Source organism: Paenibacillus sp. FSL R5-0519 (assembly GCF_037974275.1).
Taxonomy (GTDB): Bacteria; Bacillota; Bacilli; order Paenibacillales; family Paenibacillaceae; genus Paenibacillus.
In genome coordinates this window covers 1730142-1787812 of sequence record NZ_CP150234.1, presented here as the reverse complement: position 1 = coordinate 1787812, position 57671 = coordinate 1730142, and the positions used below count along the sequence as shown (strand labels likewise).

The 57671-nt window shown below is 48.0% G+C and carries 50 protein-coding genes and 1 other RNA gene (2 of these 51 cut by a window edge); 3 read left to right on the top strand and 48 right to left on the bottom strand.

Translation table 11 applies throughout. From position 1 onward, the window contains the following. From MKY73_RS08005 to MKY73_RS07990, 4 genes are all read right to left on the bottom strand, one after another. Positions 1-126, bottom strand: partial view of a lytic transglycosylase domain-containing protein gene (locus tag MKY73_RS08005; protein ID WP_339306726.1) — the 5' end (the start) only. Its footprint begins 627 nt before the window's first position; 126 of the gene's 753 nt are visible here — the first part of the coding sequence; its start codon is at positions 124-126; the stop codon falls past the left edge of the window. Positions 127-315: 189 nt separating this feature from the next. Beyond that, positions 316-729, bottom strand: a complete 414-nt coding sequence (locus tag MKY73_RS08000) for a hypothetical protein (RefSeq protein ID WP_253439370.1) — start codon at positions 727-729, stop codon at positions 316-318. 35 nt (positions 730-764) lie between these two features. After that, positions 765-983, bottom strand: coding sequence for a DUF1540 domain-containing protein (locus MKY73_RS07995; protein WP_339306725.1), 219 nt, complete (start codon positions 981-983; stop codon positions 765-767). 167 nt (positions 984-1150) lie between these two features. Further along, the gene (locus MKY73_RS07990; protein ID WP_091014020.1) at positions 1151-1657 is read right to left on the bottom strand and encodes a YpuI family protein; all 507 of its coding nucleotides are present in this window, start codon (positions 1655-1657) and stop codon (positions 1151-1153) included. A 284-nt stretch (positions 1658-1941) separates the two neighbouring features. Here MKY73_RS07990 and MKY73_RS07985 point away from each other — a divergent pair, with 284 nt between their 5' ends. Then, the gene (locus MKY73_RS07985; RefSeq protein WP_339306722.1) at positions 1942-3816 is read left to right on the top strand and encodes a S8 family peptidase; all 1875 of its coding nucleotides are present in this window, start codon (positions 1942-1944) and stop codon (positions 3814-3816) included. A 100-nt stretch (positions 3817-3916) separates the two neighbouring features. On the opposite strand, the gene MKY73_RS07980 is transcribed toward MKY73_RS07985, so the two are convergent. Continuing rightward, the gene (locus MKY73_RS07980; protein ID WP_339306721.1) at positions 3917-4174 is read right to left on the bottom strand and encodes a hypothetical protein; all 258 of its coding nucleotides are present in this window, start codon (positions 4172-4174) and stop codon (positions 3917-3919) included. Positions 4175-4260: 86 nt separating this feature from the next. Beyond that, entirely contained in the window at positions 4261-5781 is a 1521-nt protein-coding gene (locus MKY73_RS07975; protein WP_339306719.1) for a PLP-dependent aminotransferase family protein, read from the bottom strand. A 108-nt stretch (positions 5782-5889) separates the two neighbouring features. Between MKY73_RS07975 and MKY73_RS07970 the strand changes: the two genes are divergently transcribed. After that, positions 5890-7119 carry a PLP-dependent aminotransferase family protein gene (locus MKY73_RS07970; protein ID WP_339306718.1) on the top strand — a complete coding sequence of 410 codons (1230 nt, stop codon included), beginning with the start codon at positions 5890-5892 and terminating at the stop codon, positions 7117-7119. 279 nt (positions 7120-7398) lie between these two features. Here MKY73_RS07970 and rnpB read toward each other — a convergent pair. The 31 genes from rnpB to MKY73_RS07815 form a co-directional block, all read right to left on the bottom strand. Continuing rightward, positions 7399-7808: RNase P RNA component class A (rnpB, locus tag MKY73_RS07965), an RNA gene on the bottom strand. A gap of 82 nt (positions 7809-7890) precedes the next feature. Further along, entirely contained in the window at positions 7891-9006 is a 1116-nt protein-coding gene (locus tag MKY73_RS07960; RefSeq protein ID WP_339306717.1) for a Nif3-like dinuclear metal center hexameric protein, read from the bottom strand. After that, on the bottom strand, positions 8982-9740 hold the full coding sequence (locus tag MKY73_RS07955; RefSeq protein WP_339306715.1) for a class I SAM-dependent methyltransferase: 759 nt from the start codon (positions 9738-9740) through the stop codon (positions 8982-8984). Before MKY73_RS07955 ends, MKY73_RS07960 begins: the two co-directional genes overlap by 25 nt. Before the next feature lie 184 nt (positions 9741-9924). Further along, positions 9925-11064 (bottom strand): RNA polymerase sigma factor RpoD, encoded by a 1140-nt coding sequence (gene rpoD / locus MKY73_RS07950; RefSeq protein WP_062835490.1) that lies wholly within the window; start codon positions 11062-11064, stop codon positions 9925-9927. A gap of 43 nt (positions 11065-11107) precedes the next feature. Beyond that, positions 11108-12928 carry a DNA primase gene (gene dnaG, locus MKY73_RS07945; protein WP_339306714.1) on the bottom strand — a complete coding sequence of 607 codons (1821 nt, stop codon included), beginning with the start codon at positions 12926-12928 and terminating at the stop codon, positions 11108-11110. A 47-nt stretch (positions 12929-12975) separates the two neighbouring features. Continuing rightward, positions 12976-13464: a DUF188 domain-containing protein gene (locus MKY73_RS07940; protein ID WP_339306713.1), complete on the bottom strand. Its 489-nt coding sequence runs from the start codon at positions 13462-13464 to the stop codon at positions 12976-12978. Between the two features lie 208 nt (positions 13465-13672). Further along, complete coding sequence (gene glyS, locus MKY73_RS07935; protein ID WP_339306712.1) at positions 13673-15748, bottom strand: glycine--tRNA ligase subunit beta; 2076 nt, start codon at positions 15746-15748, stop codon at positions 13673-13675. Next, positions 15741-16628, bottom strand: a complete 888-nt coding sequence (gene glyQ / locus MKY73_RS07930) for a glycine--tRNA ligase subunit alpha (protein ID WP_339306711.1) — start codon at positions 16626-16628, stop codon at positions 15741-15743. The genes glyS and glyQ overlap by 8 nt, the downstream gene beginning before the upstream one ends. A gap of 135 nt (positions 16629-16763) precedes the next feature. Then, complete coding sequence (locus MKY73_RS07925) at positions 16764-16895, bottom strand: hypothetical protein (protein ID WP_339236014.1); 132 nt, start codon at positions 16893-16895, stop codon at positions 16764-16766. 142 nt (positions 16896-17037) lie between these two features. Next, on the bottom strand, positions 17038-17790 hold the full coding sequence (gene recO / locus MKY73_RS07920; protein ID WP_339236016.1) for a DNA repair protein RecO: 753 nt from the start codon (positions 17788-17790) through the stop codon (positions 17038-17040). 33 nt (positions 17791-17823) lie between these two features. Then, on the bottom strand, positions 17824-17964 hold the full coding sequence (locus MKY73_RS07915; RefSeq protein ID WP_091013993.1) for a YqzL family protein: 141 nt from the start codon (positions 17962-17964) through the stop codon (positions 17824-17826). Between the two features lie 104 nt (positions 17965-18068). Then, positions 18069-18968, bottom strand: coding sequence for a GTPase Era (gene era, locus MKY73_RS07910; protein ID WP_145151051.1), 900 nt, complete (start codon positions 18966-18968; stop codon positions 18069-18071). Between the two features lie 37 nt (positions 18969-19005). Beyond that, entirely contained in the window at positions 19006-19419 is a 414-nt protein-coding gene (locus MKY73_RS07905; RefSeq protein ID WP_339236019.1) for a cytidine deaminase, read from the bottom strand. A 292-nt stretch (positions 19420-19711) separates the two neighbouring features. After that, the gene (locus MKY73_RS07900; RefSeq protein WP_339306710.1) at positions 19712-20083 is read right to left on the bottom strand and encodes a diacylglycerol kinase family protein; all 372 of its coding nucleotides are present in this window, start codon (positions 20081-20083) and stop codon (positions 19712-19714) included. After that, positions 20083-20580 carry an rRNA maturation RNase YbeY gene (gene ybeY / locus MKY73_RS07895; RefSeq protein ID WP_036674804.1) on the bottom strand — a complete coding sequence of 166 codons (498 nt, stop codon included), beginning with the start codon at positions 20578-20580 and terminating at the stop codon, positions 20083-20085. Before ybeY ends, MKY73_RS07900 begins: the two co-directional genes overlap by 1 nt. A gap of 51 nt (positions 20581-20631) precedes the next feature. Then, positions 20632-22881 (bottom strand): HDIG domain-containing metalloprotein, encoded by a 2250-nt coding sequence (locus tag MKY73_RS07890; RefSeq protein ID WP_339306709.1) that lies wholly within the window; start codon positions 22879-22881, stop codon positions 20632-20634. Positions 22882-22897: 16 nt separating this feature from the next. Then, positions 22898-23869 (bottom strand): PhoH family protein, encoded by a 972-nt coding sequence (locus MKY73_RS07885; RefSeq protein WP_339236024.1) that lies wholly within the window; start codon positions 23867-23869, stop codon positions 22898-22900. Positions 23870-23875: 6 nt separating this feature from the next. Beyond that, positions 23876-25069 (bottom strand): sporulation protein YqfD, encoded by a 1194-nt coding sequence (gene yqfD, locus MKY73_RS07880; protein WP_339306707.1) that lies wholly within the window; start codon positions 25067-25069, stop codon positions 23876-23878. Further along, entirely contained in the window at positions 25066-25359 is a 294-nt protein-coding gene (gene yqfC / locus MKY73_RS07875; RefSeq protein ID WP_017687241.1) for a sporulation protein YqfC, read from the bottom strand. The genes yqfD and yqfC overlap by 4 nt, the downstream gene beginning before the upstream one ends. A gap of 180 nt (positions 25360-25539) precedes the next feature. Further along, a complete protein-coding gene (locus MKY73_RS07870; RefSeq protein WP_339306705.1) occupies positions 25540-26151 on the bottom strand; it encodes a hypothetical protein in 612 nt (203 codons plus the stop codon). A gap of 13 nt (positions 26152-26164) precedes the next feature. Continuing rightward, a complete protein-coding gene (floA, locus tag MKY73_RS07865) occupies positions 26165-27175 on the bottom strand; it encodes a flotillin-like protein FloA (protein ID WP_339236031.1) in 1011 nt (336 codons plus the stop codon). Positions 27176-27333: 158 nt separating this feature from the next. Then, positions 27334-28656, bottom strand: coding sequence for an NfeD family protein (locus tag MKY73_RS07860; RefSeq protein ID WP_339308524.1), 1323 nt, complete (start codon positions 28654-28656; stop codon positions 27334-27336). 282 nt (positions 28657-28938) lie between these two features. Next, positions 28939-29382 carry a GatB/YqeY domain-containing protein gene (locus tag MKY73_RS07855; RefSeq protein ID WP_062835503.1) on the bottom strand — a complete coding sequence of 148 codons (444 nt, stop codon included), beginning with the start codon at positions 29380-29382 and terminating at the stop codon, positions 28939-28941. 15 nt (positions 29383-29397) lie between these two features. Next, positions 29398-29571: a 30S ribosomal protein S21 gene (rpsU, locus tag MKY73_RS07850; RefSeq protein WP_005547957.1), complete on the bottom strand. Its 174-nt coding sequence runs from the start codon at positions 29569-29571 to the stop codon at positions 29398-29400. Between the two features lie 188 nt (positions 29572-29759). After that, positions 29760-30119: a histidine triad nucleotide-binding protein gene (locus MKY73_RS07845; RefSeq protein WP_339306704.1), complete on the bottom strand. Its 360-nt coding sequence runs from the start codon at positions 30117-30119 to the stop codon at positions 29760-29762. 892 nt (positions 30120-31011) lie between these two features. Then, the gene (locus tag MKY73_RS07840; RefSeq protein ID WP_339308522.1) at positions 31012-31317 is read right to left on the bottom strand and encodes a hypothetical protein; all 306 of its coding nucleotides are present in this window, start codon (positions 31315-31317) and stop codon (positions 31012-31014) included. Between the two features lie 620 nt (positions 31318-31937). Beyond that, the gene (locus tag MKY73_RS07835) at positions 31938-35357 is read right to left on the bottom strand and encodes an SMC family ATPase (protein WP_339306703.1); all 3420 of its coding nucleotides are present in this window, start codon (positions 35355-35357) and stop codon (positions 31938-31940) included. Next, the gene (locus tag MKY73_RS07830; RefSeq protein ID WP_339306702.1) at positions 35354-36538 is read right to left on the bottom strand and encodes an exonuclease SbcCD subunit D; all 1185 of its coding nucleotides are present in this window, start codon (positions 36536-36538) and stop codon (positions 35354-35356) included. Before MKY73_RS07830 ends, MKY73_RS07835 begins: the two co-directional genes overlap by 4 nt. Positions 36539-36596: 58 nt before the next feature. Then, the gene (addA, locus tag MKY73_RS07825) at positions 36597-41015 is read right to left on the bottom strand and encodes a helicase-exonuclease AddAB subunit AddA (RefSeq protein ID WP_339306700.1); all 4419 of its coding nucleotides are present in this window, start codon (positions 41013-41015) and stop codon (positions 36597-36599) included. Beyond that, positions 41012-44515, bottom strand: coding sequence for a helicase-exonuclease AddAB subunit AddB (addB, locus tag MKY73_RS07820; protein ID WP_339306699.1), 3504 nt, complete (start codon positions 44513-44515; stop codon positions 41012-41014). The genes addA and addB overlap by 4 nt, the downstream gene beginning before the upstream one ends. A 225-nt stretch (positions 44516-44740) precedes the next feature. Next, positions 44741-46117, bottom strand: coding sequence for a class I SAM-dependent rRNA methyltransferase (locus MKY73_RS07815; RefSeq protein ID WP_339306697.1), 1377 nt, complete (start codon positions 46115-46117; stop codon positions 44741-44743). A 711-nt stretch (positions 46118-46828) separates the two neighbouring features. Between MKY73_RS07815 and MKY73_RS07810 the strand changes: the two genes are divergently transcribed. Continuing rightward, positions 46829-47830, top strand: a complete 1002-nt coding sequence (locus MKY73_RS07810) for a Na/Pi symporter (RefSeq protein WP_339306696.1) — start codon at positions 46829-46831, stop codon at positions 47828-47830. A 57-nt stretch (positions 47831-47887) separates the two neighbouring features. Here MKY73_RS07810 and MKY73_RS07805 read toward each other — a convergent pair whose 3' ends face one another. From MKY73_RS07805 to grpE, 11 genes are all read right to left on the bottom strand, one after another. Beyond that, a complete protein-coding gene (locus MKY73_RS07805; protein ID WP_339306694.1) occupies positions 47888-48322 on the bottom strand; it encodes an NUDIX domain-containing protein in 435 nt (144 codons plus the stop codon). 107 nt (positions 48323-48429) lie between these two features. Continuing rightward, positions 48430-49776: a tRNA (N(6)-L-threonylcarbamoyladenosine(37)-C(2))-methylthiotransferase MtaB gene (mtaB, locus tag MKY73_RS07800; RefSeq protein ID WP_339306692.1), complete on the bottom strand. Its 1347-nt coding sequence runs from the start codon at positions 49774-49776 to the stop codon at positions 48430-48432. A 2-nt stretch (positions 49777-49778) separates the two neighbouring features. Next, positions 49779-50543: a 16S rRNA (uracil(1498)-N(3))-methyltransferase gene (locus MKY73_RS07795; protein WP_124115969.1), complete on the bottom strand. Its 765-nt coding sequence runs from the start codon at positions 50541-50543 to the stop codon at positions 49779-49781. 140 nt (positions 50544-50683) lie between these two features. After that, the gene (locus tag MKY73_RS07790; protein ID WP_339306689.1) at positions 50684-51364 is read right to left on the bottom strand and encodes a site-2 protease family protein; all 681 of its coding nucleotides are present in this window, start codon (positions 51362-51364) and stop codon (positions 50684-50686) included. A gap of 3 nt (positions 51365-51367) precedes the next feature. Further along, positions 51368-52333: a 50S ribosomal protein L11 methyltransferase gene (prmA, locus tag MKY73_RS07785; protein WP_339306687.1), complete on the bottom strand. Its 966-nt coding sequence runs from the start codon at positions 52331-52333 to the stop codon at positions 51368-51370. Between the two features lie 189 nt (positions 52334-52522). After that, positions 52523-52915, bottom strand: coding sequence for a hypothetical protein (locus MKY73_RS07780; protein WP_339306685.1), 393 nt, complete (start codon positions 52913-52915; stop codon positions 52523-52525). After that, positions 52908-53087: a YfhD family protein gene (locus MKY73_RS07775; RefSeq protein WP_017687220.1), complete on the bottom strand. Its 180-nt coding sequence runs from the start codon at positions 53085-53087 to the stop codon at positions 52908-52910. The genes MKY73_RS07780 and MKY73_RS07775 overlap by 8 nt, the downstream gene beginning before the upstream one ends. A 277-nt stretch (positions 53088-53364) precedes the next feature. Further along, entirely contained in the window at positions 53365-53733 is a 369-nt protein-coding gene (locus MKY73_RS07770; protein ID WP_338588005.1) for a hypothetical protein, read from the bottom strand. A gap of 244 nt (positions 53734-53977) precedes the next feature. After that, positions 53978-55102, bottom strand: a complete 1125-nt coding sequence (dnaJ, locus tag MKY73_RS07765) for a molecular chaperone DnaJ (RefSeq protein ID WP_339236068.1) — start codon at positions 55100-55102, stop codon at positions 53978-53980. 129 nt (positions 55103-55231) lie between these two features. After that, entirely contained in the window at positions 55232-57076 is a 1845-nt protein-coding gene (gene dnaK / locus MKY73_RS07760) for a molecular chaperone DnaK (RefSeq protein WP_278298857.1), read from the bottom strand. 160 nt (positions 57077-57236) lie between these two features. Then, a protein-coding gene (grpE, locus tag MKY73_RS07755; protein ID WP_339306683.1) for a nucleotide exchange factor GrpE crosses the window boundary here: on the bottom strand, positions 57237-57671 show its 3' portion. 129 nt of this gene lie beyond the right edge of the window; only the last 435 of its 564 coding nucleotides appear in the window; the start codon falls outside the window, past its right edge — the gene reads right to left on this strand; its stop codon occupies positions 57237-57239.

The window sequence follows — 57671 nt, the reverse complement described above, 5'->3', positions numbered from 1 at the left end:
CCCGTCCATCACATTGGCGAAATCCACTGTTGAACCAGCATCTGGTTGTGACCCACTGGTTTGATTATTCACATTGGATAGTTGCAGTTCCAACAACTGCCGCGATCCGCTCGGATCTATCTGCATGAGTTATACCCACTCCCGTAGTATTAAGCGTAATATGACCTTATTCTACATCGTTTTACAGCAAGGTTCCATTGTTTTCAAAAAAATAGTTGAATCCCACGGTCTAACCTGCGTATATACGAAAAAAAACCTCCTGTAAGTCACCACACATGGGTGCAAACAGAAGGCTTGGTGAAGCATATTTTACACTTAGCGCGCAAATGGGATCATGAAAAAATAACTCAGCGTGGCTACAATACCCAGCCCAATGGACCAAGCTCCCGCCGTTTTCCGACCATTTACATAAGCATAGTAACCCAGAACAGCTGCCGCTGGTCCAAGTACGATGGACCACATGAACAAGGACGCAATACCGAAGGCCAGCCCCATATAACCTGCGACCTTGCCTGTTGACTCCATGACACGGTCTGCCTCATGCTTCTCAACTACAGGTTCTGAACGTTCGGTGCCTCCAGTTCTTACAACAGTTGGAGGAGCCACCTCAGCCCCGTACTCTTCCCGATGTACTTTCCTTGGATAATCCACACGCATACGCTGTTTTTCAACCTCACCCTTGTTTTCAGGGCGATCAATAGAACGAATGTTGTTATCGTCATTTTTCATTTGGAAGCACCTCCATTATGAATAGGGATGACTGCTCACTTGGGTCTGAACGTGTGACAGCATGTTGCAGAGGATGTACGTGCATGATCATGGTGGTCCGAGTCAAATGTCTCACCGGCAAATTCCTCATGCAGACGACGGGTAGCATGTTGGTCAATGTCAATCATGATGGCATCAGCCTGGCAGAAGTTGTTCTCTCCCCAAAAGTTGCAGTTGGAGACGCTGCATTTGACAATTGGTTTGTCTTGGCTCATTTTTTTATCACCTCGACTACTATTGTCTCCCCGCCACAAACCCGATATTCTCTGCTAAAATGCCAGATGATGACATGATCCCTCCCCGTTGATTTCTGACTGAAAACAGAAAAAAAACCGCCACAAGGGCGGTTTCGTCCAATATCTTATTAAAATTTAAACGTTAGTTAAGCGTGATTCCGTTGATTTTGCATGCGACGCTGAGTCAGGTAATCACTTTCGTAGTATGCCAGATCATCGCGCAATTCTTCGTACGTTTTGGAAACCTCAAGAATGACATCCCGCACTGCACGAATTGGCTTGTCGCGAAAACGAATGGCATCTTGTCCTGTGTAAGCGTATCTTCCGTCTTCAGAATAACATTCATTTTTGGGATAGAAAAAGCTGTTTACGCATTGGTGATACGTATTATAAAGAGCCTTTTCGGCAAAATCGACATCAAAGTTGGCACGACGCAGCACAACGCCAAGTTTTTCGTAAGAAACTTCAGAAAAAACGAGTAAATGACGGAGATCTGAAAGAAATCCTTTGTAGAAGACTGTTGATTCTTCCGTCTGATTCTGATCCAGTTCAGGCAAAGCATTCTCATTCAAAAATTTTTCAATCCGATCGATAGCCGGTTTTAACTTTTCCCTAGTTGACTCACATGTTTTCTGTACATTGGCTGCTGACATAAAGGTAGCTCCCCCTTAAATAAGTCCTTACATATAGGTCGGCCAACGGTGGTTTTCCCCTGACCTTTGAATTCTCAGCTATAATCCTACCATAAAAAGTTGACGAGCGGTATCCCTTAATCATGCTTTCCGTTTCTGCCATTGAACATGCCTATTATACGCAGTCAGACTCGAACTTGTTTGCATAAAACGTTCCACTTTTTCTAACGATAGATATAACCAGTGACAACGATGAAGCACTGTCAATGACTGTCCAAAAATGAACGAAGGAGGATCCATCCGCCATGGCCAGACCGAAATGGATTAACTGGGCCCTTGCAGCTGGTGCGGGAGCACTCGCCCTTACACTTTTGCTTCCAACATCAAATCGTACCGAGCCCAAACCTAGTGCCCTGTCCGATTCTGCTCATGAAGAGCACACGAGTAAACAGCGTCTGAAAGTGCAGGATGTCAAAGCAACCGATCTTCTGACCCGCATGGATGCTAAGCAACATCTCAGTATCATGTTGGAGAAAACCGCCACAATGAATGCCGCGCAGGTGAATCGATATGTGAATGATCTCCAAGGCTCACATGAACATATCAGATCCATTCATCTCATGAATATCAATGGCTCTTTTGACAAACCGTTAGACAAGGCTTCAACACTAGGAAGCAAGCTGGAACAACAGAAGCTTCAACATGCACTGAACCTTGCCAAAAAAGCGGTAAACAAACGTCAAAGTTTTGAATCTTCTTCTTTTCCTTTGGGAAAAGAAAAATATTTTGTTATGGGGCAACCCTCCAAAGATGGCAAACGAGCTGTAATTGCCTTGTTCAGCCAGAATGTATTAAATGCAGTTGAACAACATCAACGCAAAAATCTGCGTATGATCCCTTATCCGCGTGAGGGTAAATTCAAGATTGAGTCTGTTCACCCGGATACACTTAACGAAATCACAGTGAAAACCGGACATGATAACGCCAATGCCAGTCATTTTTACGAAAATGAAATCGTTATCCGATTTCGCCAGGATCCCAGTGAACGGGATATGCGTATCATTAAATCTGATCTAAGAATGCAATCTGCGCGCAAGCTGGGATACACGTATGTTTTTCGGTCAGAAGACATGAGTTACAAGCAATTGCATAGCTATTTCGAAAGCAAATGGAATCCACTTTATATGGAACCCCATTACATGTATTTAACCAATGATACCGTAACTGAACAAACCGATGTTACGATACCCAATGACATTTTGTTCTCCGATTATCAGTGGAACCTGCCTGCGATTGAGACAAACAGAGGTTGGAATATTACCAGGGGAAACAAAGATGTCATCGTTGCAGTCGTTGACACGGGGGTTGATATGAATCACCCTGACCTGAAGGGCAAACTCCTCGAAGGTTATAATGTGGTCGAGCCGGGAAGCAAACCGATGGATGATGTGGGACATGGCACACATGTCGCAGGCATTATCGGTGCTATTGTCAACAATAATGAAGGCGTAGCAGGCATGAGCTGGTATAACAAGGTACTACCGGTTAAAGTACTCGACAACTCGGGTTCAGGTACCACGTATGCCGTTGCCGAAGGTATCATCTGGGCAGCCGATCATGGAGCCAAAGTGATCAACATGAGTCTGGGCAATTATGCTGATGCGCAATTTCTTCATGATGCCGTTAAATATGCTTTTGATCGGGATATCGTCCTGATTGCAGCCACGGGAAATGATAATACAGAACGTCCAGGATACCCTGCTGCTTATCCGGAAGTATTTGCCGTATCAGCTACCGACCCGGATATGAGCAAAGCTTCCTACTCCAACTATGGGGATTATGTGGATGTGATGGCTCCGGGTTCGAGTATCGCCAGTACCTATCCAAACAATCAGTATGCGGCCTTGTCCGGAACGTCCATGGCTAGCCCCCATGTAGCCGCACTTGCAGGTTTGATTCGTTCGTTAAACCCTGATTTGACCAACACGGAAGTGATGGATTTGATGCGTCAAAGTGTTATTGACCTCGGTGATCCGGGTCACGATAAGTATTTTGGATATGGGCAAATCGATGTCTATAAGGCATTGCAAGCCGCATCAGGCAACAGCGCTCCTTTGCAGTTCTGGCCGCAACATGTCAGACAACAAATGGATAATACAATGAAGAAGTATACCCAGTAACCGTAATGACTCCACTCCGTAAAAATACAAAAGCAGCTGCGCCCCGGGGCGTACGCTGCTCTTTGGTTTATATCCAATTTCCCCGGGGCACCCGCTGCAATTAGCGCTTGCGTGAAGATGTGCGGGCTTTACTTGATTTTTTCACGGATTTTTTCTTCGCATTGTGACTGGATACATAGCAAGGGTCTTCTTCTTTGACAACAACCGGATACATGTGGTGATGAATCGGAACACAGTGATGTTTTTTGATCACTTCGATCGGGTGGATTACAGGCACGATTTGTGGGATGTAGTAATCCTCAACAACTTGGATCGGGTCACAGACAATCGGGCAAAGCGGTAGACAGTAATGGTTCATTTCAAAACCAACTCCCTTTCTGGTGATACTATAACCTATTGCAGCAGGTCGAAAGTGGATTGGATGTATGTCCATACTCCGAAAAATTATATGAGCGGTAGCCTGTCCGCCACTGCCCCACCTTGCCCAGGTGTCACACTAGCAATGACTCCGCACAGTACACGAAGACCTCCACACAAAAGCTCCACACTCGTAACCGTGAAGCAGATGCGCAGACTTGGTGTATCCGTCTCCCCTACATAACAGGCGGAACCCGGCAGGAAAGAGACCCCTGCAGCCAAGGACTGATGATGCAGCTCACGCATATCCAGGTTGCTCGGAAGTTGGAGCCACAGATTGAGTCCTCCCTCTGGCAAGCGCCATTGCATTCCCATAGGAGCATGCTCTTCCAGCACTTCAGATGCGGCACGCAAACGAGAATACAATTCATCCCTCAATCGGGATACATAGGCACCGTACTGATTCTGAATGAAAGATTGCAATGCCTTTTGTGTAAGCAACGGACTACCCAGATCTGCCGTTGACTTCGCAGCCACAAGCCGGGTCAGTACACTTCCATCAGCGATAGCACAGGCTATGCGGCAACCGGGAGAGAGCACCTTGCTGAAGCTTTTGATATATACGACATGGCCTGACCCATCCATCGATTTAATGGAAGCTGGCGGAGGGTCCCGAAAATAAAGATCTGCAAATGGATCATCCTCCAGGATGAGGCAGTGGTAGCTTTGCGCGAGATTCAGAAGCTGTGCCCGCCTTCTCGCACTCATCGTAATACCTGTTGGATTATGATAAGTCGGGATCGTATAGATGAGTTTGGGCGGATAGGTATCACATAATCGGGTCAACAGATCGATACGCATGCCTTCTTCATCCATCGGGACCGTAATGATCTTCGCACCTCTACTCGTAAATACATCAATGGCTCCGGTATAGCTTGGCGCCTCCATATATACAACATCCCCAGGTCCGATAAAGGTCCGGGCCACAAGATCAATCCCCTGCTGAGCACCACTTGTGATTAGCATGCGTTCAGGTACTACCTGTAGTCCACGTTCGGCAAAATGTTCGGCGAAGATCTGTCTGAGCTCCCGATCTCCCTGAAAAGATCCATACGCCGCCATACGCTCTGCATGGTCAGAGGAGAGCCGGTAGGCACTGTCAATAATCTCGCGTGTAGGCAGCAGTTCAGGCTGAATCGCTGACATATGTAGTTCATAGCGTACTTGAGGGGACGTATCGAAATGTCTCCAGAGCTGTGCTCGGGGTAAATAATCCACAAGTGCCATCTGCCAATTCCATGACGTACCGGATTCACTGTTAGCATGATTACGCTTGGCTCGATCCACATCCTCCATCGAATCCGTGTTTAAAGTACCTCTTACATAACAACCTTTCCCCTGAGAGCAGGTGATCAGTTGAATCGCTTCGAGTTCAGCATACGCTTTGGATACAGTGACCAGGCTAACGCCCAAATCCGTGGTCATTTTGCGAACAGAAGGAAGTCGGGTTCCGGGTTCAATGAGTCCTGATCTGATACGATCGGCAATCGTTAGTGCAATCTGCACGTACAATTTGGTACTGCTTCCCCGCTTTAATTCAATATGCATGGTTGCGCCCCCCAACTGTTATGATCTTCATTTTACTGTTATAGTGCAGTCCGTCTATTATAGTTTATAATATCAGTATAACAGTGAATAACAGGAGATGAGAATAACATGAGTATCCCATGGTCCAAAATGGCACAAAACACCCCGTCCTCTGTCGTTCGCGACATGCTCCAGGCCGCTCAGGCACCTGGAATGATCTCGCTAGCCGGTGGATTACCAGCCCAGACTTCTTTTCCGCTGGAAGCCATTCGTGTTGCGTATGAAAAAGTATTTATGAGCGGAGCAGCCGCTCTTCAATATGCAGAGACTGAGGGCTACCGTCCTCTTCGCGCTAAAATTGCCGAACGTCTCGAATCCAAGGGCATTCCCGCTTCACCTGATCATATGCTTCTCACTACGGGTTCACAGCAATCTATTGACTTGGTCTGCCGCATCCTTCTTGACCCGGGTGACCGCGTATTAGTTGAATCACCAACCTACCTCGCTGCTCTGCAAGTCATTCATTCCTATCAGGCTGAATCTCACGGCGTAGCCTGTGATGACCACGGCATGTTGCCGGAGTCTCTGGAGGAACAGCTCCAGTTGCATCGTCCAAAACTGGTCTATATTAACCCCACGTTCTCCAATCCTACGGGAAAAGTATGGTCTCGGGAAAGAAGACAGCAGGCTGTGGATCTGTGCCGCAAGTACGGCGTACTTATTTTGGAAGATGACCCCTATGGTGAAATCCGGTTCAATCCAGAGCAATTGGATGTCCCTGCTCTCGCAGAACTGGATGCCGTATCCTATGATGGCCCTTCCAATGTTATCTACACAAGTACATTCTCCAAGACGGTAGCACCAGGCCTTCGTACGGGCTGGATACTGGCTGCTCCCGATATCGTTAAAATGGCAGCACGCGCCAAACAAGGCGCCGACTTGCATTCCAGCAGCATTGACCAAAGAGCGCTTCATGCGCTGCTTGAATCTTTCGATCTGGATGCGCATATTCGTCATATTTCAAAGGATTATGAACAACGGATGAAAACACTGACCACTCTCATGGCAGCCAAGTTATGGGAAGGCATCTCATGGAATTCACCACAAGGTGGCATGTTCTTGTGGTTGCAACTACCAGAAGGCATGCTGGCAAGCAATCTATTCACTTACGGTATCCAGGAGAAAGTGTGCATTGTTCCGGGTGATTCCTTCTATGCAGGTACACCAGAGTTAAACCGCATGCGAATCAACTTTACTCATACAGACCCTGAGCTTCTTCCTGAAGCCGTGGAAAGAATGGATCGCGCCATCCAACGCTGGCACGCTTCGTTAACATCGGACAGTGTTGTTACACTGTAATGAACTGTCATAAACGTTGCCCTATATTTTGCGTATGACATTGATTAGGACGTGTCTGAAAACACCAGGCACGTCCAAAACTTGATATGAGCAACAAAAAAAAGCGGCAGGCCCGAGAATATCGGAACTGCCGCTTTTTTATAGTATAGAACCTGTCATCAACAGGAATTATGTTTATCCAGATATGCATGGGTCCTTCTGATCAGTCAGGTCATCGGTGAATCACACGAATTGTCCTCGACTGATAGGTGGACTACACTGTAATACTGTTGTTGCAGTTAGGAAAGCTTACCGTAAGCCGGGTTCTGTGCTCTTCGTGGTTCATACGGGAACTACCCTCCCACCAGAAGCGACAATCATCTATCTAGGCCATACATTGCTGCACAGCTCAAGCGACCAACCTAGACACACCTCGGGCTAAGGCTGCCTCCTCCGAAGAGGCGACTGTGTCCCATTAGGTCTTGCTCCAGATGGGGTTTACCAGGAACGAAGTCACCAGCGTTCCTCGGGGTCTCTTACACCTCGGTTCCATCCTTGCCTGTGCCGGAAAATCCGGCCATCGGCGGTCCATTTCTGTGGCACTATCCTTCAACTCGCGCTGACTGGACGTTATCCAGCATCCTGCCCTGTGGAGCCCGGACTTTCCTCTCGTGGCAACAAAGGCCACCAGCGATTGTCTGTCAAGCTTTCCGAACAACATTACATAGTATACAGGCATTTGGGTTCCCAGACAAGCTTAATATTACTGGGAATCACACAGCAACTGTCTTTTTAGATAAACTGGAATACCTCCGTATTGACCCCTGAAGCTGTAACTTGCGTATCATATCGTTTCTCTTCCAAACGGGAACGAAGCCAATCAGCCGTTTTTGGTTTCATAATCTTCTCGGAATTATGACCTGGGTCGATGATACACATGCCTGCCATTAACGCATCATGAGCCGTGTGATAATCAATATCTCCGGTCACAATAACATCCGCACCTTTGAAGCGGGCAGTGAGCGCGTAACGGCTGCCCGAACCGCCAAGAACCGCTGCTTTTTTGATCTGCTTGTTCAGATCTCCGACAACACGTACATGAGGCACATTGAATTGGGTCTTCACGACCTCCACAAGCTCACCTAATGTCTTAGGATCCCTAAGGGGTCCCAAGCGTCCCAGACCAAGCGTACGGCCCTTTAAATCCATTGCATAGAGATCGTAGGCCACTTCCTCATACGGATGAGCCTTAAGCATCGCCTGAACGACCTTACTTCTCAGACTTTGGGGTACGATGGTCTCAATCCGCATTTCTTCCACACGTTCCATCTGCCCTTTGGTTCCGATAAACGGCTCAGTCCCTTCACCAGGTACAAACGTTCCTGTACCTTCCGTGTTGAAGCTGCACTTGTTGTATTGGCCGATACTCCCCGCTCCGGCTTCAAGAACCGCTTGAAGTACCTGTTCATGATGCGTACGTGGGACAAATACAGCCAGCTTGTACAGATGATCTGTGTGTACATCTTCCAACGATTCTTTACTGTCGATGCCAATTGCCTCGGCCATCCAGTCATTCATACCACCCTCGGCCACATCCAGGTTCGTATGACTGATATAAACAGCAATATCATGCTTAATCAGCTTTTCATACAATTTACCCATAGGTGTATCTGTACTCAATGACTTAACTGGTCTGAAAATGATGGCGTGATGCGCGATAATCAGGTTGGCACCGATGCGAATCGCTTCATCCACCACTTCATTCGTTACATCCAATGCAACTAACACATGACTGATTTCTTTTTGCAAACTGCCGAGCTGTAGACCAATCCGGTCATCCGGTACAGCCAGATGTTTGGGAGCGAGCTGCTCCATCAGTTGAATTACAGTTTGACCTTTGGCAAACATGCCAAAACCTCCTTCAAGTTTGCGATAAGACGCTCTACCTCAGCCGCCTTGTCCCGAGAAGAATCCTGATCGGATTTGGAGATGGAGTTTACAACCCCTTGCAATTTGATGATCTCACTTTCCCATTTCGCAAAAAATACATTCGTTGGACGATCCACCAAATAGGGTCCCATCCGCAGCAGCAAATCTTCCGTCAATTCTGCCCCGCCTTGAAGCGGACGTGCACGATACACTTCTTCATTTGCAATCGGGCTTACGGATTGTGGCATCGCCGTTATAATCTCGTAGATCTTGCCATCTTCTTCGAGCAACTGTTCTGCTACAACCACCCAGTGATGCTCCAGCAACCAGCGTCTGAGAATATCCTCTCCCACATTCGGTTGTAAAATAAGTAACTGCACTCCATCCAGTTTGGATAAACCTCGGTCCAAAATGGAGGCAATGAGAGCACCACCCATACCTGCAATGGTGATGACATCCACTTCTCCCGCAGAGATCACATCCAATCCGTCTCCACGGCGTACCGTTATTTTTTCTTTCAGGCCAGCATCACTGACTTGTTTGCATGCAGCATCATAAGGGCCAGGATTAACTTCCCCGGCTACTGCACTCGCGGCTTTCCCACTGCGGATTGCGGCTACTGGCAGCAGCGCGTGGTCTGAACCGATATCAGCCATGCGGCTACCATCGGGAATTTGATCATGTATTCGCTGTAATCGATTCGAAAGTTTCATGAAGCACCTACACCATTCATTTAATTTATTGATTTGCATTGAACAAGGAAAAGCGATAAAATAAAATCCAATCAAACATTTCAAGGATGAATTTCCAAAACCAAGAAATCAAGACGTTCAAATTAAAAATAAAGGAGACCCCGCCGCCGCTAATGCGTCTTGCGGAAAGTCTCCCGTAGTTCGATTATTCGAGGAAATCCTTGAGTCGTTTACTACGACTCGGGTGACGCAATTTTCGAAGAGCCTTGGCTTCGATCTGACGGATACGCTCACGCGTAACACCAAACACCTTGCCGACTTCCTCCAGCGTTCTCGTCCGTCCATCGTCCAGACCAAAACGTAGACGAAGCACGTTCTCTTCACGTTCAGTCAGTGTATCCAACACATCTTCGAGCTGTTCTTTCAGCAACTCATACGCAGCAGCATCAGCCGGAGCAAGTGCTTCCTGATCCTCAATGAAGTCACCCAGATGGGAATCATCTTCCTCACCAATCGGTGTTTCCAGAGAAACCGGTTCCTGTGCAATCTTCGTAATTTCACGAACTTTCTCCACACTCAGATCCATCTCAGCAGCGATTTCTTCCGGTGTCGGTTCACGCCCAAGTTCCTGCAACAGCTGACGGGATACCCGGATCAGCTTATTAATCGTCTCCACCATATGCACAGGGATACGAATGGTACGCGCCTGGTCAGCAATAGCACGAGTGATCGCTTGACGGATCCACCAAGTGGCATACGTACTGAACTTATATCCTTTTTTGTGGTCGAACTTCTCAACCGCTTTGATCAGGCCCATATTACCTTCCTGGATCAAATCAAGGAATAACATTCCACGTCCAACGTAACGCTTGGCGATACTGACTACGAGACGCAGGTTCGCTTCAGCCAGACGACGTTTGGCTTCTTCATCCCCGTTCTCAATCCGTTTAGCCAGTTGTACTTCATCATCTGCCGACAACAATGGCACACGACCAATTTCCTTGAGATACATACGGACAGGATCATTGATTTTGATTCCTGGCGGCAAGCTCAGATCATCATCAAAGTGAAATTCGTCCTCTCCCTCTCTGGTGTTGTTTTCGGAATCTTCACTAGGACGAAGTGTAACCTCTTCATCGTTCTCATTCACTACATCAATACCCAGATCGCTCAGTTGCTCGTAGAACTCATCCATTTGCTCTGCATCCTGCTCAAAAGGAGAGAGTTTCTCTATAATTTCCTTGTAATTCAGCGAAGCTCTTTTCTTACCTGATTCAATCAATTGATCTTTAACCTGATCCAGTGTCAATTCTGTTTCTAGTTCAGTATGCTGATCATTCGCCATAACTCGACTCCCTCCTCCCTAGAAACATCTAATCATCAGACGTTCACTGTCTCTCTAGGGCAATCATTTCAATTGCGATCTGTGCCGCGCGTACAGAATCACCTGCCCGCTCTGCAGCAATCATTTCTTCTTTTTTCAAATCGTACTCTTTCTTACGTGGATACTTCAGCACTTCCCTGATGCAATCATCGAGCATTTGAATACTCCATTCACCTGGACCATCCATCATCGAGATTGAACTGACCGTTTTTTCCAAACGATCATCATGCAGTGAAGACATAAAACGACTTGTATCCGACGGTTTGCCTTGCGCATAGTAGGCATATAGATAAGCAGCAATAGCTGCATGATCATCCAAGTTAAAAGCTTCACCAAGATGCTCATTCACGTACTGGGCAGCCTCATCATCCTGTAACATCCAGGCAATCAGTTTGCGTTCAGCAGCGTGATAAGCCGGCAACAGATTAGGTGTAGGCACCTGCCTATTTTGTTGCCTACCATTATTCCACCTTTTCGGGTTATTATCCCCATACTGTAGGTTATTTTTCATCGCCTCCCGTTCTTCATTACACTCCTGCTTCAATGTTTCGAACGATACGTCCACTTCTGCAGCCAGTTCACGAAGATACACTTCCCTCTCTGTTGGAGAAGGCAAGGGGGCAATCAATTTTACTGCTTCTTTCGAATAGGCGATTTGTCCGCCACCCTCTAGCAGTATATGGCTTTTTTTTAAGTTTATAAGTTTAAATTTTGTAGTTGTCACGGCACCGTCCACAATCTGGTTTCGGAACCGTTCACCACCATGCTTCCGGATAAAATCATCCGGGTCAAGTCCCTCGGGTATGAGAGCCACTTTGACCTGCAATCCGGCTTCCTCAAGAATGGGGAAGTTTTTCAGTGCAGCAGCCTGTCCTGCTTTGTCGCCGTCATAACATATGATGACTTCGTCGCACATGCCTTTGAGCATCAGTGCCTGATTCTCGGTTAGCGCAGTACCCATTGCCGCTACACCATTCTGGATGTCCTGATCCCATGCGGAGATGACATCACCATATCCCTCGAACAAAATGGCTTGTCTTTGTTTGCGAATTGCATTTTTGGCCTGATGCAGATTATAGAGAACACGGCTTTTGTTAAATAACCGGGTTTCCGGTGAATTTAGATATTTCGGTTGCCCATCTCCCAATATGCGTCCTGCAAATGCAATTGGCTTACCGCTCCTGCCATTAATCGGGAACATGATCCGGTCTCGGAATCGGTCCACATATCCCTGAACTTCATTTCGCGGAGATAGAAGTCCACCCTTTTCCATTTCTTCGAGCGGGTAATTACGTTTTTCAAGAAATTGTACCAGTGTGTCCCAACGATTTGGTGCGAAACCAATCTGGAACTGGTCAATCAACTTGTCGCCAAAACCTCTGGAGCGTAAATATTCCATGGCTGACTTGCCGTGCTCTGTATTTTTCAACAAAAAATGATACAGCTTCGCGGTAAGCTCATAAGCCTCCAACAGACGTTCAGTCTCCGGATTCACATGAGCAGATTCACGCCCTTGCCAGTCCCCCATAGAGATGTGACTTTCTTCCGCCATCGTTTTGACAGCCTCGGGAAAGGATAACCCTTCGATTTCCATCCTGAATTTGATGGCATTTCCACCCGTGCCGCAACCGTAGCAGTAAAAAATTTGTTTCTCAGGTGTAACGGTGAACGAAGGCGTCTTCTCGGAATGAAAAGGACAGAGGCCTTTCATATACTTCCCCTGCTTGGTCAGATGCACAAATCGGCTCACCGTATCGACAATATCATTCTGCTGCAACACCGATTCAATAATACTTTCGGGTATACCGCCTTGTCCGGTACTCATCTCTGGCCACCTTCATCTCTTCAACACGTAAATATAATTCGATAAACTTACACATTCTCCTGCAAATCTTTTAAAAGTTTTGTCAGTTTATGTTGAAAAATTTCACGATCCTGCTCTGTGAAAGGCTTTGGGCCTTTCCCGTAGTGGCCTCTTTTTCGTGCTTTGGCCGCAGTATGACGAGAATCCAACATGAAATCAATGTCACGGTCGTTAAACTCACGACCACGAAAGGATAAAACATAACAACGTTTGCCGAGCGCAAGTGCCGCAAGTCCATAGTCCTGAGTGATAACCACATCATATGGCTTAATATGATTAGCAATATAGAGATCTGCGCTCTGATCACTGCGATCCACTTGCACGGTACGCACCCCTTCTCCCCCTTGAAGCAAATGATCAAATGAAGAGACTAACAGTACAGGGATGTTGAAAAGGCGAGCGGTTTGCGCAATCTCGGTTTTGACCGGGCAAGCATCACCATCCACAACAATATGACGTACATTCAACTCACTCAAACCCAGACCACCCGGTTTCATAAAATAGCTGCATATTGTAATATACGACCCCGGCCAGGCAAAATCCTTCTGCCACAACAAGGGAAATCAAAGGCTAAAATACGGAGCGGTTGTCAAAAATACATTTCACAACCCGTTCCGTATATTTATACCCTCATATATCCTTCTTTAATACTGAATTTTAGCTTTGCTCCAAGTCTGTGGAAAAGGACTCATGAAATACGCCCAATTACCAAACCAACTTGGAAAAATCAGCAAATCCTTTCAAGTCGCGATCAATAGCCGCAAGCAAGGCAAGTCGATTCGCACGAACAGCCTCATCTTCAGCCATAACCATGACCGAATCGAAGAATGAGGTAATCCCATCTTTCCAAGCAGATGCAATAGCCAGTGCCTCAGCAGCATCGTGCTGAGTCAACGCCTGACGATATTCTGCATTCGTTCTGCTCCATGCCTCGTGTAGCTGTCGCTCTCCATCTTCTGTGAACAGTTCTGGATGTACAGAAGCAGTGGATGCTTTGGCTGCCAGGTTACCCACACGGTTGAACGATTCAACCGTTGTTTTGAATGCGTCTCCCGTCAGAACAGCCGCCATCAACGCTTCACCTTTTGGAACTACAGCACTAATATCATCGAATCCGGAGGAGATTACTGCATCCACTACGTCGTAACGAACGGTTTCAGACAACAATTTTTTCACACGAAGACCAAAGAAGTCTTGCAAGTCTTTACGCACCTCTTCATCTGCACGTTTCAACAGGTTCATCTGTGCATGTACTTGAAGTGCTACTCCGAATACGTCTGACAATGTCAGCGGAAGCTTGTGATCCAGCAAAATCTGTACAATACCTGCAGCCTGACGGCGCAGTGCATACGGATCTTGAGATCCCGTTGGAATGATGTTAATGGAGAAACAACCCACGATTGTATCCATTTTGTCCGCAGCACTCACAATGGCACCGACAAGAGAAGCAGGGGATTGATCTCCAGCGAAACGTGGCTGATAGTGTTCAAATACCGCTTTGGCCACTTCTTCTTTTTCGCCGGATTTACGAGCGTAATCCTCACCCATCACACCTTGCAGTTCCGGGAATTCACCCACCATCAGTGTCACCAGATCGAATTTGCAGATATCTGCTGAGCGGCTGACCGACTCGGCAACATCAGCGGATACTTGCAGTTTAGCAGCAATTCCATCAGCAATTTTGCGAATACGGCGCACTTTATCTCCAACCGTTCCCAGCTCTTCCTGGAAGACGATACTTTCCAGCTTCGACAATGCATCCTTAATCTGTAACTTCTGGTCTTCCTCATAGAAGAACTTGGCATCAGACAGACGTGCACGCAGTACTTTCTCATTCCCTTTTGCAATAACATCCAGTGAATCACTTCCACCGTTACGTACTGTCACGAAGAATGGCAACAATTGTCCTTCATTGTCCAGTACAGGGAAATAACGCTGATGCTCACGCATGGAAGTAATCAATACTTCTTGTGGAATATTCAAGAATGAAGAATCGAATGTCCCGAACAATACGGTAGGTGTTTCCACCAGGAACAGGACTTCCTCTAACAAATCTTCCTTAATCGCAATATCCCATTTTTTCTCAGCAGCCAATGCTTGAATCTGGGATACAATCATCTGTTCACGTTCCTGAATATCTGCAATGACATGCTCTGAACGCAGCACTTCCACGTATGAAGACGGAGTGGAGATCACGGCCTCCTTACCGAGGAAACGATGTCCGCGAGTTACATTACCCGACTTCACACCTGTCACTTCCAGATCGATGACATCACTGCCCAGCATAGCCACAATCCAGCGGATTGGACGTACAAATTTGAAATCATAGGAAGCCCAACGCATGAATTTCGGGAACGTCATGGCATGCAATACAGAAAGCAATCCTTCGCCAATCACAGAAGCCGTCTCCACACCTTTACTGGACTTCATTGCATAGATATATTCGACACCGTTCAGTTCCTTGAATGTGAACTGGTCCGGTTCGACACCTTGACTGCGCGCGAAACCGAGTGCAGCCTTGCTCCAATTGCCACTGTCGTCCAGGGCAATTTTGCGTGAAGGACCTTTTACTTCTTCCTCTATATCTTCCTGCTTATCAGCCACATTCTGGATCAAAACAGCCAGTCGGCGAGGTGTAGCATACGCATTCACTTCACCATAAGCAATGCGGGATGCATCAAGCCATTTCACGACACGCTCTTGCAGCTGTGCGATCGCTGCGCGCATGAAACGTGCAGGCACTTCCTCCAGTCCGATTTCAAACAACAGATCCTTAGACATGCTCGGCTCCCCCTTTCTTGATCAGCGGGAAGCCTAGCTTCTCACGCTCTTCCATATATGTTGCAGCGACTTGGCGAGCCAAATTACGGACACGTGTGATGTAACCCGTACGTTCCGTTACACTGATGGCTCCACGTGCATCCAACAGGTTGAATGTGTGGGAACATTTCAACACATAGTCATATGCCGGGAACACCAGATGCTGTGCCATAGCCTTGTTTGCTTCTTCTTCATGCATGTTGAAGAGTGTAAACAGCATTTTGACATCAGATACTTCAAATGTATATTTAGAGTGTTCAAATTCTGGCTGACGGAATACATCACCATAAGTGATACCTTCCACCCACTCCAGATCAAACACATTCTCTTTATTCTGAATGTAAGAAGCCAAACGCTCCATACCATACGTAATTTCAACAGCTACCGGATTTGTCTCAATTCCACCAACCTGTTGGAAATACGTAAATTGAGTAATTTCCATTCCGTCCAACCATACTTCCCAACCAAGACCTGCACAACCAAGGGAAGGATTCTCCCAGTTATCTTCGACAAACCGAATATCATGTTTGAGCGGATCAATACCCAGGCGTTTCAGACTTTCCAAGTAAATTTCCTGAATATTGTCTGGAGAAGGCTTGATGATTACCTGGAACTGGTGATGCTGGTACAGCCGGTTAGGGTTCTCGCCATAACGTCCGTCCGAAGGACGACGGGAAGGCTCCACATAGGCCACTTTCCAAGGTTCGGGTCCAAGCGAACGCAAAAAGGTCATCGGGTTCATCGTACCTGCCCCTTTTTCCGTATCGTATGGCTGGACAATAATACAGTTATGCTCGGCCCAGAATTGTTGCAGCGTTAGAATCATCTGCTGAAAATTCATAATCATGCTCCTTTTCGATGGTTTGTTGGCAAGCTTAGAACGGTGCAGACAACAATAAATAGCCCCCGTCCTACGCCTGTTGTACAGACGTAGGGACGAGAGCTATTCCCGCGGTTCCACCCTACTTGGCTTGGATCAAACAAGATGATCCTGTTCGTTCCAGCCCACTTTTCCGTGTCCATTCATGCTCCCGAGTGCCGTTTCAAAGACCGATTCAGCCAGGCTTCCACCATCCCCGGCTCGCTCATCCATGATTGCAAGTGTCATACAACGACTTGTCTCCATAAATGCAATAAATCCAGACTTCTACTCTCTCGTTCAATGCATGTCTCATAAAGAGAAATTATATTTCATAATATATAAAATCTAGTATGAAGTCAAGATATAGTTTCACTCCCACAAAAACGCCTCAAATCCCGTACTTCTCCATCTGATCGAGGAAAGAACGGGATTTAAGATTCAGACCAAGCTGATGATCCATAAAAGCACGCATCAGCTTTTTGATCTCATCACGGGTAGATTCACTCACTGATATATTTCCCAAACGCTGCAGATCCAACTGTGCGAACAAACGTAACAATTTCAGAGCCTTTGGACTGACTGACATCGCTGGAGGATCAAAATGTTTGCATGCACGACACAGGACACCACCAAGTCTTGGACTTACAAACAACTGCTCATCCGGTCGCTCCTGATTGCAGGAGATGCACTCGTCAAACTGCGGACCATAACCGGCTGCCTGTAATATCTTCATTTCGTACAGACTTGTTATGACAATCGGATCTTTCTCCTCCTTCAACGCTTGCAAGCATGCCTTCAACTGCTTGAACCAAAAAGCACCTGTCTCTTCATCCTGAAGTACACGATCCAATAGTTCACACGCATAAGAAGCATAAGAGGCCTTGACCAGATCTTCACGCAACTCATGATAGGATTCAACAATTTCTCCAGCGTTCAGTGTGCCTAGACCTGTATTGCGAAAATATACATATTGACCATACGTAAACGGCTGCACCAGTGCAGCATGTCGGCTCTTGGGCTTTTTGGCACCGCGGACGAGTACCCCTACTTTCCCGCCGCTTTCGGTGCAAAGCGTAATGATTTTGTTCCCTTCGCCGTAGTCCATGCTGCGGATGACAATCCCTTCCACCCTGTATAGCATGCCTCGTCACCTAACCATTCCCGAATCAGCCAATTATCCTTCGGCTTCTTCATCTTCAATCACTTCCCTTGCATGATCCGACTCCTGTCCTAACGAGTTACACGCCTCGGTATATAACAAATAGGACTCTACATCCCCCGTCATCGCAAAAACCTTCCACGAAAAATCTCGCATCGGAATTTCATCCTCTCTTCGGAAATGACGTCTGCATCTACCAAATAGGATGGAGTCTTGCAAGGTAAACTATGTGTTGCAATTACTGGATACAAATCCGGTGATTATTCGCGGCCAAAGCCAAGATCACGCAGAACTCGATCCTGATTTCTCCAGTCTTTTTTCACTTTAACCCACAGGTCCATGAAAATTTTGGAACCCAGCAGATTTTGAATGTCATGACGAGCTCGTTTACCCACTTCTTTCAAAAGGGCACCCTGCTTCCCGATGATGATCCCTTTTTGTGAATCCCGCTCCACAAAAATGACGGCTGAGATATAAACAACACCGTTATCCTGTACTTTCATATCCTCAATCGTTACCGCAATGGAGTGTGGTACTTCTTCGCGAGTCATCTGCAAAATTTTCTCACGAATCAATTCCGCACATACAAACTGCTCTGGATGGTCAGTAACCTGGTCATCCGGATAGTACTGTGGACCTTCTGGCAAATACTTGCCGAGCTGTTCCAATAAGGTGCTTACATTACTGCCGAGCATGGCAGAAACAGGCACGATTTCAGCGAAATCATGTAACTTGCGATACTCCTCGATAAGAGGAAGCAGCGCTTCCGGCTCGATTTTGTCAATTTTATTCATGACAAGAATGACCGGTGTACGGATATTTTTCAACTGTTCAGCAATATAACGGTCACCGCCACCCATACCTTCCGAAGCGTCAATCAGGAACAGTGCTGCTTCCACTTCTCCAAGCGTGTTCAGAGCAGTCTGGTTCATGTAATCGCCCAGTTTGGATTGACGTTTGTGAATCCCCGGGGTGTCGAGGAATACGATTTGCTGATGTTCAGATGTGTACACACCATGAATTTTGTTACGAGTGGTTTGCGGCTTGTCCGACATGATCGCAATTTTCTGACCGATCACCTGGTTCATCAGTGTGGATTTACCTACGTTCGGACGTCCAATAATAGCTACAAAACCGGATTTAAATGCTTGTTTTTTCATATGTTCCTCCTCAGGCGCCTAGGCCTGGAATATTGGTTTATTTTTTGGCAGAATTGAGATCAGAAGGCCCAAAAGCCCAAGGTAACAGTTCAGCAACGGTAGTCTCTTGCAGATCACCTTTCATATTCCCCAAGATAACTTTCATATCGGGTTCACACAGCTCGTACATCACCTGACGACATACACCACATGGAGCAATCGGACCATCCGTATCTCCCACAATGGCAATCGCTTTGAAGCTGCGAGGCTTCTGCCCACCTGCGATGGCACTGAACATCGCTGTACGTTCAGCACAGTTGCCTGGAGTATACGCAGCATTCTCAATATTACAACCATGATGCACATGCCCTTCACTGTCAAGCAAAGCTGCACCTACACCAAAATGGGAGTAAGGCGTATATGCCTTCGTACGCGCCTTAATTGCCTCCTGCATGAGCAAATCATTATCCATTAATATTCTCTCCCTTAGGGTGCAATATAAAATCAAACTAGTGCATTTACACTGGACACTCCGCTGTCAGAACAACCTTCCGAGCGCTGTTATCCCCAGATTTTTTTGATCCCTTTTAATAAGGGGAAATCCGGTGATAAAGGCGCACACTCCGTTTCTTCAGGTTTCTTCTGACCTCTCCGTTATCGTGTTTGCATCGAGTAACTTTATATTAGTGTGTAGTATTTAAAAGCAAAGCAAATTGAAACGAAACGAATCAAACCAAACGAATCAAAACAAAGTTACCACTAAATCAGGACAAACCCAGCCAGGTCATCACCGGCTTAATAAAAACGATACAACCGATGATGACGGCGAATACCGCAGCCAGCAGAACTGCCCCGGCCGCGGTATCCTTCGCCGCTTTTGCCAGCGGATGGATATGGGGATGTGCCAAATCAACTGCTGCCTCTACAGCCGTATTCATCAATTCAGTCACCAGGACCAAAAAGACAGCGGTCAGCACAAACATCCAATCCGTTCTTGAGATTCTGAAAAAAAAGCCGGCTACACACATCAAAATAGCTACTCCCGTGTGAACTCTCACATTACGCTGAGTCCGCAACCCATATGCGATTCCTTCCGCAGCATTGCGGAATACCAGACCCCAGGAGCGCCTTTTCATTATCGTGTCAACCCGGCCTGGGCCAATACCGCTTCTTGTTTACCCATCATTTCAGCCTCACTTGCCTCATCCTGATGGTCATATCCGAGAAGGTGTAAAAAACCATGGACAAACAGAAAACCAAGTTCACGTTCAAAAGAGTGTCCATACTCCTCGCTTTGCAGGATGGTCCGTGGTACGGAAATGATGATGTCTCCAAGAACATCCGGCATTTCTTCCATTTCTTCATCTTCGTCAAGCTCATAGATAATATCAAGCTCTTCATCCACCGTTTCGTTCATCGCAAAAGACAATACATCCGTAGGACGGTCAATACCGCGATAATCACGGTTCAACTCATGGATCTGCTCATCGTTCACAAAAGTCAGAGCCACTTCCCCGTCTGCAACACCTTCCGCTTCTCCGGCGAGATTCAGCAACTGTTCCAGCATCGCAATCATCGGTTCTGTAATTTCTTTATCCTGTTGTTCATTATTCCATGCCAGATTAAGACTCATTCTAACATAACTCCTGTCTGCTCAATATTAGAGGTTCTTCAAAAAGTGAAATCAACCCGCCTCAGGTGAAGTCGGCTTTGGTTTCTTAATCTCCTCCGGATATTCTATCCTGGAGTGGAAGATACCCATCACCGTTTCCTTCAATGTTCTGGCGACGATATCCAGTTCGCGCATCGTAAGATCACAATCATTGAATTGATGATCGTCCAATCGTCCTTTAATAATCTTCTCAATCATGGATTCCACTTGCTCCACGGTCGGTTTGCGCAAAGATCTCACAGCAGCCTCCACACTATCGGCAATGCCAACAATAGCAGATTCCTTGGACTGCGCCTTCGGCCCAGGGTAACGGAAATCTTCTTCCGTAAAATCAGGTTCAACTCCCGCTTCTTCCGCCTGACGCAGTGCTTTGTGATAGAAAAAGTGGAGAAAGGTCGTTCCGTGATGCTGTTCCGCAATATCCCGAATAGGTTTAGGCAGCTTGTAATCCTTCTGCATTTCCACCCCATCGCGTGCATGAGCAACAATAATGGATTTGCTCAGTTTTGGATCAATTGAATCATGCGGGTTCTCCATATTGTTCTGATTCTCAATAAAATAGATGGGACGCTTTGTCTTGCCAATATCATGATAATACGAACCCACTCGGCACAGCAATCCGTTAGCTCCAATGGCTTCTGCGGCAGCTTCGGACAGATTGCCCACCATAACGCTGTGATGATAGGTACCCGGTGTCTCCGTAAGCAACTTGCGTAGAAGGGGATGGTTTGGATTAGACAGTTCCACCAGTTTGAGTGCTGACAAGATACCAAACGATGTTTCGAAAAATGGCATCAGCCCAATGACCAGTATGGCTGTCAAAACGCCCCCAGCAAATGCAAACCCAACGCCATACAATGTCGTAGTTCGGTTCCAATCGCCCGAGTCAATCAAAGCCAGGGTGAAGACGGCTATCGACCCGAACAGACAGACCATAATAGCCCCTTTCAGGATCGTAGATCGCTGACTGGCCTTATGGGTAGCGAAAATCGCAACAAACGAAACGACCACGGCGAAGAATCCTAATTCAAAGTCAAAAAGTTGACCCTGATGGGTGTTCAAAATGATGCTGGATAACATACCGATCAAGATCGAACACACAAAGGCAAGCGACGTATCCAGCAGCAATGCAATTAACATTGCCCCTACCGCAACAGGGGCAAGGAAGCCTACATACGACCTCTCATTGGTTTGAATAATCGCCGTCACATGCATAACCACTATCGTAATAATAAAAATGAGAACAAGCATCAACAGCTGTGCATTATTATATTTGAAATGCGTTCCGCTGCATTGCTGAATGTACATCAGAATTGCTGCCGACAACAGGCAGGAAAACATAAGAAGACCAAGCTGTGGCCAGTAGTTCACTTCGTTTTTCAGCAAATCATTCTCACCCAGCAAAGTATACATCTCCGGGGTGATCATCTCACCTTTGGCAACTAAGGTGTCCCCTTGCTTGATAAAGACGGTTTGTGTGTTCTCACGTGCCTGAACCTTCGCTTCCTTGGTTCCCTCTTCATCGTAGAAGCGGTTAGCAGTCACTACGAGGCGGGCCAGCTCTTGCACGACCTCACGTTGCGTACGCTTACTAAGAGAGCTGACACTTACCATCTCGGCTACTTTGGCACGGGCAGTGGTTGCATCGCTGATCTGATCCGTCATTAACCGGGAAACAATATCCCTCGCAACTGGTTTCATCTCCTGGATATCATCCGATGTCAGGCGCGAGATTTTGATGTAGGTTTCTTCGGGAATACGGTAACTTTGCTCCTGTACCACATTTCTGATTTCTTCCAACAGAGTCTCGGAGTATGTACCGGCTTTCCGATTATTATTGATATAGTTGGTCACAAAATCCTTATGACGCTGCGGAATTTCATCCCGATAAATATCAATCTTGTCCTGACTTGAAATCTGATCATCCTGATTCAATCGATCTACACGATCAAGCAGGGTTGTCATCAGATTTTCGTTTCGCATCTGCACGATCTGAAATATCGGCTGTACGCGTTCAGCAGCTTCTTCCTGCGCTTTGAGTGTAGCCTTGTTGTTCGGAATCTGCATGGGCGCAGCAATATCCACTTCACTCCGTGTACCTTCCTGAATATCATACCGCTCAGGGAGCAGCTTGGAAGCCAGACTCACGTAGAAAAGAATCACCAGAAACAAAAACAGAAGATAGCGTGCCCACACGCTATACTTCCATCCTGTAGCCTTATTCTGAAAAGATTTGCCTTTTGACGGTTCCTTCGAGGTCACTTTAGACAATCCCTTTCTATGCTTGATTTTCTGCGGCGTGGTTGTAAGCCACGATAATTTTCTGGACGAGAGAATGCCGCACAACATCTTGCTCGGCAAAATGCACAAATCCGATCTCTTCAACTTCGTTCAAGATCGTATTCGCTTCCACAAGCCCGGATTTCTTACCACGCGGTAAATCAATCTGTGTCACGTCTCCGGTAATAACCATTTTGGAGCCAAAACCAAGACGGGTCAGAAACATCTTCATCTGTTCCGGCGTTGTGTTCTGTGCTTCATCGAGAATGATGAACGAGTCATCCAAGGTACGCCCCCGCATGTAGGCGAGTGGTGCAATTTCGATTAACCCACGCTCCAGTGCCTTCGCTGTCTGTTCTTGTCCCATAACGTCATACAGGGCATCGTACAGCGGTCGCAGATACGGGTCTACCTTTTCCTGAAGATCACCTGGCAAAAACCCAAGACTCTCGCCCGCTTCAACCGCAGGCCGTGTAAGTACAATGCGTTTGACGCTGCCCTCTTTGATTGCGGCAACAGCCAGTACAACAGCAAGGTAGGTTTTACCCGTACCGGCAGGACCAATGCCAAATACAATATCACGTTTTTTAATTGTAGTTACATAGTGCTTCTGTCCAATGGTTTTGACACGGATTGGTTTACCTCGGTATGTCGTCGTAATCTCGCCCTTGAACAGATCCAATAGCTGGTCTGCCCGCATATCCTTGGCAAGTTCAATTGCATACTTCACATCTCTTTCAGTTAACACATATCCGTTGCGTATCAATTGCAGTAACACATCAAATAATTGTTCAAGCGATTCCACCTGCTGTGTGCTGCCAAAAATCACAATTTCCGCTTCGCGGGATGCAATCTGGGCGGGAATCTCGGATTCAATCAGTTTAAGAAAAGTATCTTGGGGTCCAAAAAGAGATTGACCCTCTCCCGCACTCTGGAGCGAGATTTGTATGCTGCGTGTTTGCTCTGACAAATATCCTCATTCTCCTTGACTATGGACTAGCGGAAGTTCCTCCGCAATGCTTTCTTCTACTTCAAATAAGACTTTCATATAAACTTTACCATTCTCTTTCTTCTCATGCAAAATTTTTTCACTTATAATTTTCGTTCCTTTACCGTTTTTGGCAATAATATCGTTCCTTGCTCCTTCTAATCCTTTCGTTCTGGCCCATTCTATCGTCTGCTGCTCCTCATGCTCTCGGGTCTCCAGATCTTTCTCTGTCAGCCAACCCATCGGGAGTGTGAAGGATCGCCACGTCAATGGTCTGTGATTACTCTCGGTATCAAATGAACTGAACGGTGTACTTCCGTACCCCCACAGTTGGATCGCCCATTTTCCCAGTACCATGTAAAAACGTTCTTTGCTCTCACCTGTCATTGTGTTATGTTTTTGCACCAACGGGACCTCTACCTGATACTCACGCCATACCAGGCCACGAACTTCGCCTTTGGCAACGATGGTTTTGGTGTTCTCCTCATCCCCGAGAATCCCCGATATTAATACCTGGCCCTTTTTGACACGCATGTCCTTCTGAACAACAGGGCGTCCCTGCTCCGCATAGATTTGAGTGACCACAGCATCTGACTTGCTGATCAGATGTCGGGGATTCAGTAATGGCTCGCGCTTGGGTTGCGCGGATTCCACGACCTGAATGGTAATGGTTGTCCCTTCTTTGCTCACGCCAATCCAGGTTACATCCGGAAGAGCGAGTGCAAGCTGTCTGGAGAGCTTGTCTTGGCTTGGCAAGCGGAACCCCCATTGGAAAGGATATATCCCCTCTTTCTTCGCTGCTGCGAGCACCTCGTCCGTAGGAATGGTGGCGTTACCCTTGACCTCCACATCCCATACCATGGATGACAACACAAACAAAGCTGCCACAAAAAACAGCATTCCCCCAAGAAAGAACTTCCTGCGTAATAATCGAGCTGCAAAAAAAGGGAAACCGCTGCGGTGGGTCACTTTCACCCTGCAGCCTGTCCGTTTCAACACAGGACGGAGCCTGAAAAAATGCGGCAGCAGAATGTTCATCTCTGCCACGCGTCCATCGTGAGCACGCAGGTTCCACACTTCCAATCCCTGCTCTGCCACCGTGTTGATCAATGTTTCAATGTCTCCCCCAGTGACCGTGATTCGGACTGCTCCCCGCAGTTTATACAGACTGGGCTGCTTCATCCGTTACCCTCCACTCCATTCATATGAATATCCAGAATCGTTCCTTCAACAGCTACTTCATCCGGCAAAATGTTACGTATCACCAAGGCAGTTCCTTTGATCTCCAATTGGCCTTGGGAAAGAGCCAACACGATGCGATCCGGGGTGAAATGGATGACACCGCGATGATTCTCTATATACAGTTGCTTACTGCCGATCAGGGTTAACCGTGGCATATCATAAAGCACATCCTGCGGCAGATCCAACACTTCACTGGTCCATCTGCGCAGCTTGCGGCTGATCCGGGTCATTCGAAGGTCTTCCCCCTTCCTCTACAGTTCAACTTATGCGCAGATTCATGAATTTATGAAAATTCCGGGGCGTGTTAGATACGAATGTTGAGAAAAATGGAGAGAACACAGAAAAAGCCGTCTCCGGCGGCTTGATGCTCACCAGAGACGGCTCTATTTCCGTCCAACATTTTAACTTCTTTACAGTTTCCCTCTTGTACCAAACGGTTGCTTGGAACGGGGCGGACCCAATACTTCTGCCCATATGACGCCCTTACGAATATCTTCAGGACGAAGTTGGGAATTTCCCGAATCACTTGTGTCAACTTGATCCCAACTAGAATCAGACACAACTGGTTTGTTCGAAGGAGAAAAGCGATTTAGCCTTTCATGAATCAAACGTTGTTGCTTTTCAAATTCTTTGTTCTGTTGGTCAAGCGAACGTTCCATTGCTCCACTAAAATCTCGACTACCTACCTCATCTAAGGTACGTGAAGAAGTTACAGGTCCTACATTGGGCTGATTGTGAGGAGCTTCATCATACTGGTTTTCATAAGGTTCATCATACTGATTGTCATAGGTTTCATCGTAACGAGTCTCATCTGCCGCCTCAGTCCGCGAAGATTGCTGCTTAGAGGTCTGCGCGGGCGAACGCGGGGAGTCGCCACTGCCACCGAAGGTTGGCATCCCGTTTCCAGGTCGCTTTTTGTTCGGATCGGCCGATTTGGCCGCTTTTCCCAAGAAGGAAAAGAGGGCAAAGCCAATAACAGCTACAATATACAGATTATTAAAAATCCATTCAAATAGGCCCATATGCACTCACCGCCTATCTTCCGTTTTTGGAATCACCCTGATCGTTGGAATTCGAACCTTCACCAGGTTTTCCCAATGTATTACGCATTTGAGTATCCGCTTCAATATTTTTTAGATTCATGTAATCCATAACACCAATTTTCCCACTACGCAAAGCCTCTGCCATTGCAAGTGGTACTGCGGATTCCGATTCAACCACGCGTGCTCTCATTTCTACAACGCGCGCTTTCATCTCTTGCTCTTGGGCCACAGCCATTGCACGACGTTCTTCGGCTTTTGCCTGAGCGATTCGTTTGTCAGCTTCTGCTTGCTCCGTTTGCAAGAATGCACCAATGTTTTTACCTACATCAACATCCGCAATATCAATAGACAAAATTTCAAACGCAGTCCCTGAATCCAGTCCTTTGGACAAGACCGTACGAGAGATCATATCCGGATTTTCAAGAACGTCTTTGTGAGAGTTGGAGGAACCGTTCGTACTTACGATACCTTCACCAACACGGGCGATAATTGTCTCTTCACCAGCACCACCGACAAGTCGGTCAATATTGGCACGAACTGTAATTCTTGCTCGAACATTAACTTCAATACCATCTTTGGCTACTGCGGAAACGACTGGCGTTTCAATTACACGAGGATTTACACTCATTTGTACAGCTTGCAATACGTCACGACCTGCGAGGTCGATGGCAGCAGCACGTTCAAATTCCAGTGGAATGTTTGCACGTTGTGCAGCAATCAGAGCATTTACAACGCGGTCAACGTTACCACCAGCCAAGAAGTGGCTTTCCAGTTGGTTCATTGAGAGTTTAAGACCGGCTTTGGTTGCTTTAATCATTGGATTAACGATACGGCTGGGTGTTACACGTCTCAGTCTCATCGCTACCAGTGTAATAATGCTTACGCGTACGCCGGATGCAATCGCCGAAACCCAGAGCATAACCGGGAAAAAGCTGAAGAATACGCTCAATACGATAATACCTACTACCGCAATGAGCAAAATCGTGATTGTAGAAGTGTCCATGTGATAATTCCTCCATTTGTAATTTGAATTTTTAAAAACATGTCATAGCATAATTCATGAAACTGCTGCTGTATTCAACTGCTTCACCACACTGGCAGCTACAGCAAAGTGGTTATGTACATTGCCGAGGCGTTAATACGCTTCGACAACAAAGCGAGTTACACCGGCAGTGCTTGTTGAACGACAATCCGGGTACCTTCCGCTTTAATCACAATGATCGGTGTATCAACTGGAATGAAGTCACCATCGGTCACAACATCAATTCGTTCGCCCTCAAACATCGCTGTTCCAGATGGGCGAAGCGGTGTCAGACTGATTCCTTGCAGTCCAATCAACTCTTTGCGTTCCGTAGCAGATGAGTATCCACGTTCCGCAGAGAGACTGTCACTCAGGATAAATCGATTCCATATCCCTCGATCTTTAAACAGCACTGCAATAATAGCAATAACAACCACTGCTGCACCGAAAGCAATACCCAGGGACACAAATGCATCGCTCGTATCATAAGCAGCCCTCACAACACCTGCTACTAGCGCAATGGATCCCAGAATACCCAGTATACCCATGCTTGGTATGAACATCTCTAGAATCATCAGGATGAGCCCGACAGTAAATAGCACCCATGTCTCTGCTCCGGCAAATCCCGCAATGTAATTACCCGAGAAATACAACACGAAACACACGATACCTACAATACCAGGAACCCCAAAACCAGGAACGATCAATTCAATGGCCACACCTGCGATTCCGAGGAATAAAAGTACTGTCATGACAACGGGATTGGTCAGAAAAGATGAGATATTCTCCGCTGTCGTTCGTTCCACCTTAAATACATCATCCTGACTGTAACCGAGCCAAGCTGCTGCTTCTTCCGGTGTGTTGCTGATGTGGTCGGCATAACCAACTTTCAGCGCTTCTTCAGCCGAGAGAGCAATAATCTCACCTTTTTGCTTGGTTTTATTGATCTCCGGCATTTCAACAACGATGTTAACATCCGTCATTCCAGCTGCAATCTTGCCATCACGACCACTGATTTCAGCCGCTCCCTGCATTTTGCTTTTCCAGAATGCAACAAGCTTTGGATCATCAACATGTTTACCCGTACTGTCCACCATGGCTGCCGCACCAATCATACTGCCTGGTGACATTACGATCTTATCTGCATTCAGGGCCAGAAAACTTCCGGCTGAAGCAGCATCTCCACGGACAAATGCAACAGTCTCAATCGGACTGTCCTTGATCAAAATACCCAACGCTTCCGCAGTGTCTACACGACCTCCTGGCGTATTGATATCAAGAACGATCAGGCCAGCGTTCATCTTTTCCGCTTCCTTGAACCCGCGTTCCATGAACTTGCCAAGTCCCTGCTCGATTGGTTTATCAACCGGAATAATATATACGGCGCCACTCTTCTCAGCTGCATGCGCTGACGGTGATCCAATCCAGACAGGAAGCAACAGCGTCAGCAGCATTAAGAGCATCAATGGCCCCGTAAGCTTCTTCCGGCGCTTTCCCTTCACAATAGTCCCCCCTTTTCCATTAATGTTATACTGTCCAGCTTATGGTATTTATTACGTGCAATGCAACATTTCGTTTCAAAATCTTAAAATTATATTTGAAAACTTGATCAATTGCAAGAATATAAAACCATAATCATATATATTAACCATTAAAAAGAAATTCGACTTCCCTAAGAACATCCTGAATTAGAATAAATGGAAAAAACACCTTCTGACAAGTCAGAAGGTGTTTATTGATTTGCTTTATTGCAGGAATTGTTGAACTGCTTGATTCACCAGTTTGCCGTCCGCTTTGCCTTTAACTTTCGGCATAAGGGCCGCCATAACTTTCCCCATCTCGGCTTTCGAAGAAGCACCGGTTTCCTGGATGGTCTGCTGTACAATAACTTTAATTTCTTCTTCGGAAAGCTGTGCGGGAAGGTACTGGATGAGTACTTCAATTTCCGCTTTTGCATTTGCCGCGAGGTCTTCACGGCCCGCTTTGTCAAATTCTTGGAGGGCATCTTTGCGCTGTTTGATTTCACGACTCAGAATATCAAGCACTTCGTTGTCATCCAAATCTCTTTTCAAATCTATTTCAAGATTCTTGATCGTCGAACGAATCAACCGAATGTTGGAGAGTCTGAACTTGTCCTTACTCTTCATCGCTTGCTTCATATCTTCGTTCAATCGTTCGCTAAGATTCATGTAGTTAAAATCCTCCTAAAACTTTCTCTTACGAGCAGCCTCGGACTTTTTCTTGCGCTTTACGCTTGGCTTCTCATAATGCTTACGTTTCTTCACCTCAGCCAATACGCCATCTTTAGCGATGGAGCGTTTAAAACGACGAAGTGCAGCATCAATAGTCTCGTTTTTGCGAACTTTAGTTTCAGACACCAGTTTTCCCTCCCTCCGACCAGACCGTCCAAGAGCAATAACACGGTTCATCATCTTTCATTATAGGCGAAAGGTAATAAAGGTGTCAACCTCAATGTAATGATCACTTATTTATATGAGCGTTTGGTCACATATCCATGGACTTCATGCATATGACTAAATCCTCAATAGTAGTACCCATTAGCTCGTTATTGGTGAGAATCCGACAGGCTTGTTAACACGCCCAGTCTTGTACCACCCAACAAATGATAATGCAGATGATGAACGGTTTGTTCTCCATCCTTACCACAATTGTTGATTAAACGATATCCTGTTTCCTCCACGCCAAGACGCTTGGCTGCTTCTTGAGCAGCCAGATGAATCTCACCGATCAAAGGCATATCTTCTGCAGTAACCTCATTCATGGAAGCAATATGTTTCTTCGGAATGACAAGCACATGTGTCGGTGCAGCGGGCTGGATGTCATGAAACACGATAACATGGTCATTCTCCAGTACTTTATTGGAGGGAATGGTGCCCTCTACAATTTTGCAAAATAAGCAATCCATAGTTCATACCCTCCTTTGTATCCCAATGTATGTATTCCCTTCTATCATACTAGAAGTACAAACTCACGTCCAATGTCCAGTCACACAATCAGGTGATCTATGTCAACTCTGCATCTCCTATAAATGTTGGCAAGAATTAGGGATCACGGATGGTTTGACTCGTATCTCATTTGGACCGAGGTTGTTGAGGATTTACTTGAGGATCTGAAACTTGCATTAAGTTAAGGGCGTTCTTCGGTCCATGCTGGGCTGATACTCGCGTATGGAAAATTGACCATTTTCTAAGGAACACAGAACCTCTTAATTGGGGCTCAGGCTCTCATTTCAAAATTATAAGGAACATCAGACACGTCATTTCCCAAAATAACCTCACATCATGCTCTTCTCCTCCAACCGTAAAACATGAGAACAGCATCAATTTCACCAGAAACGAAGCTTCTTATCGGAATAGAGAATTAAAGCCATGCGGTGTCTAGATTGTTGCTCACACATGGGTACATTCTCGCTTTTCGCATATTCAGAATACGATTCGCCGTTTGCTGCTACGAACACATTAATGCTCGCTTCTGCTTTCAGCAGGTTAACTACACGGTATATGCCATCCAATTATTATCGACCTTTCCCTAATTAGGGTTCAAAAAAAGGTCATGTCTTACAGAAGTTCGCTTCTGCAAAGGCATGACCTTTGGGATGTTCGGTATGTTGCCAGTTGTATTGCAATGACGGGTCGCGATACATCAGGCTGAGACTCCGTATGTGATAAAACCGCTATTCCATACTGCATGGTAGTTTCTTTCCACGAATGAAACATATTCATCCTGAGCTGTTCTTTTTCAAAGGAGTTAAGGAACATGAAAATGACTCACTCTTCGTAGGCCTTTATTTCTTAATTTCAATAGTACGGTAAAAGGGTTAACGCCGTAAGCGCAAATAACGGAAGCACCAGACGGTTAAAACGTCTGCGGCCATAACCATAATATGGATAAGGCGTAGGGTAGCCGTAACCTGGATAAAATCCGCGAGTATGACCTATTGGATAGTTCCCTCCAGGCATGGCATTTGGAACCCAGTTCGCATGATTCATCATGGCTTCCGGTCCAACGGGAACAGCCAGGTAGATCATTTCGTCATCCACATTTTCCACTATGCCATCGTAGTGCATACCGTCATTCATCTGTACACATACATAACGGTGCATGTGTGCCTTGCATAATTTCTTCGCTTCCACTTTTTCCACTTGCCAACGCCTCCCTGATTCTGCTCTTGATCACCTTTTCATGGTATTCAGAACTGGGCGAATTGACACAACCGACGAGAAAACACAAAAAAAGAAGCACCCCGTGAGCGGCTTCCTTAGAAGTCTGCTGCGCGGACATCTATTCAGGATACGTCCTGATCAGATGTCCGCCGGGGTACTTAAATAAGGTTTGTCGGCTTAACTGTAGTATAACAGCGGGATGAACCTGTATCTGTGATGAAACTCACTCCGCTATGTCATACAAGCAAGAAAAGAAATATTTTTACAAAAATAATATTCGGTAATAGTGCGTGTTCAAAAGGTCGTTTGCAGCATCAAGAAGATGGGATAAAGCCAGAAATGTCGAGCGTAAAAAAGCTACGTGAGCAACTGTAATGTTTTCCTAGGCAACAACCTAAGCCCCTACTTATTCGGCTATACTTCATATTCGATGTTAATGATGATTCTGCCGCCAGACACCCTTCGTAATCAAAAGCGGACTTTTTTGAACAACCTCAGTATTCAGTGGTTTGGACTATAAGGAGCGCTTCTATTCGTGATATTGCTTACATCGTTTCCCGCTACAGGGTCTCCAAGACCACCCGTGAGCCGTTTCCGGCCTCACCTGCCGGAATCACCACAAGCTTGCGCGGCAAGCGTGCACGCAGTTCAGGCACATGACTGATAACACCAACAGCCAATCGGTCGTCATGCAATTTTTCCAGAGACGTAATGACGGTATCCAACAGCTCAGGGTCAAGTGTACCAAACCCTTCATCCAGGAAAAAGAATTGAAGCGGGTACTGACCTCGCAGCTGAATCTGGGCCGACAGTGCCAAGGCCAGTGACAACGAAGTCAAAAACGTCTCGCCACCGGATAACGTCGATACGGGTCGTTTGACTCCCCCGTTGGCATCATCACAGATCACAAAACCACCACCGGAATCCACCTCCAGTGAATAACGTTGTTTGGTCAGGAAGCGCAGACGCTGAGATGCCGCATGACTGACCTGCATCAGTTGTTCCTCTGCAATATATTCAACAAAAGCATTACCTCTGAATGCGGATTGAAGTTTGCTGAGCAGTTCGCCTTGACGGCTGACCTCCAACCGCTTGTTCTCCAGTTCGGTCCAGCGAACATGTCGCTGCTCCACATCCTCCAGATCACGTTCTGCGCGTGCTTTGGCACGAAGGGCAGCCTCATCCTGAGCCCGGACCTGCTGCAAACGTTCAGTGCAAGCTAACCACTGCTCCTCCGATACAACTGCACCACCCAGCTTTTGTTCCAGTTCACGCAATTGGGATGCCAGTTCACGCTCACGTTCACGGTGCTGCTGGATCTCGCCCGCCAGTCGTTCCGCTTCCTGGGAAGGCATCGCCGCGGACACAACGGCATCATCCGAGTCGAACGGGGATTGTTCCAGCAATTGATTCCACCGTTCCTGTGCCTGTTGCAAATGCTCTGTTGCCGAGGCGGCAGCCTGCTGAGCCATGACATCTTTCTTGGCTGATTCCTGCTTCAGATGATCCGCTTCTTTGAAGCGTTGTGCCGACTCCGCAGCTTCTTTCCGCAGTCCATCCAGACGAGCCTGAGCTGCAGCAATCAGGTCTTCCACCCGCTGCTCCCCAACCCACTGGCGCAAGCGTTCTTCTTTCTCAGCGAGCAGTTTGTTATTGCCCTGCCACTGCGTTTGCCACTGGATCAGTTGTTTGTCCAATTCCATCAGCTTCTGCTGAAGCGATTGAATGATCTGATCTTTTTCCTCAAGGAATGTCACGCTTTTATTCAGACGTTCCTTGATGTCTTCGGCGCGCGCATCGCGCTCCTGCATCGCCTGATAGAGGGCCTTGGCCTCCTCCTGAGCGATGCCCGGCAGTTCCGCGGCCCAGCGGCCCTGCAAGGCAGCCGCTGCGGCCTCGCTCTCGGCCAGCTTGCGCTCCGCCTGGGCGAGCCCGGCACGGCCGGCCTCTTGCGCAGCTGCCGCTTCCATGCGGCGCTGCTGCGCGCCCACAGCCGCCTGCTGCAACGCGGCGGCTTCAGCCTGGAGCGGCGCTGCTGCGGCAGCCAGCGCCTGCGCGGCTTCGCGCAGCGCAGCGGCACGCGATGCCCAGCCTGCCGGGGAGCGCCCGTGTTCGGGCGACCCGGCGGGCTCGGGCTCCGCTGCCGCAGGCGCGGCCTCAGCTGCGGCCGGAGCATCGCCGGCCGCAGCGCCAAGCTGCGTCAGCAGGCTGCGACGTTCGTGCAGCTGCTGGCGCAGCCCAAAGCGCAGCTCCTGCAGCTCCGCGTGCAGGCTGCGCAGCAGTTCCAGGTCCGCATCGCCTGCGTGCGGACCTTCTCCCGGCGGCGCAGCCGGGAGCGGGTGATGCGGCGAGCCGCACACCGGGCATGGCTCGCCATCGCGCAGCTCGGCGCGCAAGGCGGAGGACAGCCGGTGCAGCTCCTGCTCGCGCATCGTGCCACGCAGCTGTTCCTCCGCAAGGGCCAGCAAGCTCTGTTCGCGGCTAATATCCTGCTCACAGGCAAGCAAGGCCTCAAGACCTGATGACGCCTGTTCTACCAGATGCTGACGCTGATCACTCAGGCGTCTTTCTTCCTCAGCCGCCGCCTTTAGCTTGTCGGCTCCCTGTTCTGCCGACTGCTTATAGGCTTGCATGTCAGCCTTGTTTTGCTGCAATTGCTCCGCAGCAGTATCCACACGATGCTTCAGTTCAAGCGCAGCCTGAAGAAGCCTGCGTTCCTCTGACTTCACTTCATTCGGCTTGAGGCTCTCCTGTAGTTCCTCACGCCGTTTGCGCCCGCGCTGCTGCAGCTCCTTTTCCTTTTCAAGTTGCTGTCCCAGCGCGGTCTGTTCGCCCTGCCCCTGTTCCAGAAACTGAGCAAGGCGCGAGCAATCGGCTTGAAGCCCATCCCGTTCCCGTTGCAGCTCTTTCGCTTGTTCGAGCTGCTCCAGGCGCAGCATAAGTTTCGGTTCTTCCTCAGTCAATTGCTTACGTGCCGTCTCGGCCTTCTCCGATTCCTGAATAGCCACACGTTCATGTTCCAGAGCTTGCTGATGAGCCGTCTCGGCAATATCCTGCCGCTGCTTCTGTGTAGCTGTAGCATCTCGAACCGTCTGCAACGCAGGCAGTATGGCATCTGCCGCAACGGATTGTTTCAGCCGTTGTTCGCCCGCCTCAACCTGTGGCTCCAAACCCTTCAGCTTCTGCTGTTCATCTGTACGGGCCTGCCGTTCGTGACTTAACTCACGAATCTTACCCAGTTGTTCGGCTTCCTTTGCAGCTTCATCCAGCGCTTTGCGGGACAATTCTGACTGCCGAACAGCAGCTTGAAGAAGACGTTTCGTCTCATCCAATGTTTCCTTGCTGGCATTGCCAAGTCCCTGTTGCTCCGCAGCAAGGGATTGGTGAACCATATCATTATCCTTGACCCGCCGACTTAATTTGATGGCCAACTGGTCCCCATACTTCTCCAAATGGAATAATCGTTGCAGCATCTGGCGACGCTCACTGCCTTTGAGTGACAAAAACTCGGCAAACTTCCCTTGGGGAAGCACCACTGCCCGTGTAAAATCATCCATCTTCAAACCGATTACATCTTCAACACAACGATTCACATCTGCCAATTTGTCGGCAAGTACCTGCTCTTCGCCATTGACCGTCTCTATGAATTTGCTGATCGTGTTACTTACCGACACTTCATTATTTCGTTTAAAACGTCTCTCTACCCGGAACCTTCGAGTGCCCTCAGTCGACATCAATTCAAATGTAAAAGCAACCGACAACGAATCCTCTGCATGATTCATAATGCCCTGCGTCCCGTTCACCGCACGTTCCACTTTGCCGTACATGGCGAGTGTGATGGCATCAAGCAAGGAAGATTTACCACTGCCCGTTGGACCGAAAATACCGAATAGACCCGTCTCCGTCAGCACGGTAAAATCAATCTCCTGCATCTCCCGATAACTTTGAAGTCCGGCAACTTTCAGTAGAATTGGCTTCATCTTTCCTCGACCTCCTCACGCAAACCCGGCTCGTCTTCATCCACAAGTTCAAGGAAAAGCTGTACCAGGCTGTCTTCCGGCTGTGCGCCGCCTGTCTGACGCTGATAGAATTTACGGAACAGTTCATGTACCGGCAGCTCGGATCGTTGCTCCAAAAGTCCTGCTGCAGCCATCTCGGGATACACCGGGCGAATATGAATGATCCCTTCATGTGACTTTCGCAGCTGTTGAATCTCCTTCAGAGACATTGCCTCGTCCAGCCATACTTCCATGTCAATAAAAGCCTGCGGATCACGTCCCTCTTCCAGCCAGCGATATACTTCTGCCAGACCGCCACGTGCTTTCCAGCGAACAAGCGGACGCCCGGACGTCAACAAAACTTCTTCTACCTGTGCAGCTCCGCCCGGTGCGAGATCAACCATCGTGACAGACTTGCTCTGTCCTGCTTCCGAGAAGCTGTAGGCGAGAGGAGAACCGCTATATCGAATCACACCGTCTCCTTTGACAGACTGTGCTCGATGAAGATGTCCAAGCGCCGTGTATTGTGCTCCAGTCGATAGAGAGGAAGGGTCCACCGTGTAGGCCCCACCAATCTGAATCGGACGTTCCGAATCACTCTCAAGGCCTCCGAGCACATAGATATGACTCATGGCCATATTAACGGTATCCGGGCGAAAAGAAGCTGCCAGACGCTGCATTAACATACCCACCCGGTGACTATATGCCTGCCGAAGCACATTTTCGTCCCCATCCGTTGTCAGCAATTCATTCAATCTGGCTTCAGAAGGATAAGGTAATGCCGCAATCTGTCCAGTCTCTCCGGTACGCTTGGCATGGATGGTCACTGCTTCTGAAGTAGGCATACCTACGAGTGTAATGCCCTGCCTGTTCACAAGTGGCGTAACAGAAGATACACGCTCTGGCTGATCATGATTGCCTGCAATGACCACGAGAGGTCTTCCATGCTCCGTCAGACGCGCTGCCGCTTCGTAAAAAAGCTGCTCCGCCGCTGCGGGAGGATTCACCGAATCGTACACATCCCCGGCCATCAATATGGCATCCGCCTGCTGCTCATCCGCCAGTCTGACGAGTTCATCAACGAAATCCTCCTGTTCACGCAGTCGGCTTCGTCCTTCCAGCGTTTTTCCCAAATGCCAGTCCCCTGTATGCAAAATACGCATCGTCCGTTCCACCCCTCTCCCATGTGATATCCATGGTTCTGATTCCGATCAAGTTCTTTTACAGTTTCACTGCATGTCCACCATCAAAAAAGTACAGCCATTTCCGGTCCACTTTCCGACCTAATATATCTTCAATCGCCCGTCCATACAGATCCAGCTGGAAGCGATAATTTTTGGTGAGTGCATCCAAACCACCACGATGCTCCAACACCCGATCAGTCTTGTAATCAAGCAGGACAAGCTCGCCGTCCACCTCATACAAACAGTCAATAATCCCCTGTACAAGCACGGTTTCATCTTCAATGGATGCTTGCATTTTGCTATCTTCATTTATCTTAAACATATCTGAGTTCGCTGCCCGTTCATGTAACCACTCCGCAGGAGACTGATGTGCCGGAAGTCCATATACAAATGGGATCTCCCGTTTTACCCACTCTGCACGCAATAATTCTTCCCCTGGTTCTGTATTGAAAAATCCGGTCAGTTCTTCAGGTTCGATCGCCTCAACATGATGGGGCAGCAAAATCTGGAGCTTCACCAGTCGCTGAAGAGTCTGCTCAATAAGCTGTAAATCAATGGCCGATCCATCTATAGGAAGATGCTGCATCAACGTATGATACACGTTCCCCCGCTCTGCTCCAGTCAGTTGGTTCTCACCCATAAATTTGGGACGACGCAGATGTAATTTAAATGACGTTCCCGCAGATCCCGCATCCGAAACATTCAACGCACTGCTCGAATCTGCCCCCAACCCAGTCCCATGCTCGTTCAATTCACTGGATAAACCATGTAGTACATGACCTGCTTCATCGTTGGTGTAATGGTTTCCCGGGGTGTTGTGATCCAATAATGTCTCGGAATGCTCCCCCAGTTCCTCCATTACCTCTACGGACTGGATGTCCTGCATCGCGAGTAACGTTTTCAACTCCGTGACAGATGTACTGGCTGCCACTTGAGTTGCCGCTTCATAGGGATATGTCCATGAAAGCCGTTGTTCAACCTCATGGATCAGCCGTGTCTCCTCTTGTTGAAGAGCTACCGTATCTGCACCTGCATCTGCAATGTTTTGGTTCGCCGTATCTTGTCCAGTCTTCGCCAGCTCTTCTACAGTTGAGGATGTAACCAATTTCACGGGCTGAACCGCTTTTAGCGCAGCAATTCGTTCTTTCCGCACCACCGTCATCCCGTCTTCTTCTCCCAAAGTCTGATCCACCACATGATCACGGGATACCTGATCGGCGGAAATAATAGAAATTGCCCATCGTGATTGATCATCTGAAAGGCAGGCTGAGAACGAATCATTGCTTCCAGCAAGTTCACGCAGCACAGCCGCATCTGGATGCCTCATCAGGGATGGTCCAATCCAGTCCAGGTAACTCCGTCCAGCAGCCAGCAGGTAGTCTGGCAATGCCAGTTCAGGACTGTCCTTGACCTGAGACCACGCCAACGCTTTTTTCGCCGCATCTTTTACAGTACCCAGCAGAATCATCTTCTCTTTGGGACGGGTCAACGCAACGTACAACACACGCATCTCTTCAGCAAGCAATTCGAATTGAGCCCGACGACGAATCGCCAGATTCGCTAGTGTAGGATAGGCAACCCGGTTTTCACGATCTACATACCTCGGACCAAATCCCAGTTCCTTATGCATGAGAAACGGTGCGTTCAGATCCTGCTGATTGAACATCTTGGATATGCCACCGACAAAGACGATCGGAAATTCCAAACCTTTACTCCGGTGAATCGTCATGATCCGTACGGCGTTGTCCTGCTCCCCAGAACCACCTGCTACAGTTCCGAGGTCTCCCCCGTTTTCCCGCAATCTTGAGACATAGGTCAGGAAACGGAACAAACCGCGATTTGCAGTTGATTCCTCATACTGTCGTGCGCGATCGTACAATGCCTTAAGATTGCTTTGTCGTTGCAGCCCTCCGGGAAGACCACCAACCCAGTCCAAATACCCGGTTTCCCGATACATTCGCCAGATCAGTTCACTCAGACTGCCTTGTCTTGCCTCAAGTCTCCACTGCTGCAATTGACGCAAAAAGAGAATTAACTTTTGCTGCAACGCCGAGCCTGAAATCTCCGTAACGCCCATATCCTCGCTTGCATGTCCAGTAAAACCAGCATCTTGAGTTCCTTCTGTATGCACATCGAATTCATATCCATGGTCAAGAATCTCTGCTTCGACAGAAGCGGCTGTCTCCCGCTGTCCCTGTTCCATCTCTGACCAGGCTTCCGGCCACTGCAACTGGACGATATTGGTATCAGGATGATTTTCCTGCCGGGATTGTTGTACGTCATTATTGGAAGAATCGCCCCATTCCCCAGCAGCCGTTATAACTACATCATAGAATGACTGTCTTTTGTCACCGAGCCGAATCTGTGCCAGTTCTTCTTCATCCAGTCCAACAATCGGGGAACGAAGCACGGAAGCGAGCGGAATATCCTGCCTTGGATTATCAACAAGCTGAAGCAGAGACATCATGATTTCCACTTCCGTAGCCTGGAAGTATCCCTTGCTCTGTTCTCCTCCAGCAGGAATTCCCTGTTGTCTGAATTCCTCAATCATGAGCGGAGCCCACATCAAGGTTGAACGCAGCAAGATGACCATGTCACCGTAACGTGCCGGACGCATGGTTTGCAGGGCTTTGTCATAGACATGGAGAGCAGGTTTCTCCGTATCCCCAACCATCTCGCGAATACGCCTTGCGATCGCCCGCGCTTCCAACTGGGCTGTTTCAAGTTCGGCACTCTCCAGTTCTGCGTAGACCGCTGCATCCCCGTTCTCATCCGTACTCTCTGTCAGATCAGGACCACCGCCCTGACGATCGATCAGCATGACTTCAGGTGTATACGCCTCATCACCAAGCGTTTCTGACGGGAACGTAGCCCCATACGCCAGTTGAGCTCGTTCATCATAAGCAATCTCAGCCACACCCTCGTTCATGAGTTGCCGGAATATCATATTGACCGAATGCACGACTTCCGCACGACTGCGGAAATTTCGCGCCAGATCAATACGTTGTCCTGGACGATTGTGATGATGTTCCACCATTCCATCCTCACGCGTACTCGCTCCGTACTGACGATACTTGTTCATAAACAGACCTGGCTCAGCCAACCGGAACCGGTAGATACTCTGTTTGACATCACCTACCATGAATCGGTTACCCGGGTTTTCTCTGGAGATCAGTTTCACGATATCTTCCTGAACCGTATTGGTATCCTGATATTCATCAAGCAACACTTCATCGAATCGTGAACGGTACTCCATAGCCGCGTCGGAAGGCATCGACAGTTCAGGCGTTGAATCCTCATGTCGCAATATGTGAAGACAGTAATGCTCCAGATCACTGAAGTCAACTTGCCCACGTTCCTGTTTAGCCTGTCGATAACGTTCTCCAAATGTACTAACCAACATCGAAAGTTCCTGCATGAGCGGTGCCGCTTGCTCCAGCTCCTGCCAGAACGAAAACGCACTTCTCCCGAACAAGGAGCCTTTCAGATCGGAAACTGCCTTTTTCGCAGCCTCTCGGAGTTCCTTCACTTGATCCTGTAAAACCGGGTCCGTTTGATCCTTTTTGCAAGGTTTCAATTTGCCAAATGCAGCGGGTTGAAACACTTCGGGCAACCTTTCCCACGGCATTACCTGGGTTGCAGATAGCAGCTCCTCCACCATCATCAGATCTTCTTTTAACGTATCTGCATATGGTGCTGGACCTTCAGGCTGCATGGAAATATGGATGCCTTGACGGAGCAGACCTGCTGCACCACTTAAAGCAAGAGCCGCATCACGCATAATACTCTGAACCCATGCTGAATGACCCAGCTCCTCCACACTTTCCACCTGAAAAGCGGATGCCATCTCTGAGAGCCAATGATCCGGCCAGGAATGGCTGCGGGAAAAATCATACAAGCGTTGCACCAGTCGATGCATGGCATCATCGTTTCGCTCTCCACTGAACCAGTCCACCAATTCGCGGAATGTACTGCCTTCATCCTCTTCGCCATACTTTTCCTCAAAGAGTTCTTCCAGCAGTTCCTGCCGCATGATTTCCGCTTCATTTTCATTCAGGATACGGAAAGCGGGGTTCAACGGAATCTGCTGATAGTACCGGCGAATGACTTCCATACAGAATGAATGCAATGTGGTAATGGATGCCCGCCCAAGCAGGGACAGTTGCTTACGCAGATGTTCTTCTCCAGGCTGTTCTTCAAGCGCACGTTCCAGTGCTTCCCGAATCCGTTGTTTCATCTCGGCGGCGGCGGCTTTGGTAAACGTAGCTACAAGCAAACGATCCACACTAAATCCTTGGGAGGGATCTGCGATCTTGCGAATAATTCGTTCAACCAATACGGCTGTCTTGCCCGATCCCGCCGCAGCGGCAACCAGAATATCTTCTCCGCTTTCCGAGATGGCACTCCACTGGTCATCACTCCAGAAGCTTCCTTCCGGTTTAGGCATATTCGTCATGATGTTTCCCCTCCCTTGGTGTGAGATAACATATCCCATATCTGCTGTTTGCCCGGTTTGGACAACAGGTTGTATTCATTGCCTTCTATATTTTCATCGAACTGACATACAGGCTTATATGGACAGAATGTGCACGCCACTTCCTGCTGAATACGATAAGGCTCAATCGCCACATCCCCATCCGTAATCCGGGTACCAATCTCACGAATATTACTGCGAACCGAAGCAAGCAGCGTATCCCATTGCTCTGGCGTAGCTACAGCGGCACTGCTATAAAAGCTGCCATCTGCTTTAAGGGCAACCGGAATAATAGCTGAATACCCCTTATCCAGGGTATTGTCCATTTGTGCGATAGCATCCCGGTCCGCCAGCAGCAAACCTTTCATTTTGAACCGTTTCAGCAGTTCTTGTCCGGCCTGCTCCGATGTCATGCCGTTTGCGGATTGCAACAGTGGGTTATGCACATGGAAATACAGCGTTCCTCCAGGCATCGCCGTTTCTCCAAGCCATTCCTCGGCAGCACTAAGCAGCACCTCCAGATAGGTGAGCATCTGCAATGACAGACCATAGTACACTTCATGCAGCTTGAGGTCCGTCTGGCTCGACTTGTAGTCAATGACACGGAGGAGCAGACCATTCTCGCCTTCTGCGACATCCACACGGTCAATCCGACCCACGATCTCCATCACACAGCCGTTCTCCAGTTCAAAACGGAGTGGGGGCAGCGTTTTATCCGGTCCAAAATCAAGTTCCAGCCCAATCGGTTCAAAACTTCCACGTCTGGACTGTTCCCCGAGAATAACGGATGCCCGGCTAACAATGTCCTTCAATTTGCGGAAAATATAACCGTATCGCTTGGTGCTTAGCAAAATCTCCCCTTGCAGCTGTGGTGCAATCTGCTCGACGGTTTGCTCGGCTTCCTTGCGGCATTGGTCTGGGGTCAAGCTGCCCCAGCTACGATTTTCTTGACGCAATCGCATAGCCAACTGGCTTAACGCAGCATGAAAAAGTTGTCCGATATCAGGAGCCTGAAGGCGGTACAATTGCCGTTCTTTGAGGCGCAGCCCATGCGAAGCAAAATGCGAGAATGGACAAGCTACGAACCGCTCCATTCGCGAGACACTCGTCCTTACCTCTGTGCCATACAGTCTGCGACTGGTGGCTGTCCGTAGTGGCAATGCCCGATTACGATAAAAGATTGATCCCATCAACCGTTCCAGCTGAGGTCTGCTTGTCTCCTGAGATAAATGCCAATTGTAGACCGACCACCACATTTCAGGGATGTCTTCTCCGCGACGCCATTTGCGCAATTGTCCAATAAGCGCAGACAGACTCTGACCTGGATGGGTGACATAGGACCAATGGGCTTCTTCCGAGTTTACAACCGGTGGTTGAGCGAGCAATGGCTGTTCTTGCAGGCCAAACATTTTCCGTACATGGCGGACAATCTCGGAAGGAAGAAGTGCTTTCCCCTCATCATCAGCAACCGGGTAACTCAGCCATAACTGGCTGCTTGCCGCTGTAAGTGCCGTGTAGATCAGAAAACGTTCGTCCAGCATTTGCCTCGTTGCACCTGGTCCAAGCGCCATACCTCTTTCCGTCAGTAACGTTCTCTCCAGTTCCGTTAATACACCATCATCCTGAGGGACGGCGGGCAATTCACCATCAACTGCACCCAGGATAAATACGTATTTGATGTCCTGAAGACGTGTACGGTCCATGGAACCAACCAAAACCTGATCCAGTGCGGGTGGTACCAGACCCAGCTTCAGTTCCGTCAATCCGGTCTCAATCATTCCGGCAAACAGCGTGATATCCAGCCGTTCATTGCCCATCATATCGACCATCTGATCCAACAGATCCAACACAGCTCCCCACATCTGCCGATGTTCTCTCGATCGTTCGGGGTCACCTTGCGCCTTAGCTTCAGCAGACATATGTTCCAACTTCCATGGAATCTCGGCCTCTTCCAGCAGTCTGTATAGTGCCTCGCATTGAGCTTTGGCTGTCTTTGCTTTTTTCATCCGTTTCTCAAAAGCACCCAAGGCATCTGTAATGACCGCTCGACAACGCTCCATTAAAGAAAGCATTTGGTCCCGTCCACGACTATGGCCATCCTGACCATTGTCTTCCAGCGACAGGCTGGGTACATACTTCCACGGCTTGCCGTCAGTCCAGCGATATCCATGAATACCACAAGCTAGCACATAATTCTCAAGCTGGTCCATATCTTCACGGGTGATGGAACCATCACGCGGAAGCAGCAGATCCGTTTTGACACAGCGAAATACATCCTCGTAACGCCAGTGGCGCCGAACAATATCCAGTGCGGAACGGATAAATTCGGATAATGGGTGATGAAGTTCATTTCTTCTGCGGTCCAGAAAGACAGGTACGCCATAGTCCCTGAATAGCGGTTCAGCTATATCAGCGTAGGTATCCAACTGACGAACAAGTACTGCCATATCCCGATAACGCGCACCTTCGTTTTGCGCCAGACGCCGCATCTCACGGAGTGCTCCCTCCATCTCAGCTCGTCGGTTCTCCGCTGCAACTAGGCGGATTCCTGAATCAGTACCATCACCTTTCCAACGAATTCGGCGGTCAAAACCAGCCTCCAGATGAGCAAGTCCCGGACGATCCTTGTATCTCGGTGGAATCTCCGAATCTAGCACGGTGATATCGCTCGGTACACCCAGTTCTTCAGCCATCCCTTTCAAACGCGCATAGGCACTTGCCGTTGGATAGAACAGTTCCAGTTCTCCAGGCAGTGCGCCGTGATCATATGCACGATCCAATGTCAGTGCAATCGTCACGGAAGAGCACTGCAACATCAGGCGACCGATCACACTCATCTCCTGTGGCGTAAATCCCTGAAAACCATCAATCCAGATCTGAGCATCCTGCAGCAATGTACTTTCAGACAGGCGCTCTGTCAGTTCGGTCAACGTATCTTCATCATCAATATATAAATTGGTCAGTTCCTGTTCATAGTCACGATAGATCAGATTCAAGTCATGCAACTTGTCCTCCAGAATTGGCGAAGAGGATGAGGTATACCCTCCAGACAACCCTTCTTCAAGCAAAGATGGATCAACTTCATAACGTTTAAACTCACTATATAAGTCATTTAATTCGCCTATAAAACCCAGCTGGCTGCCGGATGCACCAAACAGCTTCAATTCTTCCTTACGACGCTGGATGACCTTATAGAGCAGCATCTTTTTGCCTTCGGCTCCGATTGGAATACGAGCAGAACCGCCTGCTTCCTGCATTATGCGGTAAGCTAATCGGCGAAAGCCGAGCACTTCTGCACGCATGGTACCTTTAATTGCTCCAGAAGACACCAATGCCTGCTCTGTTCGAAAGGAACTCTGTTCGGGAACGAGTAAAATCAAAGGTTTACCTTGCGGCTCCTTTTGAAGTAAGGATGTAATTTCCCGGGTAATCAGCGAGCTTTTGCCGCTGCCTGCCCGGCCAATAACAAAACGAACGGACATGTCTAATCCTCCAAACCACACGTACAAGATTTTAATTCCCAGTATAACATATCTGACTTGGTTCGGAACATACGTTTGCCACTATCCGGTAAAACCGGAGATTCTCTCCGTTAACACGGCAAAAAGCCCGCAGCTGTTCACACTGTGGACTTTTAACCGAAAGTATCATTCATTTAAACTTCACTTTATCTCACGAAGGATTAAAAAAAGTAAAAAGAGACTCCTCTAATTCTTTTTACTGCGCACCTCGAAAATAGCAAATTTGAGGTAATGTCCTTCATCCACGCCCAAAATTTGCGGGTGGTCCTTACCGGCTGCCTTCCAGTCGATCAGACGAAGCACTTTGCCAGCATCTTCCGCTGCACCAGCAATCGTATCCAGGAAGAGGTCTGGACGCATGTGGTATGAACAGCTGGCGGTTACCAAATATCCGCCCTCATTGACCAGTTTCATTCCTTGCAGGTTGATATCCTTATATCCACGGCATGCGCCTTTGACTGCTGATTTCGTCTTGGCAAACGCTGGGGGATCGAGGATGACAACATCAAATGTTTTACCGCCAGCTGCAAGCGCTTTGGAAGTATCTACTTTTTGTTCGCCAGCACGCGCACGTGCAGTACGTTCATCCAGTCCTTTCACTTGTTCACGCAAGTACTGGAATGCATCAGCAACTACGAATTCGACACGGTCGGTGAAACCATTCAGTTCGACATTCGTTCGTGCACTTTCAATGGCATGCTCCGATATATCAAGACAAGTCACTTTCTTGGCTCCATATTTGCAAGCATTTAACGTGAAGCTGCCCGTGTGTGAGAAGCACTCCAGTACGGTGGCACCATCCCAATAAGGGAATGTAACTACCTTACCACTTTTATTCACAGGCAAGAGCTGCTCTGTGCCATCCTGCTCGGTCATTTGAAGTGTGATTCCACTCTTGTAACCCCAACCCTTCATGAGCGGTTCGATCGCTGCACGATTCTCACGTTGGTCGAAGAAGTAACCTGTCTTCTGTCCTTCCACAATGTCCACTTTAATGAGTAGTCCATTCTCTGTAACAGTGACATGTCGCGGGCAATCTCCGTACAATGGGCCTTTGGTCTGCTCCAAACCTTCCAGTTCACGAATCGAGACATCACTGCGCTCATATATGCCTTCAGGCTGCATTACTTCAATGAGTGCCTGTACGATGGCTTCACGGCATCGATCCATGCCAAGTGTAAGCAACTGTACAACAAGAATGCTGCCGAATCGGTCAACGATTAATCCTGGCAGAAAATCAGCTTCGCCGTAAACGAGACGGTACGCCTCTCCATCCTGGATAAAACGTTCCCGATGACGCAGGCAATCGCGGAAACGCGCTGCAAAGAATGCCGTATCCATCTGTTCGGAATCCAGGGGTTGATAAGCTACAACCCTTACCGTGATCTGAGATGCGGGATTGTAATAACCTGTCGCCAGATAGCGACCTTGATGATTCAATACATTGACCAGATCTCCGGGCTCCGGGTTTCCGTCAACCGAGGCGATTTCATTGTTAAATATCCATGGATGTGCGTGTTCAAGCCGCTTTTTGCGACTTCGTTCGAGTGTAACTGATGGCAAGGTAGATCCACTTCTTTCATAGTTAGTTGAAAAGATAGGTTTGGTGCAAAGGAGACGCTACGGCGACGAATTGTTCCTCTGATCGCTGTTATCCCCAGATTTTTTTGATTCCCTTTCTTAAAGGGAAAATCCGGGGATAAAGGCGAGCGCTTCGCTTCTTCGGTAACAATTTCGTCTTCTTCGCTAAGTTTGCACGAATCACCGTATCTTTCGAATTGGGGTGCAGCAATTAGGTGGCGTTTCGGTTACGAATCGATCTTCCGATCGCTGTTATCCCCAGATTTTTTGACTCCCTTTCTAAAAGGGAAAATCTGGAGATAAAGGCGAGCGCTTCGCTTCTTCGGTAACAATTTCGTCTTCTTCGCTAAGTTTGCACGAATCACCGTATCTTTCGAATTGGGGTGCAGCAATTAGGTGGCGTTTCGGTTACGAATCGATCTTCCGATCGCTGTTGTCTCCAGATTTTTTTGATTCCCTTCTTTAAAGGGAAAATCCGGAGACAAAGGCGCACGCTTCGCTTCTTCAGATTCGATTTCGTACCCTCCACTACACTTGCACGAATCACCGTATCTTTCGAATTGGAGTGCGGCAATTAAGATACTTGAATTGAGGGAGGCTCGCTTTCCTCTGAATTCCTTTAGGCTTGTCATGGTTGTCTTTTCTTACTCATAGGATGAGTTAAGGAACCCGGACGGAAGGAATGATGTTTCTATGTTTAGAGATGTGATATTGCCCCTACTCTATGGGCTTATTATCTTTTTTGGTGGCATGAAGCTGATGGAGACGGCCTTGCAGCGTATGGCAGGTCCCATGTTGGCAGGTTGGCTCAATCGCGCCACCTCTGCTCCATGGAAAGGCATGGCCTTCAGTGCAGGTGCAACGGCCTTGTTACAGAGCAGTACGGCGGTCACCGTACTCACCATTGGACTGGCTAATGCCCGATTAATCACCTATGGACGCACACTCGGCATCATCCTCGGCACCAACATCGGGACATGTCTGACGACGGAGCTGGTGGGACTGCAGATCGGACGCGCTTCCCTGCCATTGCTTGTCCTGTCGCTGACGGGCTGGGCCATGTTTGTTGTGCTTGGTGAACGCAATCTGGCCGCGCCTGAGCGCACACGCCGGACTTTGTTTAACATCCAGTACAGCTTCCTGGCAGCTGCGGGATTTGCACTTGTCATGACAGGCATACAGGTGATGCAATCCATTGCCTTACCCTTGCGGAGCATGGGTGTATTTCAATGGTTTCTCGACCGCTCGGCCGACAGCTTGTGGTGGGGCTTCCTGGCAGGTGCCTGTCTTACCGCGCTCATTCACAGCAGCGCAGCTGTCATTAGCATGGCGATTACGCTCGCAGCCACAGGGGTGTTACCTGTGGAGATCGGCATCGCCATCGTGATCGGGTCCAACGTGGGGACCTGTATCACCGCTGTAATTGCTGCCGCGGGCGGAGCATCCGCAGGCAAATTTGTCGCAGCCTCCCATGTGGTATTAAACATTGCGGGAGCGCTGCTGTTTATGCCGCTGATCGGCCAGCTGCATGCAGCTTCGGCTTGGCTGTCAGCGGACAGCGGGGCACAGATTGCGCATGCCCAGACCCTTTTTAACATCACCAGTTCACTGCTTGCTTTGCCATTCTGTTACTTGCCCATCTGGCACAAAAAACCACCGGTCCACGCCCCCGCGGCGAAGTCACCCGTGGCTTGATGATCAACCTGTCCATACCCACAGATCGCGCGGCTAACTGACCAGAATTATGATGCGTTATACGTTAACGCCTAATTTGTTCAGAGCTACACGCAAGATGTCATCGTTATTATCATATCCGCTCTGCTGCTGTCTGGACCATGCTTCTTCCGGAGCATACCAATCCACACCTTTGATTTCTTCAATCTGAGGCTGTAGATCACCACTCTCGGCTTCTACGAGATAATAATGAACTTCCTTGTCCACCGGGCCAAAATCTGCATGTTGGTACGTATAAGCAATGATATCAACGGGCTCTACAATGCGACCCACCATACCTGTCTCTTCCAAAATCTCGCGTAATGCCGTCTGTTCGATTGTTTCTCCATCTTCCATTTTGCCCTTGGCGAGAGTTGTTTTACCATAACGATCTACGATAAGCTGAATTTGAAGACGTCCGTCTTCCCCTTTTCTATACACAACTCCGCCTGCTGAAATTTCTTTTTTGTTCATCGTACTCTCCCCCATCGACTTCAATATCTTATTTTTTGCAAAAGAAGGACCTCATCTCCCCGGGTAAGCTCCCCAAGGAAATGAAATCCTTGTTTCTGACGCCTCGATCACATCGCGGCGGACTTCAGATTCTCTTCCAACACCCGTACCAGCGTAGCCTGACTCTCGTTGACACCAGCTTCAACGACTTTGACTCGGCACACTTTACCGACCATATCCATGGTTCCTTCAAAGACCAGTTGAATGTAATTGTCACTATAACCGTGCAGCTTGCCACTTCCCTCACGACCCTTGGCTTCACCTTCGGGAATAACATCAAGTACCTGTCCAACAAACTGCTTAGCGTACTCCAGCTGCATCTGCTCAGACAACTCAATCAGTTCATGCACACGTGCATTTTTGACCTCTTCGTCCACCTGATCTTCCATTCGTGCTGCTGGCGTACCCGTACGCTTGGAATAAGGGAATACATGCATTTCGGAGAAACCGATCTTCCGCATCAGCTCATAGCCATTCCGATACATCTCATCGGTCTCACCTGGAAATCCAACAATAATGTCTGTTGTAATCGCTACATCCGGCATCGCTTCCCGAATGCGAAGCATCTTGTTATAAAACTCTTCCGTCGTATATTTGCGGCGCATGCGCTTCAACACCGTATCATCCCCCGCTTGCAGCGGAATATGGAAGTGACGAACGAGTTTATCCGAACGTTGGATCACGTCGAGCATGCGGTCATCGATCTGACTGGCTTCAATCGAGCTGATTCGAATACGCTCCAAACCTTCCACCTTGTCCAGATCCCACAGCAGATCGGTCAGATCATAATTCTCCATGTCATCGCCATAACCACCTGTATGAATACCCGTCAGAACAATCTCCTTGTATCCGGCGTGTACGAGTTGATGCGCCTGTTGAATAATGCTGCTTGCCTCACGGCTGCGTGAAAGCCCCCGAGACCACGGAATAATACAGAATGTACAGAAGTTATTGCAACCATCCTGAATCTTCAAGAATGCGCGGGTACGGTCAGCAAAATCCGGTACGTCCATTTCTTCAAACACACGGGTTTTCATAATATTACGCACCGCGTTAACCGGTTGACGAGACTCCTGAATTTCATTAACATATGGCAAAATCTTGTCACGGTCCTGTGTACCGATAACCAGATCCACCCCAGGGATGTCCAGAATCTCTGCCGGAGAAGTCTGCGCATAGCAGCCTGTAACAGCCACGATCGCCTCCGGGTTGCGCCGAATGGCACGACGAATAATTTGACGGCTCTTTTTGTCGCCGGTATTGGTTACTGTACAAGTATTAATCAAGTATACGTCCGCTGTCTGTTCATCAAAGTCCACTTGATCGTAACCTTCGTTTTTGAACAATTGCCAAATCGCCTCTGTATCATAGAAATTAACTTTGCAGCCTAAGGTGTAAAACGCCACGGATGGCATAATTACATTCCTCCCATTTCTCCGGATTCATATAGCACGCAAGTTAGTGCTGCCATTCCAGCTGTCTCAGCACGCAAAATGCGTTTGCCCAGTCCAACAGATACAGCACCTGCCTGATCAGCCTCTGCCGTCTCCTTCTCAGAAAATCCACCTTCCGGTCCAACAACGATCAGTACTTCTGCACTTGCATCAGGCGCAAGCTGCTCAACAAACGGTTTCAATGCATCTCTCAGCTGTTTACCGTTTTCTTTCTCATAACAATAACATACCAGACTATAGCCCTCAAAAGAAGATAACAGCCCTTTCCAGGAAAGCGGCTGCTCGACGGATGGAATGCGATTCCGATGACTCTGTTCGGCAGCTTCCTTGGCAATTTTTCGCCACCGCTCCAACCGTTTACCTTCTTTCTTGGCATCATATTGCACAATCGTACGTTCTGATAGGAAAGGTACAAAGGATACCGCCCCGATCTCAGTACATCTCTGGATAACTGTTTCCATCTTGTCGCCCTTGGGCAAGCTCTGTGCCACAGTTACTCGAATCCGTGCTTCACGGTCCATCTCGAGAGGTTCCACAATATTCGCTGTCACTTGGCCAACTTCAATGGTCTCAATTTCGACGAGTGCTTCTCTGGAGTTTCCGTCACTGACAATCAGCTTATCTCCAGGTTTACCACGCATGACCTTGCCAATATGGCGTGCATCATCACCTGTGATGATCACAGCGTGTTCATTAAACTGTTCTGCAGATACAAAATATCGCTGCATAAGTCAATCCACCCATTCTGTCCTGTTATGACTGGAATTCACCCCGCCTAATGACAGGCGTGAATCCAATCGCCACAGATGATCATACAACTTTTACGTGTTTCTGACCAGTATTCCGGTCCAATATACAAGATGCGCTATTAGCGATATAGTTCAATAATCAGTTTTGCCAGATCCACATACATCGTTTGCGCAAACACATACAAAGGTTGAATCGTCACATTTTGCAACGGAGGTATAACAAGAATCAATAAGAAGATAAAAATGGACCATTGCTCCACCCCTTGCAGCTGGCGGCTGATTGAAGGTGGCAATAGATCTTCCAGAATCCGATAACCATCCAGCGGGGGCAACGGAATCAAGTTAAACAGGAACAGGAAAAAGTTGGTTAAGTTAAAAATAGCGAAGAACGTCGTGATTGCTGTCAGCAACCGTTCATTATCTATACCGCCGAGTGCTCCCGAACCAACCAGTGAAGCGTAGATGATTGTACCGATGATCGCGAGCAACAGATTGCTCAGAGGCCCTGCTGCGGATACGATGATGCCCATCAATCTAGGCTTGTCGAAGTTAGCCCGATTAACCGGAACTGGACGTGCCCAACCAAAGCCGGCAATAATGAGCAACAGCACACCAAACAAGTCAAAGTGTACAACCGGATTCAGTGTGACCCGACCCAACAGCTTGGCTGTCGGATCACCAAATTTGTTGGCAAAATACGCATGCGAGAATTCATGCACCGTAAATGCGATCAGGATCGTCAGCAGGAAAAACGGAAGCTGATCAATCGGATAACGAAAGAACGAATTCCAAAAGTCCATACGTTACCCCTTTCTGGCTACATACGCCAGCCAATCCTCATCACGGTGAATCGCACTCACTTCAAACCCGGAGGCTACCAACGCATCATGCACCACTTGCTCTTTGTTCTTCCAGATGCCCGACACAATATAGGTGCCACCCGACTCAAGCGCATTGTACACATCGTCCACGAACAACAAAATGATCTCAGCCAGAATGTTCGCCACAACAACCTTAACTGGCAGTTGCACGCCAAGCGCAGGGTCTTGACTCCCAAGGACGGACAACAGATCACTTTCTTTAACCGTAATTTGTTGCTCCAACCCGTTCAGTTCCACATTCTCCCTGGCGCTGATTACCGCAACCGGATCAAGATCGAGCGCCAGCACATGTTTTGCCCCGAGTTTAATCGCGCCTATAGCCAAGATGCCAGAACCTGTACCTACGTCAATGACTTCCTCACCGCCCTGAATAACCGTTTCCAGTGTACGCAAGCAGAGAGAGGTTGTTGGGTGTGTTCCTGTACCAAAAGCCATGCCGGGATCAAGCTCAATGATTTTCTCATCCGGACTTTCTGGCGTATACTCTTCCCACGTTGGTTTAATCGTCAGACGTTCCGATACACGTACCGGCTTGAAATATTGCTTCCAGGCTGTTGCCCAGTCATTTTCATCCACTGTACGCGTCTCATAGCGAACCTCACCTGTATCAATTCCGAATTCAGGGAGTTCCTCAATTCTAGGATTAACTTCTGACTGTAGTGCAACCATATCCGTACCTTCGGAGAAGTACCCTTTGATGACCGCAAAGCCTTCAGGAATATCATTCAAAGGAACGTCGTATAACTCACCATATGTGGTGTCCCGTTTTTTATTTAAAGTACCGGACTCTTCAATCGAAACCCCTCCAGCACCCGCTTCATGTAAAAAATTCGAAATCATCTCCACAGCTTCTTCTGTGGTATGTATTGTTAGTTCATGCCATAACATACTTGGTTTTTCCTCCTCATTTTTCAAACATCCCAACTATTGTACTACACAAGCGAGCCGGAGTACAAAGCCGCACCAATAAAAGAAAAACAAAACAGGATATCCGCAGTCTGGCTGCTCGAATATCCTGTCGTCTAATATACATATCTGTGTCATTTACTTCAGCATGTTGCAACATTCGAATCTGATTTAGCAAAAGCGTCCACCATTCTGCGTGATCATCTCTGCAGCTTGCGGGAGCGAATCGTTCGATACGGACACGGTCAGCAAAATTTCTTGTTTAAACCTGTTTGCCGAATCCTCTTCAGGTGTATCATACACCTGACCATTGGATAACATTTCCGTGTCATCACTAATCAGAGCAAGTACATTCAGTTCACCACTGAATCCGCCGACAATGGCTGTAGGAGAATTATCAGAGCCCGTAACATCGTGTGAGTCCAATGCAGACGTTTCATTGCTAAGGCTCTCGATACTCAATTGGTTCGGGTGCAACAATGCCAGGGCTCTACGTGCAGACTCGGCCTCCGTCCAGCTTGTAAAAACAGCTTCGAGGGTCACTGCCGAGCGATCTTCAGTCATGAAGCTCCCGTCCCTGACGTCGATCAGCCGCTTCACTGCGGCGTAATGCTTCTATATCTTCATGATCCGCAGCTTCAGCGCTGAATTCCACGTCTTCATTTTTCGCGGATTGCATCCGTTTCATTTTTTCCGTTTTTGTTAGAATCTTGCCCGGACGTTCATGTTCTGCCATTGTAATACTCCTCCTTCATATTGTACAGGTTCAACTAAATCGTATTTACACTGACACTTCGATGACAGAACAACCTTACGATCGCTGGTTATCCCCAGATTTTTTTAATCCCTCTGCAACGGGAAAATCCGGGGATAGCGTATGCTTCCGAAGTAGCTTTCTTGCGAAAGCTTTTAGGCGAACGCTTCGCTTCTTCAGTTTTTTCTGCCCTCTCCGTTAATGTGTAAATGTTTAGATTGAATCTTATATTGTTGATCTAAATATAGATTTCTTGAAACTAGATCAATCCACCGGCTTGTTCGATAATAGACATCGCGCGGTGATGTACCGATTCATCTACGATCACAGTAAGTAATACATCCCTTCCTGTAGGTCCACCTTGTCCACCATCACTCATGCCGCTCGCAGAAGGGTCTGCTGCAGCCATGATTCCAGCACTGGCATTTGTTTGCATCGAGTCGGGCACCCATGATGAAAAACTGCCGGAAACGCCCGGCTTGTAGGAAGCCCCGCTTGGTCCTACACCCGCATATCGGCTGAATCGATTAATGGACAGGTCCTCCACTCGCAATGCCTCCAGTTTTTTGGCTGCCCCCTGGGCCTGCTCCGGGCTGTGAAAGTAAGCCAAAATATTTTTCTCGGTCATCCGCTTCACCTGCTTCCCTAATTTCTCGCATATCAGCTATGCATATCATTCTCGCCATGCTATCTTTCCGCAAGTTCGCGCAGAATATACCGAAATGCTCCCACAAATTGCTGTTGCTCTTCATAGCATATATCCATGGATTTTACCAAAACCGCTGAACCACTAAAAAAAGGCGTACAAAAAAAAGGACACCCTGCGGTAAAAAACCGCTGTGGTGTCCTTGGGGACTTGCTATATTTTATTCTCAGTCGCCGCGAAATGCACGTTTCACTCGATCAAAGAAAGATTGTTCATGCTCATGTGTTTGCTCTCCATCCAGCGCAGCAATTTGGCGAAGCAGATCTTTCTGCTCGTCATTCAGCTTACTAGGTGTAACCACAACCACTTTCACATGCTGATCCCCTTGCCCCATACCGCGCAAGCGTGGTACGCCCTTACCTTTGAGACGGAAATACGTACCCGTTTGTGTACCCGCTGGTACTTTCAATTTCACTTTCTCGGTCAACGTCGGGATCTCAACCTCATCTCCCAGAGCTGCCTGAGCAAAGGTAAGTGGGATTTCGCAATAAATATCGTCACCTTCACGCTCGAAGAAATCATGTGATTTCACGCGAATGACAATATACAGATCTCCGGCTGGTCCGCCACGCAGGCCTCCCTCGCCCTCACCTGTCATACGCAGTTGCGCGCCGTCATCCACACCCGCTGGAATGCGAACATGAATTTTGCGTTGCTTGCGGACTTTCCCGCTGCCACTGCACGTTGTACATTTTTCTTTGATAATTTGGCCCGAACCGCTACAGTTCGAACATGCACGACGATTCACCATACGACCAAACGGTGTATTTTGCACAACTTCCTGCTGACCGCTACCATGGCAGACCGAGCAGGTTTCCGGTTTCGTTCCAGGTTTGGCACCTGAACCATGACAGGTATCACAGCCTTCAGTACGCGGAATTGTAATATCGGTTTCTTTACCGAATACCGCTTCCTTGAACTCAATCGTCATGGTGTACTGCAGATCATTCCCCCGTTGCGGAGCATTTGGATCACGTCGTCCACCGCCACCGCCGCCAAAGAACATATCGAAGATGTCGCCAAATCCGCCGCCGCCAAAATCACCGCCACCACCGAATCCACCCTGATTCGGATCGACATGACCATATTGATCATATTGTGCACGCTTCTGACTGTCACTCACTACGTCATAAGCTTCTTTGACTTCCTTAAATTTAGCTTCTGCATCCGCAGCCTTGTTTACGTCAGGGTGATACTGACGGGCAAGCTTACGGTAAGCCTTTTTAATCTCATCGTCGTTAGCCGTTTTACTAACGCCAAGCACCTCATAATAATCACGCTTTTCAGCCACTCTTCCACCCCCATATCATTCACCATATCGCACATCGTGACAAAAGGAAAGCCAAAGCGCGGGAGCCCCGGCTATGACTTTCCCTCTAATTCGAACGTCACCGATGTTTAATTCGCGTAGAACTACGAATTAGTTTTGTTTTTTATCTTCATCCACAACTTCGTAATCAGCGTCTACGACGTTATCACGTTTAGCGGAACCTTGTTGCTCTTCAGCACCTTGTGCTTCTTGCTCTTGCGCCTGAGCTTGCTCATACAGTTTCACGGACAGTTGTTGAACGATCTCTGTCAGTTCTTCTGTAGCAGCCTTGATATCTTCCAGGTTGTCGGAAGCCAGAACACCTTGCAATTTTTCTTTGGCAGCATTCGCTTTTTCAACTTCGCCAGCATCTGCTTTTTCACCAAGATCTTTGATCGTTTTGTCAACAGAGTAGATCAATTGATCTGCACTGTTTTTCGCTTCAACGAGTTCTCTGCGTTTTTTATCTTCTTCCGCGTGCAACTCAGCATCTTTCATCATTTGCTCAACTTCTTCATCGCTCAAACCGCTGGAAGAAGTGATTGTGATTTTTTGAGTTTTGTTCGTACCTTTATCCGTTGCAGATACGTTAACGATACCGTTGGCATCAATATCGAAGCTAACTTCGATCTGTGGAACGCCACGTGGAGCTGGTGGAATATCACCCAACATGAAGCGTCCAAGCGATTTGTTACCCGCTGCCATCTCACGCTCACCTTGCAGAACATGAATCTCAACGCTTGGTTGATTGTCTGCATACGTGGAGAATACTTGAGATTTGCTTGTAGGGATCGTTGTGTTACGCTCAATCATTTTAGTGAATACGCCACCCGCTGTTTCGATACCCAGGGACAATGGAGTTACGTCGAGCAATACAACGTCTTTCACGTCACCTGTCAGTACGCCCGCTTGTACAGCGGCACCCAAGGCTACAACCTCATCCGGGTTAACGCCTTTATGAGGCTCTTTACCAGTGAGTTTTTTGATCGCTTCTTGTACTGCAGGAATACGTGTGGAACCACCAACCAATACGATCTTGTCGATATCGTTAGCTGTCATACCCGCATCACTCAATGCACGACGAGTTGGTTCAAGCGTACGCTCAACCAGACCTGCAGAGATTTCTTCGAATTTCGCACGGCTCAGGTTCAACTCCAAATGCTGAGGAACGCCATCAGCTACCGTGATGAACGGCAAGGAGATCGTTGTAGTCAATACGCCGGAAAGTTCTTTTTTCGCTTTTTCCGCTGCATCTTTCAAACGTTGAACCGCCGCTTTATCTTTACTCAAGTCAATGCCTTGATCTTTTTTGAATTCACTTACGAGATAATCAATGATCACTTGGTCAAAGTCATCGCCACCCAGTTGGTTGTCCCCGCTAGTTGCTTTAACTTCGAAGAAGCCGTCACCCAGTTCAAGAATGGATACGTCGAACGTACCACCACCCAGGTCATATACGAGAATCGTTTGGTCTTCGGATTTCTCCATACCGTATGCCAAAGCTGCTGCTGTAGGCTCGTTGACGATACGCAGAACTTCCAAACCTGCGATTTTACCCGCATCTTTCGTCGCTTGACGCTGACTGTCGTTGAAGTAAGCTGGTACAGTGATAACGGCTTGAGTTACCGTTTGACCCAGATAAGCTTCAGCATCGGATTTCAATTTTTGCAGGATGATTGCAGAGATCTCTTGTGCAGAGTAGTCTTTGCCATCGATTGTTTCCTTGTGGGAAGTACCCATGTGACGTTTGATCGACATGATCGTACGATCCGGATTGGTGATCGCTTGACGTTTTGCTGTTTCACCGACAACGCGCTCTCCATCTTTTTTGAAACCGACTACGGATGGAGTTGTGCGTGCGCCCTCCGGATTAGGAATTACGACAGCCTCGCCGCCTTCCATTACTGCTACGCATGAGTTTGTTGTTCCTAAGTCAATACCAATTACTTTGCTCATCCGAAAATTTCCTCCTCAACAATTTAAAATGAATGGGTCTGATCTGACCCTTATTTAGATGTTCATGTTGCTAATCGTGCTCTATGTGTACAAACCTTTATATTAAACTTCGCCCACATTGTTCAACCAAGGAGCCGACTCATACCTTCCCATAAGGAAATTATGAGCTGACTTTAACCATAGCTGGACGAAGCACTTTATCTTTCAGCATGTAGCCTTTTTGGACTTCCTCAACAACGATACCTTCTTCGTACTCGTCGCTCTCCACTTGCATAATCGCTTGGTGGAATTCAGGATTGAACGGTTGTCCTACCGATTCCATAGCCGTCAGACCTTCGTTATTCATCACCGTTTCCAATTGACGGAAGATCATTTGCATGCCCTTGGAGAAAGATTCGACCTCTGCTCCTTCCGGTACAGTAGCCATGGCGCGCTCGAAGTTATCTATAACCGGTACCAATTCGGTGACCAGCTTCATCGAAGCGTATTTAGCCAATTCTTCTTTTTCCTTCTGCGTACGACGACGGAAGTTATCAAAATCAGCCTGTGCACGGACATAACGCTGCTGTTGCTCTTCAGCTTCAGCCTTCAGACG

Coding starts and splice junctions, on each gene's coding strand:
- glyS (WP_339306712.1), bottom strand. CDS start 15,748: ATGTCTAAGGATCTGTTGTTTGAAATCGGACTGGAGGAAGTGCCTGCA.
- MKY73_RS07955 (WP_339306715.1), bottom strand. CDS start 9,740: ATGAAACTTTCGAATCGATTACAGCGAATACATGATCAAATTCCCGAT.
- addA (WP_339306700.1), bottom strand. CDS start 41,015: ATGACGAATATGCCTAAACCGGAAGGAAGCTTCTGGAGTGATGACCAG.
- mtaB (WP_339306692.1), bottom strand. CDS start 49,776: ATGCCATCCGTGGCGTTTTACACCTTAGGCTGCAAAGTTAATTTCTAT.
- MKY73_RS07990 (WP_091014020.1), bottom strand. CDS start 1,657: ATGTCAGCAGCCAATGTACAGAAAACATGTGAGTCAACTAGGGAAAAG.
- ybeY (WP_036674804.1), bottom strand. CDS start 20,580: ATGAGTCTTAATCTGGCATGGAATAATGAACAACAGGATAAAGAAATT.
- MKY73_RS07985 (WP_339306722.1), top strand. CDS start 1,942: ATGGCCAGACCGAAATGGATTAACTGGGCCCTTGCAGCTGGTGCGGGA.
- MKY73_RS07925 (WP_339236014.1), bottom strand. CDS start 16,895: ATGACACTTGCAATCATGGATGAGCGAGCCGGGGATGGTGGAAGCCTG.
- MKY73_RS07810 (WP_339306696.1), top strand. CDS start 46,829: ATGTTTAGAGATGTGATATTGCCCCTACTCTATGGGCTTATTATCTTT.
- MKY73_RS07960 (WP_339306717.1), bottom strand. CDS start 9,006: ATGTTTGCCAAAGGTCAAACTGTAATTCAACTGATGGAGCAGCTCGCT.
- MKY73_RS08000 (WP_253439370.1), bottom strand. CDS start 729: ATGAAAAATGACGATAACAACATTCGTTCTATTGATCGCCCTGAAAAC.
- MKY73_RS07975 (WP_339306719.1), bottom strand. CDS start 5,781: ATGCATATTGAATTAAAGCGGGGAAGCAGTACCAAATTGTACGTGCAG.
- MKY73_RS07980 (WP_339306721.1), bottom strand. CDS start 4,174: ATGAACCATTACTGTCTACCGCTTTGCCCGATTGTCTGTGACCCGATC.
- addB (WP_339306699.1), bottom strand. CDS start 44,515: ATGTCCGTTCGTTTTGTTATTGGCCGGGCAGGCAGCGGCAAAAGCTCG.
- MKY73_RS07770 (WP_338588005.1), bottom strand. CDS start 53,733: ATGACCGAGAAAAATATTTTGGCTTACTTTCACAGCCCGGAGCAGGCC.
- MKY73_RS07860 (WP_339308524.1), bottom strand. CDS start 28,656: ATGCTCTTAATGCTGCTGACGCTGTTGCTTCCTGTCTGGATTGGATCA.
- MKY73_RS07940 (WP_339306713.1), bottom strand. CDS start 13,464: ATGAAACCGGGTGGTCTGGGTTTGAGTGAGTTGAATGTACGTCATATT.
- glyQ (WP_339306711.1), bottom strand. CDS start 16,628: ATGAATTTTCAGCAGATGATTCTAACGCTGCAACAATTCTGGGCCGAG.
- MKY73_RS07970 (WP_339306718.1), top strand. CDS start 5,890: ATGAGTATCCCATGGTCCAAAATGGCACAAAACACCCCGTCCTCTGTC.
- yqfC (WP_017687241.1), bottom strand. CDS start 25,359: ATGACCCGGATCAGCCGCAAGCTGCGCAGATGGACCAGTGAAGTGTTG.
- era (WP_145151051.1), bottom strand. CDS start 18,968: ATGAAAAAACAAGCATTTAAATCCGGTTTTGTAGCTATTATTGGACGT.
- recO (WP_339236016.1), bottom strand. CDS start 17,790: ATGCTATACAGGGTGGAAGGGATTGTCATCCGCAGCATGGACTACGGC.
- MKY73_RS07780 (WP_339306685.1), bottom strand. CDS start 52,915: ATGACTGAAGATCGCTCGGCAGTGACCCTCGAAGCTGTTTTTACAAGC.
- MKY73_RS07840 (WP_339308522.1), bottom strand. CDS start 31,317: ATGCACCGTTATGTATGTGTACAGATGAATGACGGTATGCACTACGAT.
- MKY73_RS07905 (WP_339236019.1), bottom strand. CDS start 19,419: ATGGATAATGATTTGCTCATGCAGGAGGCAATTAAGGCGCGTACGAAG.
- MKY73_RS07805 (WP_339306694.1), bottom strand. CDS start 48,322: ATGAACAAAAAAGAAATTTCAGCAGGCGGAGTTGTGTATAGAAAAGGG.
- MKY73_RS07915 (WP_091013993.1), bottom strand. CDS start 17,964: ATGCGAGATTTTTCGTGGAAGGTTTTTGCGATGACGGGGGATGTAGAG.
- MKY73_RS07795 (WP_124115969.1), bottom strand. CDS start 50,543: ATGCAGCGATATTTTGTATCTGCAGAACAGTTTAATGAACACGCTGTG.
- dnaG (WP_339306714.1), bottom strand. CDS start 12,928: ATGAGTACCGGACAAGGCGGTATACCCGAAAGTATTATTGAATCGGTG.
- dnaK (WP_278298857.1), bottom strand. CDS start 57,076: ATGAGCAAAGTAATTGGTATTGACTTAGGAACAACAAACTCATGCGTA.
- floA (WP_339236031.1), bottom strand. CDS start 27,175: ATGGACACTTCTACAATCACGATTTTGCTCATTGCGGTAGTAGGTATT.
- MKY73_RS07830 (WP_339306702.1), bottom strand. CDS start 36,538: ATGCGTATTTTGCATACAGGGGACTGGCATTTGGGAAAAACGCTGGAA.
- yqfD (WP_339306707.1), bottom strand. CDS start 25,069: ATGAAGCAGCCCAGTCTGTATAAACTGCGGGGAGCAGTCCGAATCACG.
- MKY73_RS07855 (WP_062835503.1), bottom strand. CDS start 29,382: ATGAATCTTAGCGAACGATTGAACGAAGATATGAAGCAAGCGATGAAG.
- MKY73_RS07845 (WP_339306704.1), bottom strand. CDS start 30,119: ATGGATTGCTTATTTTGCAAAATTGTAGAGGGCACCATTCCCTCCAAT.
- MKY73_RS07835 (WP_339306703.1), bottom strand. CDS start 35,357: ATGAAGCCAATTCTACTGAAAGTTGCCGGACTTCAAAGTTATCGGGAG.
- MKY73_RS07775 (WP_017687220.1), bottom strand. CDS start 53,087: ATGGCAGAACATGAACGTCCGGGCAAGATTCTAACAAAAACGGAAAAA.
- MKY73_RS07900 (WP_339306710.1), bottom strand. CDS start 20,083: ATGAAAAGGCGCTCCTGGGGTCTGGTATTCCGCAATGCTGCGGAAGGA.
- prmA (WP_339306687.1), bottom strand. CDS start 52,333: ATGTTATGGCATGAACTAACAATACATACCACAGAAGAAGCTGTGGAG.
- MKY73_RS07790 (WP_339306689.1), bottom strand. CDS start 51,364: ATGGACTTTTGGAATTCGTTCTTTCGTTATCCGATTGATCAGCTTCCG.
- rpoD (WP_062835490.1), bottom strand. CDS start 11,064: ATGGCGAATGATCAGCATACTGAACTAGAAACAGAATTGACACTGGAT.
- MKY73_RS07870 (WP_339306705.1), bottom strand. CDS start 26,151: ATGGGCCTATTTGAATGGATTTTTAATAATCTGTATATTGTAGCTGTT.
- MKY73_RS07995 (WP_339306725.1), bottom strand. CDS start 983: ATGAGCCAAGACAAACCAATTGTCAAATGCAGCGTCTCCAACTGCAAC.